The sequence below is a fragment of the Moraxella sp. CTOTU48268 genome, from assembly GCF_032069585.1.
Classification (GTDB): Bacteria; Pseudomonadota; Gammaproteobacteria; order Pseudomonadales; family Moraxellaceae; genus Faucicola; species Faucicola cinerea.
In genome coordinates, this window is sequence record NZ_DAMALV010000012.1 from 1 (window position 1) to 57,671 (window position 57,671).

At 44.9% G+C, this 57,671-nt stretch carries 51 protein-coding genes (1 of these 51 running past the window's edge); 21 read left to right on the plus strand and 30 right to left on the minus strand.

Annotated elements, in window-relative coordinates; translation table 11 throughout:
- The 6 genes from uppS to hrpA form a co-directional block, all read right to left on the minus strand.
- Nucleotides 1-557, minus strand: a 557-nt coding sequence (uppS, locus tag RT143_RS05925) for a polyprenyl diphosphate synthase (RefSeq protein WP_313091812.1), incomplete at its 3' end; no start/stop codon positions are given.
- 44 nt (nucleotides 558-601) lie between these two features.
- Entirely contained in the window at nucleotides 602-1,156 is a 555-nt protein-coding gene (gene frr, locus RT143_RS05930; RefSeq protein ID WP_007116803.1) for a ribosome recycling factor, read from the minus strand.
- A 39-nt stretch (nucleotides 1,157-1,195) separates the two neighbouring features.
- The gene (gene pyrH, locus RT143_RS05935) at nucleotides 1,196-1,924 is read right to left on the minus strand and encodes a UMP kinase (protein ID WP_313091814.1); all 729 of its coding nucleotides are present in this window, start codon (nucleotides 1,922-1,924) and stop codon (nucleotides 1,196-1,198) included.
- A gap of 213 nt (nucleotides 1,925-2,137) precedes the next feature.
- The gene (locus tag RT143_RS05940; RefSeq protein ID WP_313091816.1) at nucleotides 2,138-2,482 is read right to left on the minus strand and encodes an SMR family transporter; all 345 of its coding nucleotides are present in this window, start codon (nucleotides 2,480-2,482) and stop codon (nucleotides 2,138-2,140) included.
- Between the two features lie 14 nt (nucleotides 2,483-2,496).
- Complete coding sequence (gene rimO / locus RT143_RS05945; protein ID WP_313091818.1) at nucleotides 2,497-3,984, minus strand: 30S ribosomal protein S12 methylthiotransferase RimO; 1,488 nt, start codon at nucleotides 3,982-3,984, stop codon at nucleotides 2,497-2,499.
- A 320-nt stretch (nucleotides 3,985-4,304) separates the two neighbouring features.
- On the minus strand, nucleotides 4,305-8,507 hold the full coding sequence (gene hrpA / locus RT143_RS05950) for an ATP-dependent RNA helicase HrpA (RefSeq protein ID WP_313091876.1): 4,203 nt from the start codon (nucleotides 8,505-8,507) through the stop codon (nucleotides 4,305-4,307).
- Between the two features lie 247 nt (nucleotides 8,508-8,754).
- Here hrpA and RT143_RS05955 point away from each other — a divergent pair, with 247 nt between their 5' ends.
- The gene (locus RT143_RS05955; protein WP_313091819.1) at nucleotides 8,755-9,423 is read left to right on the plus strand and encodes an alpha/beta hydrolase; all 669 of its coding nucleotides are present in this window, start codon (nucleotides 8,755-8,757) and stop codon (nucleotides 9,421-9,423) included.
- Nucleotides 9,424-9,488: 65 nt separating this feature from the next.
- Here RT143_RS05955 and RT143_RS05960 read toward each other — a convergent pair whose 3' ends face one another.
- Together RT143_RS05960 and wrbA are read right to left on the minus strand one after the other, a co-directional pair.
- The gene (locus RT143_RS05960) at nucleotides 9,489-9,911 is read right to left on the minus strand and encodes a hypothetical protein (protein WP_313091820.1); all 423 of its coding nucleotides are present in this window, start codon (nucleotides 9,909-9,911) and stop codon (nucleotides 9,489-9,491) included.
- Between the two features lie 13 nt (nucleotides 9,912-9,924).
- A complete protein-coding gene (gene wrbA / locus RT143_RS05965) occupies nucleotides 9,925-10,530 on the minus strand; it encodes an NAD(P)H:quinone oxidoreductase (RefSeq protein ID WP_096488807.1) in 606 nt (201 codons plus the stop codon).
- A gap of 251 nt (nucleotides 10,531-10,781) precedes the next feature.
- On the opposite strand from wrbA, the gene RT143_RS05970 reads away from it, so the two are divergent.
- The gene (locus RT143_RS05970) at nucleotides 10,782-12,800 is read left to right on the plus strand and encodes a YihY/virulence factor BrkB family protein (protein WP_313091821.1); all 2,019 of its coding nucleotides are present in this window, start codon (nucleotides 10,782-10,784) and stop codon (nucleotides 12,798-12,800) included.
- A 72-nt stretch (nucleotides 12,801-12,872) separates the two neighbouring features.
- Here RT143_RS05970 and RT143_RS05975 read toward each other — a convergent pair whose 3' ends face one another.
- The 3 genes from RT143_RS05975 to RT143_RS05985 are packed head-to-tail and all read right to left on the minus strand — an operon-like array spanning nucleotide 12,873 to nucleotide 15,651.
- Nucleotides 12,873-13,397: a DUF2127 domain-containing protein gene (locus RT143_RS05975; protein ID WP_313091822.1), complete on the minus strand. Its 525-nt coding sequence runs from the start codon at nucleotides 13,395-13,397 to the stop codon at nucleotides 12,873-12,875.
- 54 nt (nucleotides 13,398-13,451) lie between these two features.
- Nucleotides 13,452-14,618, minus strand: coding sequence for a dihydroorotase (locus RT143_RS05980; protein WP_313091823.1), 1,167 nt, complete (start codon nucleotides 14,616-14,618; stop codon nucleotides 13,452-13,454).
- Nucleotides 14,619-14,667: 49 nt separating this feature from the next.
- Nucleotides 14,668-15,651 carry an aspartate carbamoyltransferase catalytic subunit gene (locus tag RT143_RS05985; protein WP_409519694.1) on the minus strand — a complete coding sequence of 328 codons (984 nt, stop codon included), beginning with the start codon at nucleotides 15,649-15,651 and terminating at the stop codon, nucleotides 14,668-14,670.
- A gap of 310 nt (nucleotides 15,652-15,961) precedes the next feature.
- On the opposite strand from RT143_RS05985, the gene RT143_RS05990 reads away from it, so the two are divergent.
- Nucleotides 15,962-16,939, plus strand: a complete 978-nt coding sequence (locus RT143_RS05990) for a class 1 fructose-bisphosphatase (protein WP_313091826.1) — start codon at nucleotides 15,962-15,964, stop codon at nucleotides 16,937-16,939.
- A complete protein-coding gene (locus tag RT143_RS05995; RefSeq protein ID WP_313091827.1) occupies nucleotides 16,939-17,715 on the plus strand; it encodes a TrmH family RNA methyltransferase in 777 nt (258 codons plus the stop codon). Before RT143_RS05990 ends, RT143_RS05995 begins: the two co-directional genes overlap by 1 nt.
- A gap of 69 nt (nucleotides 17,716-17,784) precedes the next feature.
- Here RT143_RS05995 and RT143_RS06000 read toward each other — a convergent pair whose 3' ends face one another.
- The 3 genes from RT143_RS06000 to xthA are packed head-to-tail and all read right to left on the minus strand — an operon-like array spanning nucleotide 17,785 to nucleotide 20,055.
- Nucleotides 17,785-17,967, minus strand: a complete 183-nt coding sequence (locus RT143_RS06000; RefSeq protein WP_135888080.1) for an NF038104 family lipoprotein — start codon at nucleotides 17,965-17,967, stop codon at nucleotides 17,785-17,787.
- 31 nt (nucleotides 17,968-17,998) lie between these two features.
- Nucleotides 17,999-19,213 (minus strand): bifunctional glutamate N-acetyltransferase/amino-acid acetyltransferase ArgJ, encoded by a 1,215-nt coding sequence (gene argJ / locus RT143_RS06005; RefSeq protein ID WP_313091828.1) that lies wholly within the window; start codon nucleotides 19,211-19,213, stop codon nucleotides 17,999-18,001.
- A 29-nt stretch (nucleotides 19,214-19,242) separates the two neighbouring features.
- Nucleotides 19,243-20,055 (minus strand): exodeoxyribonuclease III, encoded by an 813-nt coding sequence (gene xthA, locus RT143_RS06010; RefSeq protein ID WP_313091829.1) that lies wholly within the window; start codon nucleotides 20,053-20,055, stop codon nucleotides 19,243-19,245.
- Between the two features lie 286 nt (nucleotides 20,056-20,341).
- On the opposite strand from xthA, the gene RT143_RS06015 reads away from it, so the two are divergent.
- Complete coding sequence (locus tag RT143_RS06015) at nucleotides 20,342-21,097, plus strand: IclR family transcriptional regulator (RefSeq protein ID WP_050324324.1); 756 nt, start codon at nucleotides 20,342-20,344, stop codon at nucleotides 21,095-21,097.
- Nucleotides 21,098-21,200: 103 nt separating this feature from the next.
- Here the strand turns inward: RT143_RS06015 and RT143_RS06020 are convergent, their stop codons facing one another.
- The 9 genes from RT143_RS06020 to RT143_RS06060 all read right to left on the minus strand — a co-directional run bounded on the left by RT143_RS06020 (nucleotide 21,201) and on the right by RT143_RS06060 (nucleotide 31,153).
- Nucleotides 21,201-22,016, minus strand: a complete 816-nt coding sequence (locus RT143_RS06020) for a Cof-type HAD-IIB family hydrolase (RefSeq protein ID WP_313091830.1) — start codon at nucleotides 22,014-22,016, stop codon at nucleotides 21,201-21,203.
- A 123-nt stretch (nucleotides 22,017-22,139) separates the two neighbouring features.
- On the minus strand, nucleotides 22,140-23,066 hold the full coding sequence (gene mmsB / locus RT143_RS06025) for a 3-hydroxyisobutyrate dehydrogenase (RefSeq protein ID WP_313091831.1): 927 nt from the start codon (nucleotides 23,064-23,066) through the stop codon (nucleotides 22,140-22,142).
- A gap of 34 nt (nucleotides 23,067-23,100) precedes the next feature.
- Entirely contained in the window at nucleotides 23,101-24,297 is a 1,197-nt protein-coding gene (locus RT143_RS06030; RefSeq protein ID WP_313091832.1) for an enoyl-CoA hydratase/isomerase family protein, read from the minus strand.
- Nucleotides 24,298-24,310: 13 nt separating this feature from the next.
- A complete protein-coding gene (locus tag RT143_RS06035) occupies nucleotides 24,311-24,751 on the minus strand; it encodes a hypothetical protein (RefSeq protein ID WP_313091833.1) in 441 nt (146 codons plus the stop codon).
- Between the two features lie 13 nt (nucleotides 24,752-24,764).
- Nucleotides 24,765-25,541, minus strand: coding sequence for an enoyl-CoA hydratase (locus tag RT143_RS06040; protein ID WP_313091834.1), 777 nt, complete (start codon nucleotides 25,539-25,541; stop codon nucleotides 24,765-24,767).
- A gap of 29 nt (nucleotides 25,542-25,570) precedes the next feature.
- The gene (locus RT143_RS06045; RefSeq protein WP_312275765.1) at nucleotides 25,571-26,731 is read right to left on the minus strand and encodes an acyl-CoA dehydrogenase family protein; all 1,161 of its coding nucleotides are present in this window, start codon (nucleotides 26,729-26,731) and stop codon (nucleotides 25,571-25,573) included.
- A 169-nt stretch (nucleotides 26,732-26,900) separates the two neighbouring features.
- The gene (locus tag RT143_RS06050; protein ID WP_060995125.1) at nucleotides 26,901-28,394 is read right to left on the minus strand and encodes a CoA-acylating methylmalonate-semialdehyde dehydrogenase; all 1,494 of its coding nucleotides are present in this window, start codon (nucleotides 28,392-28,394) and stop codon (nucleotides 26,901-26,903) included.
- A gap of 106 nt (nucleotides 28,395-28,500) precedes the next feature.
- Nucleotides 28,501-29,109, minus strand: coding sequence for a PAS domain-containing protein (locus tag RT143_RS06055; protein WP_313091835.1), 609 nt, complete (start codon nucleotides 29,107-29,109; stop codon nucleotides 28,501-28,503).
- A gap of 61 nt (nucleotides 29,110-29,170) precedes the next feature.
- Entirely contained in the window at nucleotides 29,171-31,153 is a 1,983-nt protein-coding gene (locus RT143_RS06060; protein ID WP_313091836.1) for a propionate--CoA ligase, read from the minus strand.
- 335 nt (nucleotides 31,154-31,488) lie between these two features.
- On the opposite strand from RT143_RS06060, the gene ppc reads away from it, so the two are divergent.
- On the plus strand, nucleotides 31,489-34,377 hold the full coding sequence (gene ppc / locus RT143_RS06065) for a phosphoenolpyruvate carboxylase (RefSeq protein ID WP_313091837.1): 2,889 nt from the start codon (nucleotides 31,489-31,491) through the stop codon (nucleotides 34,375-34,377).
- Nucleotides 34,378-34,484: 107 nt separating this feature from the next.
- Here ppc and RT143_RS06070 read toward each other — a convergent pair whose 3' ends face one another.
- Nucleotides 34,485-34,910, minus strand: coding sequence for a hypothetical protein (locus RT143_RS06070; protein WP_313091838.1), 426 nt, complete (start codon nucleotides 34,908-34,910; stop codon nucleotides 34,485-34,487).
- A gap of 145 nt (nucleotides 34,911-35,055) precedes the next feature.
- Here RT143_RS06070 and RT143_RS06075 point away from each other — a divergent pair, with 145 nt between their 5' ends.
- On the plus strand, nucleotides 35,056-35,547 hold the full coding sequence (locus tag RT143_RS06075) for a hypothetical protein (RefSeq protein WP_050324312.1): 492 nt from the start codon (nucleotides 35,056-35,058) through the stop codon (nucleotides 35,545-35,547).
- A gap of 68 nt (nucleotides 35,548-35,615) precedes the next feature.
- Here RT143_RS06075 and RT143_RS06080 read toward each other — a convergent pair whose 3' ends face one another.
- Nucleotides 35,616-36,008, minus strand: coding sequence for a hypothetical protein (locus tag RT143_RS06080; protein ID WP_313091839.1), 393 nt, complete (start codon nucleotides 36,006-36,008; stop codon nucleotides 35,616-35,618).
- A 269-nt stretch (nucleotides 36,009-36,277) separates the two neighbouring features.
- Here RT143_RS06080 and RT143_RS06085 point away from each other — a divergent pair, with 269 nt between their 5' ends.
- The 8 genes from RT143_RS06085 to gspM all read left to right on the plus strand — a co-directional run bounded on the left by RT143_RS06085 (nucleotide 36,278) and on the right by gspM (nucleotide 42,885).
- The gene (locus RT143_RS06085) at nucleotides 36,278-36,976 is read left to right on the plus strand and encodes an alpha/beta hydrolase (protein WP_313091840.1); all 699 of its coding nucleotides are present in this window, start codon (nucleotides 36,278-36,280) and stop codon (nucleotides 36,974-36,976) included.
- A gap of 200 nt (nucleotides 36,977-37,176) precedes the next feature.
- Nucleotides 37,177-38,301: a cell division protein ZapE gene (gene zapE, locus RT143_RS06090; RefSeq protein ID WP_313091842.1), complete on the plus strand. Its 1,125-nt coding sequence runs from the start codon at nucleotides 37,177-37,179 to the stop codon at nucleotides 38,299-38,301.
- A 44-nt stretch (nucleotides 38,302-38,345) separates the two neighbouring features.
- Complete coding sequence (locus RT143_RS06095; protein ID WP_313091843.1) at nucleotides 38,346-38,711, plus strand: FMN-binding negative transcriptional regulator; 366 nt, start codon at nucleotides 38,346-38,348, stop codon at nucleotides 38,709-38,711.
- Between the two features lie 9 nt (nucleotides 38,712-38,720).
- Nucleotides 38,721-39,293, plus strand: coding sequence for a nitroreductase family protein (locus RT143_RS06100; RefSeq protein ID WP_313091845.1), 573 nt, complete (start codon nucleotides 38,721-38,723; stop codon nucleotides 39,291-39,293).
- A gap of 88 nt (nucleotides 39,294-39,381) precedes the next feature.
- Nucleotides 39,382-40,590 (plus strand): NAD(P)H-dependent glycerol-3-phosphate dehydrogenase, encoded by a 1,209-nt coding sequence (locus RT143_RS06105; RefSeq protein WP_313091846.1) that lies wholly within the window; start codon nucleotides 39,382-39,384, stop codon nucleotides 40,588-40,590.
- 33 nt (nucleotides 40,591-40,623) lie between these two features.
- Entirely contained in the window at nucleotides 40,624-41,076 is a 453-nt protein-coding gene (sixA, locus tag RT143_RS06110) for a phosphohistidine phosphatase SixA (RefSeq protein ID WP_313091847.1), read from the plus strand.
- Between the two features lie 36 nt (nucleotides 41,077-41,112).
- Entirely contained in the window at nucleotides 41,113-42,372 is a 1,260-nt protein-coding gene (gene gspL / locus RT143_RS06115) for a type II secretion system protein GspL (RefSeq protein ID WP_313091849.1), read from the plus strand.
- Between the two features lie 21 nt (nucleotides 42,373-42,393).
- Nucleotides 42,394-42,885: a type II secretion system protein GspM gene (gspM, locus tag RT143_RS06120; protein WP_313091851.1), complete on the plus strand. Its 492-nt coding sequence runs from the start codon at nucleotides 42,394-42,396 to the stop codon at nucleotides 42,883-42,885.
- A gap of 68 nt (nucleotides 42,886-42,953) precedes the next feature.
- On the opposite strand, the gene RT143_RS06125 is transcribed toward gspM, so the two are convergent.
- Nucleotides 42,954-43,646, minus strand: a complete 693-nt coding sequence (locus RT143_RS06125; RefSeq protein WP_313091853.1) for a DUF2057 family protein — start codon at nucleotides 43,644-43,646, stop codon at nucleotides 42,954-42,956.
- A gap of 77 nt (nucleotides 43,647-43,723) precedes the next feature.
- Nucleotides 43,724-44,509: a DnaA ATPase domain-containing protein gene (locus tag RT143_RS06130; RefSeq protein WP_313091854.1), complete on the minus strand. Its 786-nt coding sequence runs from the start codon at nucleotides 44,507-44,509 to the stop codon at nucleotides 43,724-43,726.
- A 371-nt stretch (nucleotides 44,510-44,880) separates the two neighbouring features.
- On the opposite strand from RT143_RS06130, the gene RT143_RS06135 reads away from it, so the two are divergent.
- A complete protein-coding gene (locus tag RT143_RS06135; RefSeq protein ID WP_313091855.1) occupies nucleotides 44,881-45,807 on the plus strand; it encodes a hypothetical protein in 927 nt (308 codons plus the stop codon).
- 20 nt (nucleotides 45,808-45,827) lie between these two features.
- On the opposite strand, the gene RT143_RS06140 is transcribed toward RT143_RS06135, so the two are convergent.
- A complete protein-coding gene (locus RT143_RS06140) occupies nucleotides 45,828-48,566 on the minus strand; it encodes a heavy metal translocating P-type ATPase (RefSeq protein WP_313091857.1) in 2,739 nt (912 codons plus the stop codon).
- Between the two features lie 187 nt (nucleotides 48,567-48,753).
- Here RT143_RS06140 and mrcB point away from each other — a divergent pair, with 187 nt between their 5' ends.
- The 5 genes from mrcB (at nucleotide 48,754) to purH (ending at nucleotide 56,191) form a co-directional block, all read left to right on the plus strand.
- The gene (mrcB, locus tag RT143_RS06145; protein ID WP_313091859.1) at nucleotides 48,754-51,351 is read left to right on the plus strand and encodes a penicillin-binding protein 1B; all 2,598 of its coding nucleotides are present in this window, start codon (nucleotides 48,754-48,756) and stop codon (nucleotides 51,349-51,351) included.
- A gap of 202 nt (nucleotides 51,352-51,553) precedes the next feature.
- Complete coding sequence (prmA, locus tag RT143_RS06150) at nucleotides 51,554-52,462, plus strand: 50S ribosomal protein L11 methyltransferase (RefSeq protein ID WP_313091861.1); 909 nt, start codon at nucleotides 51,554-51,556, stop codon at nucleotides 52,460-52,462.
- A 234-nt stretch (nucleotides 52,463-52,696) separates the two neighbouring features.
- Nucleotides 52,697-53,875 (plus strand): DUF3426 domain-containing protein, encoded by a 1,179-nt coding sequence (locus RT143_RS06155; RefSeq protein WP_313091862.1) that lies wholly within the window; start codon nucleotides 52,697-52,699, stop codon nucleotides 53,873-53,875.
- 253 nt (nucleotides 53,876-54,128) lie between these two features.
- A complete protein-coding gene (locus tag RT143_RS06160) occupies nucleotides 54,129-54,458 on the plus strand; it encodes a helix-turn-helix domain-containing protein (RefSeq protein ID WP_409034774.1) in 330 nt (109 codons plus the stop codon).
- A 152-nt stretch (nucleotides 54,459-54,610) separates the two neighbouring features.
- Nucleotides 54,611-56,191, plus strand: a complete 1,581-nt coding sequence (gene purH, locus RT143_RS06165; RefSeq protein WP_313091864.1) for a bifunctional phosphoribosylaminoimidazolecarboxamide formyltransferase/IMP cyclohydrolase — start codon at nucleotides 54,611-54,613, stop codon at nucleotides 56,189-56,191.
- Nucleotides 56,192-56,278: 87 nt separating this feature from the next.
- On the opposite strand, the gene RT143_RS06170 is transcribed toward purH, so the two are convergent.
- Nucleotides 56,279-57,367, minus strand: coding sequence for a type I glyceraldehyde-3-phosphate dehydrogenase (locus RT143_RS06170; protein WP_313091866.1), 1,089 nt, complete (start codon nucleotides 57,365-57,367; stop codon nucleotides 56,279-56,281).
- A gap of 28 nt (nucleotides 57,368-57,395) precedes the next feature.
- Nucleotides 57,396-57,671 carry the 3' end of an AAA family ATPase gene (locus RT143_RS06175; RefSeq protein WP_313091868.1) on the minus strand. It continues 1,809 nt past the right edge of the window, so the window shows 276 of its 2,085 coding nt (coding positions 1,810-2,085); its start codon lies off the right edge, out of view; the stop codon is at nucleotides 57,396-57,398.

Sequence of the window (57,671 nt, forward strand, 5' to 3'; positions counted from 1 at the left end):
GTACGAATTAACATATCAACCGCTGGTAAATCCGATAGCGACAGGTGCCGTGCAAAATCGTCTTGGGTAATGGCATCAGCAGTAAGCGCGCCTTGTGCCACTTGTTTGGCGACTTGGCGGCAGGCATTGACGATGTCCCACTGACCGCCGTAGCTGATAGCAATCACCAAACTCATTTTAGTAAAATGGGCAGTTTGCTCTTCTGCATCTTGCATAATCGCGCGTAAATGCGGCGTCAAGGCATCCCTATCGCCGATAAAGCGCAAAGAAATTTGATGACGCAGCATCCGCGGTAATTGGTCATGGACGGTTTGCTCAAGCAGCTTCATCAATAGCGCCACTTCATTGGCTGGGCGCTGCCAATTTTCGCTAGAAAAAGCAAACACCGTCAATGCACGTATACCAATATCCATACAATGCTCAACCAAAGGGTCTAAATTATCTTTGCCGGCAATATGCCCGCCACCGGTTGGTAGCCCATGTGCTTTGGCATAGCGGTTATTGCCATCCATAATGATGGCAATATGTTGTGGCATTGCTGCCTTTGACTCAACCATGACCTACTTCTTATTAATTGATTCTTTTATTAGATAAATAACGATTAAACGGCCATTAACTCTGCTTCTTTGCTAGAGAGCATTTTATCAATGCTATCAATGTATTTATCGGTCATTTTTTGGATGTCGTCATTGGCGCGGCGTTCATCGTCTTCTGAGATTTGCTTGTCTTTTACCAAAGCTTTTAAGGCATTGTTGGCATCACGGCGCGCATTACGCACAGATACACGGCGCTCTTCGGCTTCATGACGTGCCAATTTTTGCATATCTTTACGGGTTTCTTCTGTCAATGCGGGTAATGGTACCCGAATCACTTCTGCGCTCATTGGGTTAAGACCCAAATCTGATTCACGAATTGCTTTGTCGACTGCCTGCACCATGCTACGATCAAAAGGCTGCACTAACAGGGTACGCGAGTCTTCAACGTTGATGCTCGCCACTTGATTAAGTGGCATCTCAGAGCCATAGTAAGACACCATCACACCCTGCAAAATACCAGGATGGGCACGGCCTGTACGTAATTTGCTAAAGGCATTTTCTAAGGCTTCAATCGCCTTTTTCATTTTATCTTCGCCTTGTTTTTTAATATCGTTAATCATGTTGTATCCTTTTAAAACTCTGTATTTCAAATTTAGAAATTAGTGATTGATAACTTTGGTGCCTTCTGACTCGCCCATCACCACATGAAGCAGCGAGTTGGGTTTTGCCATATCAAATACTTGCAGCGGTACGTTATGCTCACGCAGTAAAGCAATTGCAGTCAAATCCATCACCCCCAACTTTTGATCCAGCACTTGGTCAAAGGTGAGTTCGTCGTATTTGACGGCATCGTCATGGGTATTTGGGTCTTTGTTATACACGCCATCGACTTTGGTGGCTTTTAGGATTAAATTGGCTTCAATCTCGATGCCACGTAAACAGGCTGCGGTATCCGTGGTAAAAAATGGATTGCCGGTACCTGCGACAAACACGCACACTTCGTTATTTTTTAAATAGCGAATAGCGTTGCGGCTGCTGTAGTTTTCAGTCACTTCACCAATTGGCAAGGCTGACATCAAACGGCATTTGATATTACGGCGCTCTAGGGCGTCACGCATCGCCAAGCCATTCATTACGGTTGCAAGCATACCCATTTGGTCGCCTGTGACACGGCCCACCAAGCCTTGTTTTTGTAGCGCAGCGCCACGATACAAGTTGCCACCACCGACCACGATACCCACTTGCACACCCAATCCTACCAAGTGCGCAATCGCAAGACTCATGTTGTCTAATACGCCTGAATCAATCCCCATATCATTTTTGCCTGCTAGGGCCTCGCCAGAGAGTTTGAGCAAAATACGTTGGTAACGGGGAGCTTTATCAGACATGGTTGACCTCTTGTTGGCTGTTGGATAGCAAATAATGCAAATGGCGAAATTTTAACAAAATTAACGGTTTTTAGATAGTGTAAAGATAATTTCAACAGTCATTTTAATTTTTACCTTGTTCTCACCTTAAAAATTCAGTCGGCTTTAGCCATCAAACTATCAAGTCGCTATACTCAAGGCACCATATTAATGCGTGGATTATTAATGCCTGGATTAATGCGTGGCTGAATGAGAAAACAGATTAATCACAATCACACCCAGTACAATTAGACTCATACCCGCGATGGCGGGTAAATCCAGTTTGTTACCCAAAATAAAGTACCCAATAATAGCGGTCAACACAATACCTACCCCTGACCATATGGCATAAGCAATCCCCAGTGGTATGATTTTTATGACTTGTGACAGAAGATAAAAAGCAATGCCAAAACAAATCATGGTAATGATAGTGGGCAAAGGTTTGCTAAACCCCTCTGATTTTGCCAAAAAAGTTGAACCAGTAACCTCACTGACAATCGCAATCCCTAAAAGACCATACGCTAACATTGATTGAGACATGACAATCCTTATCCTTATAACAGTTCACCGGTAAAACTGGCAAAAAGGTCATACTCATTGGCTTCATCAATGGTGACGGTCAAAAATTCACCGACTTTAACCGATGCATCAATATTATCTACATACACGTGACCGTCAATTTCTGGCGCATCGGCATAGCTACGGCAAATGGCGATATTTTCTTCTTCATCAATCTCATCCACCAGCACTTTTAAGGTTTTACCGACTTTCTCAGCCAGTTTTTCGGCACTGATTTGTTGCTGTAGCGCCATCAGTCTTTCATAGCGTTGTTGTTTGATAGCTTCTGGCACAGGGTTCGGTAAATCGTTTGCCGCCGCGCCTTCTATTTCTGAATAGGTAAACGCCCCTACTCTGTCTAATCGCGCCTCTTTGAGCCAGTCAAGCAAATATTCAAAATCTTCTTCTGTCTCCCCAGGGAAACCCACCACAAAGGTGGAACGAATGACAATATCGGGGCAAATCGAGCGCCAAGTTTTGATGCGCTCCAGTACGTTTTCGCTATGCGCGGGGCGCTTCATAGCTTTGAGCACATTGGGGCTGGCATGTTGGAATGGGATATCAAGATATGGCAGTAGCTTGTCCTCACTCATCAGTTTGACCACAGCATCGACATGCGGGTAAGGATAGATGTAATGCAAACGCACCCAAATGCCCAGACGATTGAGTGCCTCGCACATATCGTAAAATTTGGATTTGATGGGCATGCCATTCCAAAAACTGGTTTTATATTTAAGATCTACGCCATAGGCTGAGGTATCTTGCGAGATGATTAATAGCTCTTTGACGCCTGCGTTTTTGAGCGCAGCCGCTTCAGTCATGATACTGTCAATCGGGCGACTAACGAGGTCACCACGAAAGCTTGGGATAATACAAAATGTGCAACGGTGGTTACAGCCTTCGGATATTTTGACATAAGCATAATGTTTTGGCGTAAGCTTAATACCTGCATCATTGATTAGGTCGATTTTTGGGTCGTACGTTTTTGATGGCGCAGGTTTTGGCACATAATGCGACACGGCATTGACGACTTCTTCATAGGCATGTGCGCCAGTAACCGCAAGCACGGCTGGGTGCATGGTTTTGATTTTTTCGGCATCTTTGCCAAGGCAACCGGTGACAATCACCTTGCCGTTTTTGGTAATCGCCTCACCAATGGCGTCAAGCGATTCTTGCACCGCAGATTCGATAAAGCCGCAAGTATTGACCACCACCAAGTCTGCGCCATCATAGTCACTGGCGACTTGGTAGCCATCACGGCTAAGCTCGGTGATAATGCGCTCGCTATCCACCAAGGCTTTGGGGCAGCCAAGCGACACAAAACCAATCTTAGGCGCTTTTGTCGTTGCTATATCTTGAGTCAGTTGGTGCACCGTTTGGCTAGCGCTTTGACCTAAAGTACGGTTTTCATTATGATTGGCTTGGTGGTGGGTGGCAGGTTTAGTGGTAGACTGGGGATTAAAAACTTGCGGTTGGCTTGGCATGACTTTCACTTTTAAAAAATTTAATCTGACTATTTTACTAAGTTTTGCTGTTTTTACCAAATCAACTTTTTAATTTTTCATCGAATCAAATTAACTGTATAGGTAAAAATTTCAAATGCTAAAAAAATCAATCTATTGTTCATAACCCATTGTTCGTAAAATCCCTATCAACTGTAGCATTCCCCATCATGACTACTCAATATGAACCATACCCTGCAAAAACACTATTGATCATGATTTTAGTTCAATCAGACTTTATAAAAAATTATTTTAAATCAATATTTTATAAAAAATCCGCCAAAGTTTGACGGATTTTTTTGTTAAATATTCAACTCATCCCACAATTTTTCTAGGCGTTTATCTGATACAGGTACGCGGGTTTTCATCGGCTGGGCAAACAGCTGAATCCGAAACTCCTCAACCAACCAACGATACGGCATAATTGTCTCATCATTACCCTTAACAGATAGCCTCTCCATGTGTTTATCAAGCTGATACACGGCATCAAGATCGGCATCCAAATTGTGCTCAAGCCTATCAAGTCGCACCAACAACGCCTGCAAATAACGCGGATATTGCTGCCAATCTTGATAACTCATGCGATACACAAAGTCCGACAAACTCAAATCATCGAGCTGGTCTTCGATATCTTCAATACTTTCTTCAAAAATATCACGGTCAAGTAACAGCAGTTTTTGGCGAACTTGCTGCCACTGCTCATACACTGATTTTAGCTGAACTAATACACTTTGCCCAACGCTCAAGAAATTGGCAAGCACCACGGCTTTGGCTTGGTTAAATTCATCCAAGGTCAAAGGCAACTGATTGATGGCAATCACCAACTCTTTATCATGAATCCCTGCCGTGAATTTTTCATGGTTAAACTCTGCAACAAATTTTTCAAAAGTGGCATCAAGCGTGGCATGAATCAGCAAATCTTTGAGTCTATCAAGCTCACCAAGCGGCGCAAAGGCAAGTTTAAAGTTTTTATCAATTTGGCTGGTAAGCTGTCTGGCTTTTGCGCCTAATTCATTGCCGATTAAAGCAAGTAAGCCTTGACGGTGTTTGTTGAGTGCCACACTGACATCGGTAAATTGCTGAATAGACACAGCCTTTTTATCGCTATAGCTTGGCTGTCCATCAGCAACCAATGCCGAAAACTGCTTGATCATCACGCCTGCACTGTGGCGGTTTTGCATAAAGTTAAAATGCTCTGGAAACTCGCTATGTACGCCTTTACCACTGGCAACGGCTTGACTTGTGGTGACTTGATGACGCAGTTTTAATGCGTCAATATCTCGCCCTTTTTCAATCAGGCGGTTTTTGTCATCGACCAGCGCAATTTGTGGCTGCAAATAGGTTTCAACCTCGCTTGGGTTAAAGTCTTTTGGCTCGACAAATTGATTGTTTGCGCCACGCACGCCGCGCTGGTTCAAGGCTTGGCACAGTTGCTTTAGCAGTCCACCATGGTGGTTTTTTTCAAGCGTGTCAAAAATTTGTTTGGCGGTATCGGGCACGGGCACAATTTGACGGCGAATATCTTTTGGCAACGTCTTTAATAGCTGCAAAACCAGCTCATAGCGCCACCCTGCAATACCCCATAATAATTCAACCGCATCAACCTGTGGTAAGGCAACAAGCGGGACTTTAATGGTCACGCCATCATCGTCGCTGGTCGGGTCAAAAATATACGACAGGGGTAGTTTCAGATTACCCAGTTGCCACGTTTCTGGGAAAGCTTGGGTAGCGGGTGCTTGTTCGTTGAGTACATCTTTATCACTAAAAAATAAAAACTGTGGCTCCGTTTTTTCTACCTCTTTTCGCCAATCTTCAAATACTTTACGGCTAGCGATATGCTCAGGCACTCGCTTGGCATAAAAGTCGTATAATTGCTCTTCATCAACCAGCAAGTCTCGACGTCGCAGCTTATCTTCAATCAAGGAAACATCAGCGACTTTATCTATATTATGCTGCAAAAATGGCGGCAATTTGCCCTTTTTACCATCGCCTGTGGACGGGGCATTTAGATTGCCCAACACCAAGGCATCTCGCAAAAAGATTTCTCGAGACTCGCTAAGGTTGACCCGCTCATAATTCATCAATTGTTTGTGTACCACAATCAGACCAAACAAGCTGATTTGGGCGTATGCCTTGACATGCCCCGTTTTGGCTGACCAATGCGGCTCAAAATAATGGTATTTGAGCAAATCCCCGGCCATCGCCAAGATCCACTCTGGCTCGATTTTGGCAGCAGTACGCATAAACACCTGCGAGGTCTCAACCACCTCAAACGCCATCACCCATAGCGGATTTTGTTTGAACAAAGTACTGGCAGGAAAAATCTTGGCTTTGTGCTGACGCGCGGTGACATACTCGCCGCGTTTGGCTTTGATTAGCTTGCCGCTTTTGTCGACGTCATTGACTTTTTGGGCAATAAACGACAGCAGACCTGTGAGCAACGCTCGGTGAATAGGCACATAACTGGCTGGCTCTTGGTTGATTGTTAATTTTAAACCATCCACCATTTGCAGCAACTGGCTATGGGTTTGTTGCCATTCACGTAAACGCGGCGAGCTTAAAAAATGTTTTTTGGCAAAGCTTTTACGTTGGCTGTTGGTTAATTTGTCGTTTTCATACGGGCTTTGCGCGATTGGCGTGGCTTCATCGTCTAGTATTTCATTTTTTTGACGGTCAAGATCACTGTTTTTAAATTCACTACTTTTAAATCCACTGCTTTTAAATAAAGCCCCATGAATTGCCTGCCAAAGACTGAGATAAAATAAAAAATCGCTGTCGGCTTGGCGAAATAATGCGTGTTTTTGGTCGGCTTGGGTTTGCTTATCGCTCGGGCGTTCTCGAGGGTCTTGAACTGACAAGCCCGATACAATCACCAATAGCTCTTTGAGACAACCATATTGTTCACCTGCAATCAGCATACGTGCCAAACGAGGGTCTATAGGCATTTTTGCCATCATTTGACCGACTTTGGTGAGTTGATTGGGATGGCGTTTGGATTGACCTTTGCTATTGTTATTATATGTGCTTAGGCTATTTTCAGGCATTTTAGTGGCAATCGCACCCAATTCTTCTAATAGTTTACGCCCATCATTGACCAGTCGATTGTCAGGGGGCTGGATAAAGTCAAAGTTTTCTACGTCGCCCAGACCCAAGTTTGCCATTTGCAAAATCACCGACGCCAAGTTGGTACGCAGAATTTCAGGCTCGGTAAATTCCGGACGGCTGGTAAAGTCTTCCTCTGAATATAAACGGATACACACGCCTGCCGCGATACGTCCACAGCGACCTTTTCGTTGATTGGCGGCAGCTTGGCTAATCGCTTCAATCGGCAGTCTTTGTACCCGCGAGCGATAGTCATAGCGTGACATCCGAGCAAATCCCAAATCAATGACGTAGCGGATATTGGGCACAGTCAAGGCGGTTTCGGCAACGTTGGTGGCGATGATAATGCGACGTCCGCCTGTCGGGTGAAAAATCTGCTGTTGCTCGGCAAAACTTTGACGGGCAAATAACGGCAAAATCTGGGTATGACGGGGCGCATATTGGTTTAAAATATCTGCCAAATCATGAATTTGTGCTTCTGTCGCCGCAAAAATCAAAATATCCGCTTGGTCAGCATGCCCTTTGCTGGCAGCGTCTTGGTAGCACTCTTCCACCGCTGCGGTAATCGCTCGCGGCAAATTTTCTTCGACATCGTCAAAGCTGTCATCATCCGAACCTGTGACAATCTCCTCCGTCAACGGACGGTAGCGCACTTCCACGGGATAACTACGACCTTCAACCACAAACACAGGCGCGGGCATCGCTTGTTTGGTTTTACCATCAATGCTAGAAAAATATTGGCTAAACCTTGCTGTGTCGAGCGTTGCCGATGTGATAATCACCTTTAAATCGGGACGTTTTGGCAATAGACGCTTGAGATAACCCATGATAAAGTCAATGTTAAGACTGCGCTCGTGGGCTTCATCAATGATAATGGTATCATAGCGGCTCAAAAACTTGTCATGCGCCATTTCGGCAAGCAAAATACCGTCGGTCATCAGTTTGACAATAGAATCCGATGAGCCTTGCTCAGTAAAACGCACTTTGAAGCTGACTGTCTGTCCGAGCGTTTCCCCTAGTTCTTCAGCAATGCGATTTGCCACACTACGCGCCGCTAATCGTCTTGGTTGGGTATGTCCGATTTGCCCTGTTACCCCTCGCCCTGCGAGCATGGCAATCTTAGGTAATTGGGTGGTTTTGCCTGAGCCTGTCTCCCCTGCCACGATGATGACTTGGTGGTCTTGGATGGCTTTGATGAGTCTATCGGCTTGTTGGCTGACAGGCAAGTCTTCGTTTAGATGTATGGTTGGTATACTGGCGATACGGCTTTGCACCCTGTCTTGCGAGTGTTTGAGTTGTTTTTGGTAGCGGTCAAATCTTGACGTATAGTCTTCGCTTTCTTTGTCTTTGATTTGTTTTAACTGTTGGGCAAGGCGTGACAGATAATAGCTGTCTTTTGCCATGACCGGTAATTTTACACCATGGGGCTTGTCTGTTTGGGGCTTGTCTAGTTGAGGGTCATTTAATGGTACAGCAGTCGATATAAGTTCTTTCATTCACTTAGGCTATTCTTATGGTAAACATTGCCTAGATAATGTGGTATGAATAAGCTAAAATCAAGCGTTATCCCTATTTTTAAGCTATCGGTTAATTATTTTTATGACAATTAATTTTTATGATATTTGCTAGTTTCATATCAAAGGAGAATTTATGAGTTTATTAAAAACCGTTGAAGTCATTCACAATCCCAACAATCTGCCGGTTGATAGAGCGGTGATTTGGCTACATGGACTGGGCGCAAATGGTCATGACTTTGAGCCGGTCGTCCCTGACTTGGGACTCGATGGCAACCATGGCATACGGTTTGTATTTCCCCATGCCCCCGCCATTCCTGTAACCATTAACCAAGGTTATGTGATGCCAGCGTGGTACGATATTTTAGAAATGTCGCTTGAGCGCAAAATCGACACGGCACAGATTGAACAATCCGCTCGCTCGATTGGAGAATTAATCAAGCGTGAAGCCGAGCGCGGTGTATCGCCTGAGCGTATAGTGATTGCAGGATTTTCACAAGGTGGTGCGGTGGCGTATCAGACGGCACTCACCTATGACAAACCATTAGCCGGACTGTTAACCCTATCGACTTATTTAGCAACCAAAGACAGCCTAGTTTTAAGTGATGCCAATAAAAATCTAAACATTGCCATTCATCATGGAACACACGACCCTGTCGTCCCAGTACAGCTTGGGCAAGAAGCCAAAGCATGGCTTGAGTCAAAAGGTTATCAGCCGCAGTTTTACAGCTATCCGATGGCGCACCAAGTATGTATGCCGCAACTCAAAATTATCGGTAAATGGCTAAATGATGTGTTGGCCTAACGATGTTTTAGCATAATTTTTTAGCATAAAAAAAGCGTACCTGGCTGGGTACGCTCTTTTGGCAATTAGCCATTCATCTTTGGCAGTCGTTTTAACAAAATAAATAGCCAGTAATTGACCCATCCTAGCAAAACAAAATCCACCAACCACACAGTCATCAACCCCCAATGCGTTTGATAGCCGTATTTTAGTGCAACCATACCACTGCCGCCCAAATATACAAAAGTGAGCATACTTAGCAGCAATAGCGCGTATGGGCTTTTGCCTTTCACGATATAAGGCGTTGATAATAGCGCGGGTATCAACCACAGAGCTTGCCAAGCAATTCCGCCGACTATAGCAGGCTTTGCACTTGCCAACCAATGCGTCAATAACGGTACTGCCAGCAATCGAAACCCCAGCCAAACCCACCATACTATGGTTAAGCGTCGGTGGATGGGATATACGGGTTTGGGCGCAGATAGTGAGTGCGGGTCTTTTTTTCTCATAACGCTTGTTTTCTCATAATGCTTGTAATGCCTTGGCAATTTTGGCTAGACGTTTGCCCTGCGCGATGGCTAACGTTTTTTCGTCTGCGCTCATGATGTGGTCATGCTTTGCGCCACTGACATGGCTTGCACCATACGGGCTTCCACCTTGGCTCGTGGTATTGAGCGCAGGCTCACTGTACGAAATTCCCACAATCACCATACCATGATGCAGTAGCGGCGTCATCATGCTAGTCAAAGTCGTCTCCTGCCCACCGTGCATGGTGCCCGTACTGGTAAATACAGATGCCGGTTTGTTTTGCAAATCCCCCGCGAGCCAAATTGTGACGCTATTATCCCAAAAATACTTCATCGATGCTGCCATATTGCCAAAATGGGTGGGGCTGCCGAGTGCCAGTCCCACACAGTTTTTTAAGTCATCCATGGTGGCGTACAGGTCACCTTCATCAGGAATACTTGGCGCAACTTTTTCAGTCTCGCTACTGACCTTGGGTACCGTGCGAATCCGAGCGGCTATGCCTGTGCCACTATCTTCAATGCCTTGTGCGACCAGATATGCCAAATCTTTGGTAGAGCCATTTTGGCTGTAGTACAAGACTAAAATATAAGGTTGACTCATGGTTTTTTCTCACATCAATTTTGATAATTGTTACGTCAAGCTAGTTTGGGTGAATAAATTTTGATGGATGAATTTTGATGGCAGGGACAAGGCAATCTACTAGCCAGATTGCCAATTGCAAAACACCAAAACTGTTCACAGTAATTCAATAAACAATTTTTTTGAATATGATACCATACTGCCATACAATCACTGCCTTTTTCGCCAATTTGATGGTCAAACTTTGAAATTTTTTATCAATAAGAACTATTATGAATGAACTCATTGCCAAACTAAAAAAATTATCCATTTTTAAACATAAATGGGTGCAGTTTTTGATGTACCTTATCAAAAATTTTATCGATGATAATTGTAGCCAAAAAGCTGCGTTATTGACTTATACCACGCTGCTGTCTATTGTGCCAATTTTAACCTTGTTGGTGGTGATTCTCTCCACCATCCCGCAGTTGGCAGAAGCGCGTGAGCAGCTTCAAAACTTGATATTTAGCAATATTTTGCCCAGTACGGGATTACAGGTCACCAAGTATCTTAACCAATTTACCAGTAATTCCTCCAATTTAACCATCATCGGTGTGGGTATCTTATTTTTTACCACCATTTCCACTTTAATGACGATTGAAACCGCGTTTAACCAAATTTGGCGCGTTGAAAAAAAAGAGACCAGCTGGCTCAATCTTGTGCGTTATTGGGTGATTATTACCCTGTTGCCTATTGTGCTTGCCATCGTCATGATCATTTCAAGTACCGTTCAAAGTCTAAGTTTTTTAAATCAAAAAATTGGTGGTTATGGGATTGACTGGGCGATTTGGGTACAAATCGGCTCCATTGCAATTATGCTGATGGGTCTGGTGGCCATGTATTGGTTTGTACCACGCTGCCAAGTACGTTTTAAACATGCGTTGGTTGCAGGTGTCGTGGTTGGGATTATCTTTGAAATCTTAAAACTCACCTTTGGCGCAATTGTCGACAACTTTACCAGTTATAAAGCGGTGTATGGGGCGTTTGCGATTTTGCCGTTGTTCTTACTTTGGATTTATATTTCTTGGAATATTATTCTGCTTGGCGTGCAAATCAGCTACTGTTTGACCATTTTTGAGACCAAAGAAATCTTCCCCCGTCACGCCTTGTTTAGCTTGATGGATATGCTAAATGTGTTATACCGTGAGCATAAAAAAGGCAATGTCGTCACCGAAGCCGGTCTGCGTGATGTGCTAGGTCGCCAAGAGATGCCAAATTGGTACACTTATATTAGCTTTTTACAAGATAACAATCTCATCACCACCAGTGACAAAGATGAATATGTCCTTAAACGCTCGCTCGATGATTATAGTTTTTGGGATTTTTATCAAAATATGCCCTATCCTTTACCGCATGAAAAGGATTTGCGAAAACTTAAAAATAACGCGCCTTGGACTGTGCAATGGATTAATACCTTAGCCCGTGGTGAAGCCATGCTCAAATATAATTTTGATGTGTCGATGGCAAGTATTTTTGACAGTATTGCACCGCGTCAGACCCCAAATGCCGAAGACATCGAGCCAGATACAGGAAAAAAAGATAAAGGTAAAGGCAACAAACTAGCGGGTCAACGTGAAGGCTCAGGGCTATCAGGCGGTCAAGTCAGTGACGTGGTCAATGAAGATAAACGCATCAAAGAAACTGACGCCGAGCAAGCGACTGGCTTTGATGGTACGCTTGATTTTAAAGGTCAAGGTAGCTTATCGAGTCAACCGCGTGATTTTAATGCCCTAAATAACGATGAGTTATCGGATGAATTATCACATGAATCATCAGTTGCTAAGCGAGCTCATGATAATCAGACACGCTTGTCAAATGATGAGAGAGATGATAAACGTCCACTAAAAACGCTTGAAGAAAGTAACAGTGAATACGACCGTCATGGCGAAAATAAAGCGACGCCCTCATCCACACAAAGTGGCAATGCGACAGATGAGCATAAATTTGCGATTGATAATTATTTAAATGCCAATAATTTTGACAATATGCATTGGGACATCAGTAACCTAGACGACACGAGTTTTAGCAATGAAATTACCACCACCCAAACAGTCGAGTCAAAAATCCTAGCGGATGAGGACAAAGCGAAAGGTGATAATACAGCGGTAATGGCTAAAATTCGTCAGATTGTACCGGCTAGCGTACTCGATAGCCCGTACAATCCTTTTAATTTTATCAAATCAAAAATTGCAGCCAATGCGAGCAAAAAATCCCCGCGTATCATTACCGAAAAAGATAAACCAGATAGCTAGACCAGACAGCTAGTTTGGCGAGTAAAAAAGGGCAGAGTCTGCCCTTTTTTTATCCCTTTTTTTATCAATAGCTTAAGCCTGTGTCATCTTTTTACCCAATAACCCTTTGGCGTGCATATTGCGATAGACCACCACCACAATGACGACATTCACTAGTAGTATCAAAAAGTTAAGCCAATTAAACCGATGGCTAAACAGCTCATAAACCTCAATCGGCAAAAACACACCATAGCCTAAAACACTATACCAATACGCCCATATCTTATCTCGATAAAGGCCGTAGGTTTCCACAAAACGCAGCAGCGCATAGCCCACGACTATCCAAAAGGCTTTTTGCCAATTTTGGTTGGCGACCCAAGCATAGTGATTCAGCGCTTCTATTTGGTGGTGCAGTGCCATACCCATGATACGATGCAGCGCCTGTGAAACCACCCGCGCAATCCATTGCAATTTATCATGCCCTACAAAAATAATAGCCGCCACCCCTAGCGCTACCAATCCTTTTACTAGCTCATAGATAGAGACCATGATGATGGCGTTCTTGGGGTGATGCCTATTAGGGACTGGCGGGGCTATCTGCTTAAACGCCTTTGGCATGATTCATTACCGTATCCAATCTTGAAACAAACTTAAAACAAGCTTCAAACAAGCCTAAAAATAGACTTGCTCGACTTTCCCTGTCAGTTCGCTATTGATAAATGGCGTATTTTTGCCTTGCGATATCATCGATTCTTTAGTTACCGTCCAAGTCAGGCTAGGGTCAACCAGCACCGCCCCGCCCGTTTGGTGATAGCTAGCTTCAATTCCAGCAATTTTTGCAGGATTGAGTGCGATTTTTTCTACTAGCTGCTCTGGGGTTAAAATACCTTCTTTGACCAATTGACAGGCTAGCCCCATAAAAGTATCAAAATTGCTAATACCGGGTTTACACTCCGCAAATGGCGCTTGTTTAGCGGTTTTTGCCAATGGCTCATGGTGGCTACAAATTGCATCGATAGTGCCATCTTGCAAGCCCTCTTGCAGCGCTTTTTTGTCTGTATTGGAACGCAGGGGCGGCAACACATACGCCAAAGCATTAAAACCAATCAAGGCATCATCGGTTAAATGTAATTGGTGCATTGCCACATCACAGGTCACCGGCAAGCCCCTTTGTTTCGCCCAGCGAATCAAATCAATCGATGATTTGGTGGTCAGCTGACCAAAATGTGCCGATACGCCTGTTTCTTCAACAATCAACAGCTGCTTGGATAACGCCACCGTTTCAGCAATCCAAGGAATCCCTGCCAAGCCGTGATAAGATGCAATATAGCCATCATGGGCGACGCCGTTTTTGGATAAACTGGGTTCATCAGGGTAAAAAAATACTTTGATGTCATAAGTCGCTGCATAATCAAGGGCTTGCAGTAGTACGTCATCATTGGCGAATTTGCGACGAGCATTGCTGACCCCGATGATGCCACCTTGCTTTAGCCCAAGCATATTGGCGGGTTTTTCACCTTCAAGACCTGCGGTCATCGCCCCTAACACATGCAGATGAATACCACCATCTTGATAAGCCCGCTCTCGCAAGCCTGCCAGTAATGAGCCGTTCTCAAGCACGGGATTGGTATCAGGTGGTATAACGACATGCAAAAAACCGTTTTTTCGAGCCGCGGCGCCTTCTGATTTTAATGTGCCATGCGACTGGTGCCCAGGTTCACGCAGGCGCGCACATAAATCCACCAGCGGCGGTAATAGCCATTTGCCATCGCTGTCGATAGGGTTAAGCTGCGTGGTATCAAATTGCCAGTTGGCAGGTAAAAGATTTTGAAGCGTCATGGTTTTGCCTACTTTGGTTTTGCCTACTTTGTCATTTTTTTCGCTAAATTTAAGATGCGCTGCGTGCGGCACGTTGCCCTTGCATAGCCAGTGCCAACACCGCCATACGTACCGCAATGCCGTTATTGACTTGTTTTAAAATCACCGATTGCTCGCCATCGGCAACACTTGATGAGATTTCAACGCCGCGATTCATCGGTCCTGGGTGCATGACAAGCGCGTCAGGTTTGGCAAGGGCAAGGCGTTCGGTGGTAATGCCATAGGCTTTAAAATACTCGGATGTCGATGGCAATAAAGGTGAGCCAATACGCTCATTTTGAATACGTAGACCAATGATGACATCACAGTCAACCACCGCCGCGTCCAAATCGTTATAGACACTGACACCATAACGCTCAATGCCTTTTGGTAATAATGTCTTGGGCGCCACGACGCGAATTTCTTTAACTCCCAAGGTTTTGAGCGCCGCAATGTCCGAACGGGCAACGCGGCTATGCTTGATATCGCCGATAATCGCTACCGTTAATTCCTCAAACGGTCTTGGCGCTTCACGATAAATCGTGAGCATATCGAGCATGGCTTGGGTCGGATGCGCGTGCCAGCCGTCACCACCGTTGATAATGGCAATATTTGGGGTGACTTCGGTTGCCATAAAGTGCGCGGCGCCACTCGATGAATGACGCACCACAAAGATATCCGCTGTCATGGCTTCAAGATTCCACAGCGTATCCCGTAAACTTTCGCCTTTTTGGGTGCTAGATTTGGCAATATCGATACTGATGACACTGGCGCCAAGGCGTTTGGCAGCCACATCAAAGGTGGTGCGGGTACGGGTAGAGTTTTCAAAGAACAAATTCATCACCGTACAGCCTTCAAGCTCACCACTATTGCGAATGCTGTTGGGGCGACCGGCATTGTCAGTTAAGTAACCATTGGCTTTTTCGATGATGGCCATCAGCTGGGCTTTGGATAATCCTTCTACGCCGATAAAATGCCGCAAATCACCTGTTTCGGTCAGTTCTGGCTTTGCCATCGCCTGATCAAGCTTGCTCTGTAGCGCTTCGTTGGATAAGGTTTGGGTGTTTAAAATATTCATCAGCCACCTAGATTTGTTGTTATTTGTATAAATTTTGCCTATTTTACCGTAAATCGGCTGGAATAAATACGCCAATATTTTGCGATTATCGCTGATAAGACGGGTCAAAAAGTGCTACAATTTGCGGCAAATTGTCTATATTTTTTTTAATTCATGAGGTCTAAATTCACCCTGCCTAATCGTATCTTGTCTCATCGTACGTAATTGGCTTAGGTTGTTAATTTATAATTTTATAATAAGGTCTACTATGTCAAATCTTGAAACTTATCTTGCCGCGCAAAACGCCCAACCTGCCGTTGCCGACATCATTACCACCATTACCAAAGTCGGCATTCAAATCAGCGACTTGCTCAAACGCGGCGCGCTCGCAGATATTTTGGGCGAAGCGGGTAACCAAAACGTGCAGGGCGAAGAGCAAAAAAAACTCGATGTCATTGCCAATGATTTGTTGCTAGACGCTTTGAGCAGCAATCCGCATTGCGCGGGTGTGGCCTCGGAAGAATTAGATAACGCCACCCCTGCCAATCAAGATGGCGAACTGTTGGTACTCTTTGACCCGCTTGATGGCTCATCTAATATCGATATTAATATGGCAGTCGGTACAATTTTCTCGATTTTACCTTACAACAACCAAGGTCACCCTGCGACGGATGAGGACTTTTTGCAAAAAGGGACGGCGCAGTTGGCATCGGGTTATATTTTGTATGGCACCTCAACTGTGATGTCAATCACGCTTGGCAAGGGTGTGGCCATGTTTAGTCTTGACCCAGATACCAAAGCGTTTGTGCAAATCAAAGACCAAGTGCAAATTAGCCCAGATACCAATGAGTATGCGATTAACGCCTCCAACTATCGCTATTGGTTGCCACCAATGCAGCGTTATATTGACGAGTTTACGGCGGGTAAAACTGGCGTGCGTGGTAAAGACTTTAATATGCGCTGGGTGGCGGCGATGGTGGGCGATATTCACCGTATTTTGTGCCGTGGGGGAATTTTTAGCTATCCATTTGACACCAAACACCCTGATAAACCGGGTAAACTGCGTCTGATGTATGAAGCCAATCCGATGAGCTTACTCATTGAACAAGCAGGGGGTTTGAGTACCGATGCCACTAACCGTATTTTGGATATCGAGCCGACCAGTATCCACCAACGCGTGCCTGTGGTACTGGGGGCAAAAAACGAAGTTGAGTATGTCAAAAAGCTGCATGAAGAAGTCAAATAATGCTTATCACTTCAAAAGACAACCCAACTATTAAAACTGTCCATGCCCTACTCACAGGGTCTCGCCAGCGTAAAAAACTGGGCAAAACCGTGATTGAAGGCACGCATTTGCTTGAAGCGTACCTAAACGCCAATCTCACGCCCGAGACCGTGATTGTCAGTGAAAGTGGTTTGCACAATGACGAAATCAACGCCCTGCTCGGTCGGCTTAACCAGGTAAAAACGTTAACGGTTAGCGATAATCTGTATAAAGAGATTCGCACGCTGGGCGAGAGCCTGCCCATCATGGCGATGATTGACATGCCGCATTTAGACTTTAATCAGCCCATCACCAGCGACTGCTTAATTATCAATGGCGTGCAGGATAATGGCAATTTGGGTACACTATTTCGCACCGCTTCAGCGGTGGGAATTAAAACCATTGTCTGTACGATGGGCACAGCATCGGCGTGGTCGCCCAAAACCTTGCGAGCGGGTATGGGGGCAAATTTTAGTTTAACGATTTTTGAAGGCATCAGCGTAGATGAGATTTTGATGAAGGTCAAAGTGCCGATGTTTGCCACGAGCTCACATACCGATCATATTATTTATCAGACCGATTTGAGACAACCGTTAGCCTTGATTATGGGGCATGAAGGACAAGGCGTCGATGAAAGGTTACTTAGTCAATCTGCCCCGATTGCCCTACCCCAGCCCAATGGTCAAGAAAGCCTAAACGTGGCGATAGCAGGGTCACTGTGTCTGTATGAAATGTTACGGCAAAGACGCTACGCATGATTGCCATAAATAATTGCCATAAATGCCATCAATGAATGAGTGTGACATAAATGACTAGGCAGCCTGTGTTTAGTCTTTTTTGTCGTCACTATCGCCTGGTATCACCGCTTTAGCGACGGCTACCGTGCCTTTGACCACCCCTTTGGTGGTCTTATAGGCAACTTTGACAGGGACAGTGACAATTTTATGCACACACCCTTGTAAGATAACAGCGGTGGTCAGCACAAAAAGCAGGGTGGTTAGTTTTTTCATTCGTTACCTTTAATTGACTTTAAGATTGACTTTAAGAACGATAATCAGCATTGATTTTGACATACTCGTATGATAAATCACAGGTATAGACGGTATCACTCGCCTGTCCGCGACCCAATTCAATGTGAATGGTAATTTCAGGACGCTTCATCACCTCGCTACCACGCGCCTCGGTATAGTCTTGTGCCAAGCCGCCGCGCTCGCAGATACGCACCTCATCGAGTGATACCGCCACTTTTGACTGGTCGAGCATCACGCCCGCTTTGCCTACCGCTGCCAAAATACGCCCCCAATTTGGGTCACTGGCAAAAAATGCGGTTTTTACCAGCGGTGAATGCGCGACTTCATACGCGATTTTGGCACATTCTTCAGCGGTTTCACCGCCTGTCACTTTGACCGTGATAAATTTGGTTGCCCCTTCACCATCGCGTACAATCAATTGAGCGATTCGAATCATCACATTTTTAATTGCCTCATAAATCGCTTGATAATGGGGGTGATTTTCGCTGTCAATCACATCCCCAACTTGTCCTGTGGCAATCAACGTACAGCAGTCATTGGTCGAGGTATCGCCATCCACCGTGATGCGGTTAAATGACTGATTCACCGTGTCGGTCAAGATATTTTGTAGCAACGTTTTCTCAATGTTGGCATCGGTTGCCACAAAGCCAAGCATGGTCGCCATATTGGGACGAATCATACCCGCCCCTTTTGAGATACCTGTCACCGTGTAAGTTGTACCATCAATTTTCACGATTTCGCTGTGCCCTTTTGGGGTGGTATCGGTGGTCATGATACTGTGGGCGGCGCCAAGCCAATTATCTTCGGTTAAATTGGCTAAGGCGCTGTCTAACCCCGCGATGATTTTATCCGCCGGCAAGGTTTCCCCAATCACCCCGGTGGAGTAAGGCAATACTTGCTCGGCTTCGACAGCGGTTTTTTCTGCCAGTGCCATACACGTTGTTTTGGCACGCTGTTTACCGTCTTCACCTGTGGCAGCGTTGGCGTTGCCTGTGTTGACAATCAAATAACGGGGACTGTCTTTGCCGATAAATTCTCGCAGCAACTGCACAGGCGCGGCACAAAATTGGTTTTGCGTGGTGACAACCGCGGTATTTGCGCCCGCTATGATGTCAAAAACCGTTAAGTCTTTGCGCCCTGCATAGCGCACGTGGGCTTCGGTGATGCCAATTTTTATCCCTTTCACTGGGTTTAATTTTACAAGTTCGACATTGCCAACTGGCATGAGAGCGCTCCTTACTGTTGTTTAATTGATTAATCCAAAAAATCTGCCCAAATCGGGGCATGGTCGCTGGGTTTTTCCATGGCACGCAAATCATAGCTGACGCCTGCACCGTTGAGCTTATCCGCCAAATCAGGCGTCATCAAAATATGGTCAATCCGCAGTCCCCGCTTTGGCTCATCGTCAAATCCCTTGCTGCGATAATCAAACCAGCTCAGCGCTTGACCGTCGGTATATAACGCCCGATAAGTATCATGCAAATCTGTCGCTAGCAGGGCTTGGTACCACTCTCGCTCCTCTGGCAAAAACGAGCACGTGCCATTTTTTAGCCAACGTTTGACACTATCCTCGCTAATGCCAATATCAAAATCAAGCGGCGCAATATTCATATCCCCCATCAAAATCATACTGCGATTTTCTGCTTTAAGCTGCAAGATATAGTCGGTTAAATCGGCATAGAATTTGCGCTTCATCGGAAACTTGGTTTCATGCTTGCGATTTTCACCTTGCGGGAAATAGCCATTGAGCACATCAATATATTTGCCATTAAAATCATAGCGCGCATGGATAAATCGTCGCTGCGCATCGTCGCTATCAGTTGGAAAGCCTTTTTGTACAAAAATAGGTTTTTGTCGTGATAATAACGCCACGCCATAATGAGATTTTTGCCCAAAAAATTCGACATGATAGCCCAATTGCTGCACGCTCTGTAGCGGAAATGCATCATCATGTACTTTGGTTTCTTGTAGCCCAATGACATCGGGTGCGATGATATCGCGAATGGCTTCAAGCTGGTGTGGGCGCGCCCGCAATCCATTGATATTAAAACTGACAAAACGCGGCATGTGTTTTCCCCAAATTGATAAATATGTCTTGGTATTGATAAATGTGGCTTGGTTAAGCGTTAAATGCCGACTATATTAGCGGATATTGCCCGCAAGCTCAATTTGAAAGCAAATTGGCTCTGCAACACTGAGGTTATGCATGATGAACCCGCAAATAGCAGGTGAAGTTTAAAAAAATTTTGGTATAATCAAAAAACCTTGCACTTTAATCACTGCCAACTTTGCAAAATATTTTTTTCAATTTTTTCTGGCGACGTGCTGACCCTAGACTTAAAAAGACAATATAATGGCTCGAGTTTCTTCTATTACCCGTGTTTTAAAAATCATCGAAGCCGTGTCTGCGGCACAGCGTCCTTTATCCCCGCTGGATTTGTCTGAGATTTTGGATATTCCAAAACCGACCATGCACCGGCTAATACAGCAGCTGCAAGAGGAAGGCTTTGTGCGGGTCGATATCAATGGTACGATTGTGCCTGCGTCGCGTACGCGGCATATGGCGATTCATCTGTGGCAAAGCCAGCAAGTGGCGATTCAGCGGTTTGCGATTTTGCAAAGACTGGTGGATAAAATCGGTGAAACCTGTGGCATGGCGGTACCTTATTACGTCAACATGGTATATACCGACCGCGTCCCTTGTCCTTCTGCCTTACAGGTGTATATGCCAACTGATTCGCAAGCACCCATTTGGTGTACGGCGGCTGGTAAAATCTACCTCAGTACGCTCACAAAAGATGATAGAGTGACGCTACTAAAAAATTTATCGTTAACCGCTATCACCCCTGCCACGATTACCGATAGGGATGCGCTCAATCAAAGTCTTGAACAGGTAGCCAAGCAGCGCTATGCAATTTCTGATGAAGAATATATCGCCCAAGCGGTTTCAATTGCTGTGGCAATCAATGACACCCAAGGTCGTTACATCGGCTCACTGTACACAACCGCACCCAAAACGCGCAAATCCCTTGAGGACTTGATTGGGTTTGTACCTGATATGCAAAAAGCTGCCGATGATATTCGTGATGCGTTTTTTGGGGAAATTTAAAGGTTATCCTTGACACTTTTGACAAGGTAAAGTTAAAACGCTTAAAGCGATTTTATTGATAGATTTTATATAACATGGCGGGGCTTAATCATTTGCTGGCTCATCAATGTGACAACAAACCCAAATGCTGTAAGCCTTGATAGATGCCATCTTCCCACGCAGCTGGACATACATAGTCAGCCGCCGCTTTCACATCGGGATGGGCATTCCCCATCGCCACGCCAAAGCCGACTGTCTGTAACATTTCGATATCATTCACCCCATCGCCGAATGCCATCGCATCTTCAAAATCCAGCCCCAGTTTATTGAGCGCCTGCGCAATGCCGCGTGCTTTCGAGCCTGTCGCATCTAGAATATCGATGCCGTTTTTATGCCAGCGCATGATTTTTAAAGTCGAGGGAAATTCAAAATTTACCTGCGTGTTGTCAGGATGAAATGCCACAACTTGATAAATAGGTATCGACAAATCAATGTCATCATGACGGGCAGTACGGTAAGCTATTTTAAGCGAATTCAAAGCGTCTGCCAGCGCATCATCTTCTGCTAACGCAATGATTTCAGTATCTGTCATGTAGGCATAGGATAAATTGTTTGATTCAACATAATCGGTAATGAGTTTAATTTGCGCAGGCGTCATCGGATAATGCGCTAACAATTCACCTTGGTGGTGACTGCATTGACCATTGATGGTGACAAGCACATCGATACCTACGGTTTCAATGAGCTCATACACAGCTTTGGGAAAAACAGCACGACCCCGACCCGTGGCGATAGCGACCATAATGCCTTGCTGCTTTAATTGTTTGAGCGCCTCAATCGCGGATTGCGGTACCCTTTCTTGCTGCTTAATGTACAACGTGTCATCAATATCAAAAAAGACAATTTTTGGTTTTTTGGGGCGTGCTGTTGGCTTAGACATAATAAAACTAATGCGATAAATTAGGATTGACGCTAATTCTACCCTATTTTTGGGTTAACTTTTGAATTAACGACTAGAAAAAAGCTAGAAAAAAATCCTAGCTTTTTTGCTAAACGCCAAAACTTATTGCAGAACGTTCGCATCATAATGCGCCATAATGCTTGAGAAATCTTTATCCCCATGCTGCTCACTATGTTTGCTATAAAGTGCCGTCGCTTGGTCTGCCATTGGTGTCACCACCTTGGTATCGTTGGCCGTTTGTTTGGCAAGGTTCATGTCTTTGAGCATGAGTTTACTCATAAATCCACCGGTATAACCACGGCTTGATGGCATAGCATCGCCTACATCGGGATGCGGATTACACACTTCTAGCGCCCAGTTACGACCGGTGCTCGCTGACAAAATACTGGCTAAGACTTTTGGGTCTAATCCATTTTTGGCGCCCAGATTCATCGCTTCGGCTGTCCCTGTCATAATCACGCCAAGCAGCATGTTATTACAGATTTTGGCGACTTGACCTGCACCGACCTCGCCCGCGTGAAAGATATTTTTTCCCATCGCCTCTAAAACGGGTTTGACCTGTTCAAATTGCTCAGCTTGCCCGCCCACGATAAAGCTAAGTGTCCCTGCTGCTGCCCCTGCCGTACCGCCTGATACGGGCGCATCCATAAACTGAATGCCTTTATCTGCCGCAGCTTCGGCAACTTCACGCGCATCACTCGCTGCGATGGTACTACTATCGACCAGCAAGGTATTTTTACCCACCACATCGAGCAAGCCTAGATTACCGTCTTTACCCAGATACACCTCTTTGACATGTTGACCTGCAGGTAACATGGTAATGACCATATCCACCTCTTTGCTTGCGTCCACAGGTGAAGTCGCCACGTTTGCCCCTTGTTTGGCAAGGTCGTCTAGCACGGCGGTGTTTAGGTCAAATACGTTGAGGGCAAAGCCATTTTTGATAAGATTTTCTGCCATCGGTTTGCCCATGTTACCAAGCCCGATAAAGGCAATTTTTTTAATGGTTGTTTGTTGATTATTTGGCATATACATTCCTTGTATGTTGTGGTGTTTGTAAACTTTATACAGCAAGTTTGGCTAATTTTGCTGAGAGTGAATCGCTACCCAACCAAGCCTCAAAGGGATGTTCGCTATTGGGGAAAGCTGACGCAAGATGTGACTGGATATAGCTGGCATCGCATTCATCAAGGGTTTTACGCCATTTTGGCGATTTGTCTTTATCAATCAGTAAGGCACGCACACCCTCACGAAAATCGGGGTAATTGACACAATGTAGCGACGCATTCATCTCCATGTATAGCACTTGCTCAAGTGATAATTTGCTGGCATGTTTAAACATCTCAACCGTTAATGCTGCGCTGACAGGGCAACCGTGCTGATAAGTCTCGACCGCTTTGGTGAGCCATTTATCCGCTTCACCGTTGACTTTGGTAAAGTTGTCATCGCGCAAGGCTGCATCTATATCATGCACGGAGCCTTTGTTTACTAGCGCTTGGATGGTATTAAAATGCTTCATCAAATGACTGGCTGCCAAATGCTCGGTATGATGAATTTTGGCTAAGGCTTGGCTTGCGATATCATGTAAATTGCTGTCAGCTTGCCAATTGGCTTGTTTTAGCGCGTCAAGCACTTTGTGGTATTCGCTACTTGCCACCGCATATTCGGCAAGGCTAGAGAAAATCGCATCGTTGGCGTTACAGTTCGCCCCTGTCAAGCCCAAAAACAGCCCAATTTTGGCAGGCATACGCGCCAAAAACCATGAACCTGTGGCATCAGGGTATAAGCCGATAGTAATCTCTGGCATGGCAAAACGGGTGGTTTCGGTGACGATACGATGGCTACACATCGCCATCAAGCCCATACCACCGCCCATGACGATACCGTTACCCCACAAGACAATCGGTTTTGGGTAGAAGTGCATTTGGCGGTATAGGCTGTATTCGTTTTCGAAGAATTCAACCCCATACGGATTGGGCTGCTGCATAGGCACTTGTGGCGGGGTGTCAATCATGCTGTCATACAGTTTGCGGATATTACCCCCTGCACAGAACGCCTTGTCGCCACTTCCCTTTAGCAAAATGGCGACTATGCTGTCATCAGTTGCCCACTTGGCGAGCTGATTTGCCATCAGTTTGCACATATCGACACTTAGGGCGTTTAGGGCTTTCGGGTCGTTCAATGTCATCGTGCCGATGTGGTGACCACAGTGGGTGGCTATCGTTTCAAATATTACAGGTTGTTGGTTTTCCTCGCTCATTTTTATTTTCCTATTATAGTCCGATATGTACTAAGCATTTATTTGGGTTATTTTCAACAATTTGACAAAACTCAACTAATTGATAAAGTTGCTTTAAAACAGTGGATTTATCAAAAGTTTGAGTTTGGTTAAAACGGTTTAACTCAAATGTTTGGTTTGCATTTTCAAAAAGTACAATCCAAGCCAAAATTAACTTTTTAAAACTAGTGATTTGATTTGGATAAAGCGTATTCACACCTTCAAAATCTAATCCTTGATAAACTACGTCTTTCTCATCAACACTAAAATTAACCCATTCTAAACTATCGGCTAAATATCTAAGTAATTTATCATCAATATAAGTATAATGATTTTTTATTAGTAGTTTATTTTCCCATTCTTCATTTAATGGGTGCTCATATGCAAAAACTAAATTGGTAATATCGGTTATGAAGAATAGTTGAATTTCACTCATAAATAGTTTTTGTTTATTTCCACTCTGGCGAGCGTTTTTCTAAGAACGCATTGACGCCTTCTTGTTGGTTATCGCCATCAAAAAGCTTAATAAATAACTCACGTTCCTTTATCCAGTTAAAATTTGGTGGCTGATAACGTGCCGACATAATCAAGGTTTTACTCGACGCAATCGCATCGGGGGATTGCTTTGCCACTTTTTGAGCCAATTCTAAAGCCGTTTCTAACCCTTTGCCACTTTCCACGACTTCTTCCACCAAACCAATTTGCAGCGCCTTATCCGCCTTGATACGCTCACCGCATAAAATCATGCGTTTTGCCCAGCCTTCACCCACCAGCCACGGCAAGTTTTGCGTACCGCCTGCACACGGCAATAACCCAACAGATAACTCAGGGAGTGCCATTTGGGCATGGCTCTCAGCAATGCGGATATCACACGCCAATGCACACTCAAGCCCACCACCCATCGCATAGCCGTTGATACAGGCAATCGACACGCCACGAAAGTTGGATAACGCCTCAAATGCTTCACCAAACGCAATTGCCATCTCTGCTGCTTGACCTTTGTCACCACTGGCAAAGCTGTTCAAGTCCGCCCCTGCGGAAAAAAACTTTTCGCCATCGCCATGCACCACCAAAGCGGTAACTTGTTTGTTGGCGTTTAAGTCGCTAATGAGCTGCTTTAAACTGGCTAAGCTGTCCTTTGTCCATGTGTGGGCAGGCGGATTATTGAGCGTCAAAACCGCAACGTGATTGTCGATTGTTAATTTTAAATTGGTGTAATTTGACATGGTAAATTCCTTTTAAAATGTCTTTAAATTCATTGCAATCTTGCTAACGTCCCATCTTCCATCATTTTGCGAGACACAATCATCCGCATCACCTCATTGGTGCCTTCTAGGATTTGATGCACGCGCAAATCGCGTACATGACGCTCTAGCGGATATTCTTGTAGATAGCCATAGCCCCCGTGTAGCTGTAGCGCTTGGTTAGCGATATCAAAACTCAAATCCGTGGCAAGGCGTTTTGCCATCGCACAATACGCCGTGGCATCGGGCGATTTGCTATCCAAATGATACGCCGCCAATCGCACCATCTGCCGAGCCGACACCAAATGGGTGAGCATATCGGCAAGTTTAAACTGCACATTTTGGAATTGGTCAAGGGTTTTGCCAAACTGGCTACGCTCCTGTACATACTGCACCGCACGGTCAAGGGCAGCTTGAGCCGTACCCACCGCACACGTGGCGATATTGATACGCCCACCATCCAAGCCTTTCATGGCAAAGGTAAAGCCCTGTCCTTCTTCCCCCAGTAGATTTTCAGCAGGGACTTTAACATCGGTAAAATGCACCGCGGCGGTCGGTTGGTTTTTCCAGCCCATTTTATGTTCATTTTTGCCGTAGCTGATGCCATCGCTATTGGCATCAACGATAAAGGCAGACACGCCTTTTGCCCCATTGTCCGAGGTGCGCGCCATCACCACAAGCACATCGGTCGCCCCTGCCCCAGAGATAAACATTTTTTGCCCAGTAATGTGGTAATAGTCGCCTTGTTTGACCGCTTTGGTTTTTAATGAACCGGCATCTGATCCTGCATTGGGCTCTGTCAAACAGTAGCTACCCAATTTTTCGCCCGCTAATAATTGAGGCAAGTATTTTTCGGCAACCTCGGGTTTGGCAAACTCGCCAATCATCCAAGCGACCATGTTGTGAATGGTCATGAATGCGGCAGTTGAGGTATCGCCATATGCCAGTTTTTCAAAGATAATTGCCGCATCAAGGCGCGGCAAGCCCAGTCCGCCAAAATCAGGGTTGGTGTAAAGCCCCATAAAGCCCAGTTCACCTGCGGCTTTGAACACCTCTTTGGGAAAATAGCCTGTGGCATCCCATTCGGCAGCGTTGGGTGCAAGCGATTTGGCGGCAAATTGGGCAGCCAAATCGGCAAAGGCTTGTTGGTCTTCAGTAAGAGAAAAATTCATGGTAAATTCCTTTTTATGGCTAAATTACATCCATGCCATCAGTCGTTGCCAAGCGTCGCTTTAACTTAATGCAAAATCGCGACGCTTGGCTATATTAGCTATAACGTTTTTGACCTGATAGCTCAATTCAATCAGTCTTAATCACGAGATATTAATTGTTAAGGTCTATTTATTTTAATGAAATCGTGGTATTAACGCCTTTACTGGCTTCATCATCAAACCAACGGGCGGTGACGGTTTTGGTTTGGGTATAAAACTGTACCGCTTGCTTACCATAAGGACCTAAGTCACCCAACTTACTGGCGCGAGAACCGGTGAATGAGAACATCGGTAGTGGCACAGGAATGGGTAAATTAATACCGACTTGACCCACATCAATATCTTGTTGGAATTTATGCGCTGCCGCACCTGATTGGGTAAAGATAGCCGTGCCATTACCGTTTGGATTGGCATTGATGATGGCAATCGCTTCATCTAGGCTATCGGCGTACATGATATCAAGCACAGGTCCAAAGATTTCTTCCTTATAGCACGTCATATCGGTAGTGACGTTATCTAAAATAGTCGGTCCGACAAAATTACCGTTTTCAAAGCCTTCGACCTTGATACCACGACCATCGAGCAGGACTTGTGCGCCTTCATCCGCGCCCGCTTGGATTAGACGTTCAACACGCGCTTTGGCCGCTTTTGAAATCACAGGTCCTAAGTCTTTGTCATCTTTACCGGCTGCCACCACCAATTTTTTGGCACGTTCCACGATGTCACCCACCCAGTTTTTGGCTTCCCCAACTAGAATCACCACGGATAACGCCATACAGCGCTGACCTGCGGCACCAAATGCGGCACCGGCTAGTTGGTTTAGACATTGCTCTTTATTGGCATCTGGTAGGATGACTGCGTGGTTTTTAGCCCCCATCATACATTGGACACGCTTCCCTGCTTGACTTGCACGGTTATAGACGTGTGTACCAACTGCGGTTGAGCCGACAAATGAGATGGCTTTGATATCTGGGTGGTCACAAATGGCATCAACGGTGTCTTTGCCGCCATGCACCACGTTTAATACGCCTTTTGGGATTCCCGCTTCTAGTGCCAATTCTACCAAGCGCATAGTGACCATCGGGTTTTGTTCTGATGGTTTTAATACGAACGTGTTACCGGTGGCAATCGCCATTGGGAACATCCAAAGTGGAATCATGGCGGGGAAGTTAAATGGGGTGATACCCGCACACACGCCGAGTGGTTGCTGGATATTATACATATCCACGCCAGTCGCTACGTTCTCGATAAATGCGCCTTGTTGCAGGTTGCCAATGCCTGAGGCATGTTCGACGACTTCAAGACCACGGAACACATCTCCTTTAGCATCGGCTAGGGTTTTGCCCTGTTCTTCGGTGAGCATGGCGGCAAGCTCATCCATGTTGTCACGAATGAGTTGTTGGTATTTTAAGAAAATGCGCGAGCGGGTGTTAATCGGGGTTTTGCGCCAGGTTTTGAACGCTTCTGCAGCCGCCGCGACGGCTTGGTTGATTTCATCGGGGGTCGTTTGGGGTACTTTGGCAATCACTTGTTGGGTGGCTGGGTTGGTCAGGTCAATCCACTCACTAGTGGTTGATTCGACAAATTCGCCGTTGATGAGTTGTTTTACAGTTTGGGTAGTCATCGTAACAATCCTTGTTTTTACCGTGTTGGGTGTATAGCGTTTGATAGCGTTAAACGCGTTGCAAAACAGTGTGAATGAGTTGCGGGGTACTGTCAATCATACTTAATTACTTAAGTATTTTTTCTGGAGTAGTTCTGCTGGAGTAGTTTTGCTGGGCGGCTGCCATAGGGTTAATGACAATAATCTTTGAGGCTAGCTCACCTTTGCTGCGAGCGCCCAGTTTTTTCATTAAGTTGGCTTTATGCACTTCAATGGTTCTCGGGGATAAACCAAGTGACTTACCAATCTCTTTACAGGTATAGCCATTGACCACATACTGCGCAATTTGGGCTTCACGTGCGGTGAGCTGCGATTCGGACGATACTTGCGGTTTTTTTTCAAAATGCCAAATTGCCAGTTTGAATGGGTCATCTGGGGTTAAGGTGCGTCCGTGGGTGGTTGCCCAAAATATCTCCCCTGTTTTGTGACGCATGAAGCGCTCATCGCAGTAATACATATTGGTCTGTAATCCCAAACCTGTTAATGCTTCTTTGCCAATTTTTTCAAAATCTTCGACACTGGGAAACAATTTTTGCATCGATTGATTGAGTAGCTCATCGTGCGCATAACCGAACAAATTGGCAAAGGCATCGTTGAGCGCTTTGATACGCCGATAGCTTAATACCACTATCGGCGTGGGCGCGTGCCTAAAAGCCAGTAAGGCATAATTTTCCATGACCATCACCCCTGATTTTTAAGTCCTGAAAACTTATTGGTGGGCAACTTATCGATTGCCATTAATAATCCGCCATCGCTTGTCTGACCGCCTCAATCGCAGTTGGGTCATCCAGCGTACTCATGTCGCCTGTTTCTTTGCCTTCCGCCAGCGCCTTGATAGAGCGGCGTAAGATTTTGCCTGAGCGGGTTTTGGGTAAAGCTTTGGGAAAATAAATAGCCGCAGGTTTAGCCAGGGCGCCCAACTGTCTTGCGACCTCGCCCACGATTTGCTGCTCAATGCGGAAACGGTTTTCGGTTTCTGCTACTAAGTCATGATTTTTTAGGATACAAAAGGCAATGGGTAGCTCTCCTTTAAGCTCGTCATGGATGCCAACAACCGCTGATTCGGCGACTTCGGGGTGATGACCGATAGCCTCCTCGATTTCCTTGGTACCCAAACGGTGACCTGCCACATTGATGACATCATCGGTTCGCCCTAAAATATAGTAGTAGCCGTATTCATCCATTACCGCATAGTCTGATGTTGCGTATTGTTTGCCATCAAGTAGTGAAAAATAGCCATTGATAAAACGCTCGTCATTTCGCCAAACGGTGGCCAAACAACCGGGTGGTAAAGGTGCGGTTAACACCAGCATGCCTTTTTCATTGGCTTGGCAGGGTTCGCCTGTGGTTTCATTGATGACTTTGGCGTCAAACCCAAACATCGGATAGCCGGGTGTGCCTTGTTTGTGTGGCTTGTGGTCGGGATTGTCTGCAAATTTTGGGGCATGGCTTAGGATAGGCCAGCCCGACTCAGTTTGCCAATAGTGGTCAATGATTGGCACGCCCATGTGACCTGTTAGCCACTCGGCCGTTGGCTCATCGAGTGGCTCACCTGCCAAGAAGAATGATTTTAGGCTTGAGATATCGTGACGGCTCATCCACATTTCGTCTTGTTTACGTAGCATCCGCACGCCTGTCGGTGCAGTTAACAAAATATTGACTTTATTGGCTTCAACAATTCGCCACCAAATCCCCGGGTTTGGCGTGGTTGGCAAGCCTTCATATATGATACTGGTCATGCCTGTCAGTAAAGGGGCATAGATACTAAACGAGTGCCCCACTGCCCAACCGATATCCGAAATCGCCCAAAACGTCTCGCCAGCCTTACCGTTATAGACAAAATCCATCGCGGTGGCAAGGGCTACTGCATGACCGCCTGTATCGCGTTGTACGCCTTTGGGTGTGCCTGTCGTGCCCGAGGTATATAATAGATACGATGGCGCATTGGACTCTAGCCAAACACAATCGACTTTGGCATTGTTATCGGCACTTATCGCCCGCTCAGTAGCATAGTCGATGTCCTGCGGCTCTGCTGTATATGGCATAATGCCACGGTCAATCACCAGCACATTGGTTTTGACTTTGGCTTCTTCGACTGCTTTATTGACCAAGTTTTTATAATTAATGAGCTTGCCACCGCGCAGCCCTGCATCGACCGTAATCACCATTTTGGCTTCGGCATCATCCATCCGCACGGCAAGGTTATGCGAGGCAAATCCGCCAAATACCACTGAATGAATCGCCCCGATACGCACACAAGCGAGCATGGCATATGCTGCTTCCAAAATCATCGGCATATAGATGACAACACGGTCGCCTTTGTCGATGCCATGACGTTTTAGCACATCGGCAAAATAGTTTACTTCTTTGTATAGATCGTTGTAAGTTAAACGGCGTTTGGCATAGTCAGTATACAGTTCAACAGGGTTGCCCAGTGCCTGAAAAGCTTTCTGAATATTGGGGTAATTATCAATCATTTCAGCATTGATTTCGGTAGAGACCCACACAAAGGCATCTTGCTCTGCCCGGTTTTCAAGGTGGCGATCGACCATGTTATAACACAAATTGGTTTCCCCACCGACAAACCATTTGGCAAAGGGCAGCTTACTATCATCTAAAATTTGGGTAGGTTGTTGATGCCAATAGATTCGCTTGGCTTGCTCGCCCCAGAAGGCTTGTTTGTCGTTGATGGATTGATTGTATAAGTCAGAGAAACTCATTGGCTGTCCTTAGCTAGAATCTTAACGGATGGTGAAAGTCGCTTGCAGGTTTGGTTTTCAGAGGTTGGTAAAACATCTCATTGCTTAGCAAAGCCTATCATTGTAATCATTGCTTGAATTCACTCCTTGAATTCATTTTATAAACTCAAATGATACGTTTTGTATCGTTTTGAATATAGCAAATAGACTTGCTAACGTCAAGCCTCGCCAAAATAATTTTAATGCTGTTTACATTTCGGATTTTTAACGATTAGTATTTCTTATAGTGATAATAGTTTGTGCTAACATAATTGTCCTGTTACACTTTTTAGACTAAAGCAAATAAGGGAAAAGTTATGAGCCAGACCAACGCCAACCCAGCTGAAAATGAAAAAAGCCTTGCACCGCCTCACGTTTTAAGCTTAACCCCTTTAAACTCGCATCCGTCAAATACGGCACTTGTTGAGCTTATCGACAATGATAAAGACTCTCCTTTGCTAGCGGACACCCAGTTACTTAGCCGCGTGCTGATAACGGTCGTTGAGCATCAAACCTCAGAACCGGTCAAACAAACCATTAATAAACTGTTAAATGGCGAAGACCCCCAGCAGACTATTCAAGCCATTTTACCAACACTCAACCATCAACAGCGCAAGAATCTCATTCGGGCTTGTGGCTTATTTGCGCAAGTGTTTAACATAGCCGAAGACATGCACCATGAGCGCCGCCGCCTTGCCCACGAACAAGACGAATCTGCCTCAAAAAGTAGTTTTGCCCATGTGATTGATGAATTAAAAGCCCAAGGGATTGACAGCGATGAGTTGCAAGCACAGCTTGATGATACCTTTATCAGTGCGGTATTGACCGCGCATCCGACTGAAGTGCAGCGTCAAACGATTTTATCACTGCGCCGTCAAATCCGTGCCTTACTTGAGCAATACCATACTGCGATTGGCTATCAACGTCATCGTATCGAGCAACAACTAGAAGCCACATTATTGTCGCAGTGGCAAACCAATGAAACCCGCCATTTCAAAATTACTGTCAAAGATGAAATCGACAATGGCATTGCCTATTTTGATTTAAGTTTTTTTGAAGCCCTGCCAAGTTTGTATCGCAAATTAGATTATCAGTTAAAAGAGCGTTTCCCCGACACTGACATGCCAAACTTACTTAATATCGGTGGTTGGATTGGTGGCGACCGTGACGGCAATCCGTTTGTGTCATCTGATACCCTTCGCTATGCCTTCAAACGCCAAGCGGCGACGGTGTTTTACTTTTATCGTGACCAACTGGGCAAGCTATACCAAGAATTACCGCTATCTATCCGCCATGTCAAAGTGAGTGATGGCGTACTGGCACTCTCCGAGCAATCCAAAGAAGATAATATCTCTAGAGAAGAAGAGCCTTATCGCCGCGCCATCGGGTTTATCTCGTCACGTTTAGTCGCTACCTCGCATACGTTTGATTTGTCTTACGGTTGTCGCTTTGGACTTAGTGAACCCTATGCTGATTGTGACGAGTTTCTAGATGATTTGTACGTCGTTTATCAGTCATTGGTGGACAATGGCAGTGAGTTACTGGCTAACGAACGACTCACCGATATCATCCGCGCCGTGGAAGTATTTGGGTTTTATCTGATGCCATTGGACTTGCGCCAATTCTCAGGGATTCATGCCGAAACGGTCCATGATTTGTTCAAACATGCCGATTTAGAAGACTATCTTTCTTTGTCTGAGTCCGCACGTCAACGTGTGCTGCTGCGTGAATTGGCAACTGCGCGTCCTTTATATAACCCCTATATCACTTATGAGCCACAAACCCAGCGCGAGCTAGAGATTTTTCAAGCCGCAGCCGATATCAAAAATCGCTTTGGTGACAAAGCGATTACCCAAAGCATTATCTCTAATGCAGAACAAGTAAGTGATTTGTTGGCACTGGCGTTGTTATTGAAAGAATCAGGGCTATTATTGGTCAAAGATGGCGTACCCGTGAGCCGTATCAACATCGTACCTTTGTTTGAAACCATTGAGGCGCTGCAAAACAGTACCCGCATCATGAGTGAATTGCTGGATAAACCTTGGTACAAATCGGTGCTAGCCAGTCGTGACAATCTGCAAGAGATTATGCTCGGTTATTCAGACAGTAACAAAGATGGTGGTTATGTCACCAGTCAATGGTCGCTATACCAAGCTGAAATTCAGCTGGTCGAAATGGCAGAAAAATATGGCATTCAACTGCGTTTATTCCATGGTCGTGGCGGTAGCGTGGGTCGTGGTGGTGGTCCGTCATTTGAAGCGATTTTGGCACAACCAGAAGGCTCAGTGGATGGTCAAATCCGCATTACCGAGCAGGGGGAAGTTATTACCGCAAAATATGCCGATGCGGGCAACGCGGAACGCAACCTTGAGACGCTGATTGCTGCAACGCTAAAAGCGAGCCTATTGCCAAGTCATAGCGAAAGCCCTGATAGCGACCTAATGAATCAATTATCGCATGAAGCCTTTAATTGCTATCGCGCGCTTATCACTCAGCCGTATTTTATTGACTATTTCTTGCAGACAAGTTTGGTCAAAGAAATTGCCAGTTTAAATATTGGCTCACGTCCGGCTAGCCGCAAGTCTTTGGCGCGTATTCAAGATTTGCGCGCGATTCCTTGGGTATTTTCTTGGATGCAAAATCGCTTGATGCTACCAGCGTGGTATGGCTTTGGCACCGCAGTCGAAAAACTGATTGCAGATAACCCAGAAAACTTAGCAAAACTGCAACACAACGCCCAACATAGCGCCTTTATGCAAGCCATGTTATCAAATATGGCACAGGTGATGGCAAAAACCGATATCGAAATCGCCCAAGCCTATGTTGAGCTTGCCAACGATGCCACTGAAGCCAATGCTATTTTTGCACTTATTACTGCAGAATATCACCGCAGCCTTAAAGCCTTGCTGACACTGACCAATAAAGAAACACTACTGGATGACAACCGTACATTGGCACGCTCACTTGCGCTACGCCTGCCGTATTTGAATGCCCTGAACTGGTTGCAAGTCGCCTTACTAAAACAACTTCGCGAAGCGACTACTGATGAAGCGACTACTGATGAAGCGACTACTGATGAAAGGTCTACCACTGAAACCTCTACCAATGAAGCGACGAGCGATAATGAAGCGTCTTATACCGCAGCGCTTAACTTGGTGCATTTAACTATCAATGGTATTGCCCAAGGCTTAAGAAATACCGGTTAGTAAGTATTCAAAACAGTCTTAACTTACCTTTTTAAAAAATCGCTGGTTGTGTACTGGCGATTTTTTTTATTGACGTTTTTTATTGGCGATTGTTTTATTGATGACAATTAACCCAAATAAACTTTATCAAAATCCAAATGGTGTACCCATTCTCGTAATAGCAATACCTTTGCATAAAACGCTAGGTCATTGGGCATAGCAGGCAAATCTTGCAGCGAGCGATAGCCCGCCAGCACTGCAAAAGCTTTTTCTAGTATCTCAGCGCGAATATAGCCGCCATTATCATCTTGCTCAAACGCTAGCAAGCGTAAATCCTCTGCCCCTATCACCTTTAATAATTCATCTTTGGGCAAGCTAGGTTTTAGCGGTGAAATAGCATCTTCTATGCGCATAATTGCCATTTCCCAAGCCAATTCAGTGGCTGGCAATGCGTACAATGTCTCTGCAATTACTTTTAGCGTAAGCCCAATGTCCCATAGGTTATCTTGCAACGTTACACTGATATGGTCAGCATTTATTGTTAACACTAACATAGCACGCCCTTTTGTCATTTTTATTCATTATAACTGGATTGTGATTAAATAACTTGATTGTCACTAAAATGCGCTCGTTTAACCGGTGGATTTGATTTTATAAAAAAAACCCTTATCTAATAATCATATAAATAAGGGGATAGCCATGTCAGAAATTCAATTTAATGCCAACTTAAAAAAAGCCGAAAACGCTGAGCCACTGACTGAGCAGCAATTAGAGGCACTGGCACAAAAACGCGCCTATTTGCAAGAGCAGGCTGAAGACATCATTGCTATTGCACAATTACAAGATAATTCTGCGCTTAACTGTTTACACAAAATCAATGTCTTAGGCGGTACCTCAGAAAAAGCTTATAGAGCGGTAAATACCCGTATCATAACCGACCAAGACCCCCATGGGGCTTATCATGCGGTGGCAATGGCACAGTCAACCTCGGATTTGCCCTTTGACGTGCCTACCCTCGTAGATATTGTCATTGAGCAAGGTGAGCCAGCATTACAACTGCGGTTGTTAAAGCTATTTGATAGTCAGCCGATTGCTGCCGAGCCGATTCCAAAAATTCGTGACAGTATCAATCAGTTAGGCGATAAAGCGGTGATTGCACAGCTCAATCAGCATTTGTTAAATCGTCAGTGATACCAAAACAATAAAGGTTAGGAGCTCTCCTAACCTTTTTTTATTGATAGATGATTTGACTTTGACAATTAGGGGCATTTAAAGGTGATGGTATATTCGTAATCATCATCGCGGGCAAGGGTTTTTTTGCTACCAAACACACTGCCAATCATGCCTATGGCTTGGTCAGCCGCGCGTCCCATGCTTTCATCCAGCACGCCATTATACTGGTAGCTATCGGTCAACACGATGGGCGATTTTCCGCGGCACTGCTCGGTTGCGATATGTAACGCATTTAATTTGGCGATATTTTTGCTTTTGCCTAACCCAGTGGTTTCAAGCGTGTTGTTCGCGCGCTGTAGCACGGGTAAATTAGTGGGTGTGCTTTGACAAGCAGATAAGCTCATTGCTGCTAATAGCGCGATAGTAGTGATTTTTAATGGGGTGATGTTTAATAAAGACGGTTTGAGAGATGATTTCATGATCTGCAGGCTGTCCCTTTTCAATAGCGGTGTTAAAGTTCTCATGAATTGTCAACAATACAGGCAAACTCACCATTTTAACAATAGAATTTGGTTGATGGCTTGTATTAGTGTGTGGTAAAAAGTGAGCCGCCGCAAGTGGTCTTACAAATCATAAAATCCGCGCAACAATTGGCTGGTTTGTTGATTTTCAACCTAGCTATTTTGGGTGAAATTGGTTAGCATGATGGGTGGTTTTTTTAAAGTTTTTTGCTTAGATTAGGACGATTATGCTCTCACCTGCCCACTCACAATCAACCCATTCGCAATTAATAGATGCCCCTTGCGGCAAGCTTGAAGTTGACGCGCTTTGGCAAGCTGACTCAACAGGCGTTGCCAACCCAAACGCCGCATCGGTTGAGCGTGTTGCCATTCTTTGTCACCCAAACCCATTGCAAGAAGGCACGATGATGAATAAAGTGGTGACCACCATGTATCGTTTTGCCCGCGACCAAAACATGCATGTGGTACGCTTTAATTTTCGCGGTGTGGGTCAGTCAACGGGCGAGTACGGCAATGTGACAGGTGAAATCGAAGACGCGTTAACCGTGCTCCAATGGATCCATAGCCAAACCGAAGCGCGCAAGCTATGGATTGGCGGATTTTCGTTTGGCGGATTTGTCGCCGCCAAACTTGCTCAGCTTGTCAATGAACAAGGCGCATTTTTGGGAGTCGATGATTTTGACATCACGGATTTGGCATTGATTGCCCCTTCTATTGAAAAAAACGACACCTCAGATTTGCTACTGCCCACCGCGCAAACCTTTATGATTTATGGCGCGAATGATGAAGTGATTGCGCCAAGCTCGCTACAACAATTTAGGGAAAACTTTGGTATTCAAACGCACATCATTGACGATACAGGGCACTTTTTTCATGGTAAATTAGGGGAATTAAAACAGCTGCTTGAAGCATTAAGTAGCAAATAACGCAGTTTTTATTTTATCCTAGTTTCTGATTTGTGTTTTTGATGGGTGTTTTTGATTCGGGTTTTTGGTGTATTTGACATTGTGAGCTATTTAGCACCTTAATGCCGTCTATTTAATCGCATCTATTTATTGAATACCCCTACGTCAAAGCACGTTGAAATGGAATTTTGACAACTTTTTAATTTACGCTGAGAGACAACATGCCCAACTCAAATTTACGACCCTTACAACGCTATGAGCTTGCGCTAAAATCTGGTGAGTTTAGCGAAGATGCACAGCAGCGGGCTGCGATGACTTATTTGGATAATGTCTATGAACAAATCATGGACAACCGCGCCAAACAACGTGGGCTGTTTAGCTTTTTAAGACGTACTGAGCCGCCCAAAGGGCTATATATGTGGGGCGGTGTGGGTCGCGGTAAGACTTGGATGATGGATATGTTTTTTGAGTCGGTGCCTGCCGACAACAAAATGCGCCAACACTTTCATCACTTTATGAAGCGGGTGCACGCCGAGCTTAATAAGCTACAAGGTCAACAAGACCCACTACAAAAAGTCGCCGATATCATCCATAATGAAGCGGATGTGATTTGTTTTGATGAATTTTTTGTCTCCAATGTCTCCGATGCGATGATTTTGGGTGATTTGTTTACCATGCTATTTAAAAAAGGCATCACCCTGGTTGCCACATCAAACATCGCACCAAATGGCTTGTATAAAAATGGTATTCACCGTGACCGTTTTTTACCTGCCATTGCCGAAGTTGAAAAAAACTGTACGGTCATGAACATTGACAGTGGTATCGACTACCGTCTGCGCGTATTGCAGCAAGCCGAACTTTACGTGTCTCCGTTGACCAAAGAAAACATCCACTGGCTTGCCAACCGCTTTACCGCGCTAAGCAACAACCAACACATTATCCAAGACCCCATTCATATCAATGGTCGTGATATCGCCATCAAAGGTCGCACCGAAAACACCTTGTACATTGATTTTCGGGCGTTGTGTATGCAGCCGCGCTCGGCAAGCGACTTTATTGAAATAGCCAACGAGTTTAGCACGGTGCTAGTCGATGACGTGCCTGCGCTCAATGATGTGATTGCCGACCCTACACGCCGTTTTATTTACCTCGTCGATGAGTTTTATGATCGCCGCGTCAAGCTTTTGGTACGTGCAGAACAGCCGATTTTACAACTGTATGATGGGCAAAAATTGGCGTTTGAGATTGAGCGTACGCGCTCACGGCTGTTAGAGATGCAATCAGAAGAATATCTCAAAGCAGAACATCGTTTGGATGAGATAAAAAAAGAAGATATGACCATTTAAATAATCCAAAGCCTTAATTGTTATGTAGGTGAGTGGCTTTAACGATGTATATTCCCAAATATTTTTCCCAAACCGATTTTGAAGCCGTTAAAGATTTTATTGCTGGGTCGCCATTAGCAAATATAATGGCATCAAACGGCGATTCGGTTGAAATGTGCCCTGTTCCGCTACTTTGGCAAGTAGATGAACAAAATCCGCTTGGCTATTTGATGGGTCATGTGGCAAAAGTAAATCCGATTGTAAAGACTGACGCTAAAAACTGGAAAGTTGTTTTCACCAGCCAAGGTCATTATATCAGCCCAAATTGGTATGCTACCAAGGCGATTACCCATAAAGAAGTGCCGACGTGGAATTATCAATCGGTGATTTTTTCGGTGACACCGCAGCTAATTAATCAACAACCTCTTTAAGGAATAAAAATGACAAATTCAGAAATTTTAGACTTTATCAAATCACGCCGTTCAATCGGCAATCTTGTCGCCCCTGCCCCCAACCGCGAGCAAGTCGAACAAGCGATTGAAGTGGCGCTATCCGCTCCCGATCACAAGGATTTAAACCCGTACCGTTTTATCGTACTTGAAAACCAAGCGCTCAACACCTTAGGCACGGCGTTAAAAAATGCCGCGATAGCACAAGGTGAAACCGACGAGAAAACCCTCACCAAAGCCGAAAATATGCCGCTGCGTGCGCCGATGATTATCGCGTGTGTGACCGATTTTAAACCCCATGATAAAGTCCCCCATTGGGAACAAATAGCGGCAAGTAGTTGTGCGGTGCAAAATCTACTGCTTGCCTTGTCGGCACAAGGGTTTGCCACCGTATGGCGCACCGGTCCACTTGCCAATGCGCCTGAGGTCAAACGGTACTTTAATGTAACCGCTGATAACCAAGTCATTGCTTTTGTCTATGTTGGCACAGCGGTGTCGACAATCCCGCCGCGTTCTAAGATAGACGTCACACCATTTATTGTTTATGATAATGGCACAAACTAACGGCTAAGCTAGCCGTTTTTATATTTTGCTCATGTAAAGGGTGCCCTGTTGTCAGTATTTGCAGGACAAGTGGATTCAAGGATTTTCAATGAAAAAACCCCAGTTAGCAACCAATCTAAGTGAAAATTTAGAAAAGCTGAATGTCAATCGTGAAAAAGCCAGCAAGCTGTTTGCCGACGTCATTGAAAAAGCGGTCAAAAAGTCTAAACCTGACACCACAGCGGTATTAGAAACAGACTTAGACAATCGGCTCACCAATCAACCCGCGCCCCTCAAAATTGCCGTGCTGGGCGGTGGTAGTTTTGGTACGGCAATGGCAAATTTATCGTCCAAAAATGGCTGCGAAGTCACGCTTTGGGTACGCGATAAGCGCAGCGTCAAATCGATGCAAAAAACCCATATCAACAAAAAATATTTGCCAGACCATAAGCTTGATGAGCGCCTGCAATTTACCCATGATTTGCAAGCAGCCGTCAAAGGCAAAGATTTGATTTTTGTGGCAGTGCCTAGCGCTGCTTTTCGCGAAACCTTACAAAAAATTGCGCCTTTTATCAGCGCTCAAGCCATCGTGTCTTTAACCAAAGGTATGGAAAAAGATACCTTTGCGCTAATGAGTGATGTGATCGCAGATGAATTGCCCAATGTGGCTTTTGGCGTGATGAGTGGTCCCAATCTCGCTAAAGAAATCATGAATAATATGCCGTCTGCCACCGTAATTGCTAGTCAATCTGCAGCGCTACGGCTTGCGGTACAAACAGCCCTGCACAGTGCGTTTTTTCGCGTGTTTGCCAGTGATGATTTAATTGGCGTGGAGCTTGGCGGTGCGCTCAAAAATATTTATGCCATTGCCATGGGCATGGCCGCTGCCTATGATATCGGGGAAAACACCAAAGCCATGATTTTAACCCGCGCATTGGCTGAGATGAGCCGATTTGGCGTCCAAGCGGGGGCTAATCCCTTGACCTTTTTGGGGTTATCGGGCGTGGGTGATTTGTATGCAACTTGCTCATCGACCTTAAGCCGTAACTACCAGATTGGTAATATGCTAGGGCGTGGCATGAGCCTTGACCAAGCCATCAAAAAACTCGGGCAAACCGCTGAAGGGATTAATACTATCCAGCAGGTGAATGAAAAATCCATGAAAGAGGGTATTTATATGCCAATTACCCATGCCTTGCACGATATTATCTATGAAGACAAAGCGCCGCTTGGGGTTGCGTTAAACTTAATGGAAGCAGGATTTAGAAGTGATGTGGAATTTGTCATGCCGCATCAAGTGCAGCCAAAGCATAACTGACAAACATAACTTTAAATATTTTTAGGTAAATACATGCAATTAATTTTAGTTCGTCATGGTGATGCAGGCGCTTATACCCTGCCAGACCATGAAAGAAATTTATCAGCACTGGGTCAAGCCCAAGCTTCACAGACCGCAGCGTGGCTTGCCGAAAACTTTGAGCCCGATCATTTTATCGTCAGTCCTTACAACCGCGCCCAGCAAACCCTTGCCCAAATCCAGCAATTTTTTCCCCATGTCCCTGTGACCACGTATGAGGGCATCACCCCTGATAACGATGCAGACATCGCCGTGGATGCGCTAGGCGAATTGGTTGGCGACTGCATGGTGGTGGTTTGTCATATGAATATCATTGCCAAAATCGCCAGTATCCTAACTGATGAGCCACTCGATGGTTTTGCGCTGGCTGAAGCGCGTGTATATGATATGGGTATATTGGCACCCAGTCTTGCCGCTGAGATTAAACGCTTTGTTCCCACCTGTTAGGTGATTTAATTTGTCAATTTTGTGTAGGACACTTCTGTGATTCATATTTGGTTGCCAACTCAGCATGCTGCCTTACGTTTATGGCAACAAACCACCCAGACTTGGCAAGCGGCTGACGATTGGCAAACGCTTGCCACCCTTGCCAATCTGCAAACCACGCAATCAGCCAAGCTACAAGCCTGTCTTTATTTTTCTAGTGTCAGTTTATTAACCATCCAACCTACGCTTACAGCAAGCCAGCTTAATGCGCTGGGCGATACCGGCAGGCGCTATTTATTTGAAGATATCAGCATTGGGTCGGTAGAAGATTTACAAGTCAAAATCCAGCCGGCGGTCAGCAATAGCGAGTTACCCGCGTTATTTGGGCTTCATGCTGCCGATATTCATTCATGGATCAATGCTGCCTCGTTGGCGGGTATTGAGATAGTCGCTTTATTGCCAGATTTTTTATTGCTGCCAACCATAGATACTAGTATAAATAATAGGGCTATATCTACTACAAGCGCGGTCTATTACCAAGATGCAGATACCCAGCTATTAAAACTCCATACTTATCACGGCATGGCGGTTAGTTTTTTACCGCTGGTACTCACCAAATTACCCATGCTAGAAACGCTATATTTAACGGGTTCTGACGATGAAACCGTTGCCCAGCAATTAGCTAGTATGCCTAATTTATCCATAGAATCATCTGAGTTGTTGCCTACCCCAATCAAAGACCCGGTCAGACATTTTTTTAACTTTGCGACAATCAAAGGTAAAACGACGCTTGCACCTTATGCCAAAGTCATCGCCCTAGTCACTGTTTGTGCGCTGCTGACAGCCTTTGTGGTCGATGCGCTTCGTTGGTATTATTATAACCAAGCGCAAAAACAAGCCGCAACTTTGCTGGCGCAGCAATACGCCCAGTGGTTCCCCAATGAGCCGCTTAGTAGCAAACTCACCCTACAACGACAGTTATCTGGCAAATTAACCACCCAGCAATCAGCCACGCCAAACCTACTTCAGACATTGTCGTCCATACAGCCGGTATTGCAGCAATACCAATTGACTGCCAAGCAGCTTAATTTTCAAAATAATCACTTACAACTGCAGCTTTTATCATCAAGCGCCGATTCATTGAACAAAGCCGTTAATGACATGGTAAACAAAGGGATAAAAGCCAAGCTAGGGTCTGTCGATGCCGCGATACCCGCTGCGATGTCTTCGAATACTGCCAGTGCGGTTTCCAGTGCAGTGGCGCCAACTTCTGCTGGCAGTGCCCTTGCCATGATAGATATTGAATTGGCAGACTAAACCTACGACTGAGATGAATTTATGAAACCGCACGCCTCACTGAGCCAATCCCTGCAAAAACTAACCACGCCTCTGGGTCACGCGTTTCAAAATTTATCACGTCGTGATCAGATTGCGCTGCTGATATTGGCAATGTTCTTGCTTTTTTTTGTGGTCGGTGTCGGTGGTTGGACGCTGCATAGCCAAGCCAACCAAGCACAAAAAAAATACGATGACACCATGGCAGATGTGTTTTGGCTACGCAGTCAAGCAGGCAACATCAATCCCAACCAAACCCAACAAGTCAATCAAGCCGATGCTATCAAACAAATACTTAGCCAATCAGGTATTGTCAATGCGCAAGTGGTCGAGAATGGCAATACTATCCAAGTTGCTTTTATTCACGCGCAGGCCAGCGTAATCACCAATATATTTAATCAGTTTGAACAACAAGGTATCCGCATCCAGCAACTACAAATCAACCAGCCAGCCCTCGATAAACTTGAAGTACAGTCTGTCTTATCTATTAACTAATGGTAAAAGACCATAAAAAACGATGCACTTGGCATCGTTATTTTGGCGCATGGGGGCGCATGGGGTGATTATTTTTGCACCCACTGGCGAATTTTATCACGCTCTGCTGGCGTTGCTCTCAACCATAACTGCATAAATTGATCGAGACTATCCGATGAACTGACCGTGGTCACAACAGCTTGATTGCCATATTGATTGCTAGGTTGATTGATAGCGGGAATCGCACCCCCTGATTGTCCTAAGGCATTGATGGTTTGTTGATTGGCTTCAACCGCTTTTGAGCTACCACCAAACACACCGCCTAACGCATTACCCAACCCGCTAAAAATGCTTGAACTACTGCTGGATGTGGCTTGCTGACTTGCAATGACTTGCTTGCCTTGTAGCACTGCTAGTGTGGGTTGTTTGACATATTCTTTGGCGGCATTATAGTCTTCTGGTTGACCCAGCATATCCAACACATACGTTTGATTGTCGGCAAGCTCTACCGGAACGCTAATATTGCTTGAACGTAACACATCGTGATTGTCACCGCGCAGCTCGTACAACCGATTGTACTTGGCAGTAATCACATGTTTGCCTGGCTCAAGTTTGTAGGTTTTTTGCGGCTTTGAAAGCAAGCCATTTTTGACTTCTTGACCATTAATAGCAGTCACGATGGTATTGTCAGCAACATTCAAGGTGACTTGGGCAAATGTTTGTGTGGTTGCTAACACGCTCGCAGTCAACGCGGCAGCCGTCCATAAGTACTGTTTATTCATAGGATATCCTGTTGTTTTACACCAAACTATTGATGGATTCTAACCCATTTATCACGCAATTCCTATGACAAACCCGGTCAAAAATCTAAAAAATTTTCATTTTCTGCAATTTCATCAAAGTCCGCCAATTCAAAATTGAGCGTTAAATTATCAATGATGTTCATCGCATCTTGAATTTTGGCTTTGCTCACTTTGTTTAATGGGGTGCGTTCCATATTAGAAAACAATGGCTGCAATTCGTTTAACACTGCCAACATCGCACCGATGCGGTGTGGACCTTCATTGAGCAAATAGTCAATGATACGGGGGTCAAAGTGCCAATGACGACGGCGTAATACCGATTCCAAAATTAGCTGTCTATCAAGCTTATCACTGCCCGTCGGCAACTGAAAAGTCGCGGCTCGAGCAAGCCTGGATAGCAAATCTCGCAGCTCAAAATTTAACGCTTTGACAGGCAAACGACTGGCAAAAATAATTTTATTGCCGTATTCTTGCGATAAATTAATCAGATGAAAAACCGCTTCTTGCCACTCAGGATGACCTTGAATTTCATCCATATCATCAAGCGCAATCACCTTGGTATTCTCTAGCGATGACAACACCATGGCATCCATATTGGCGTTTATCAGTTCACGCAGCGATAGATAAATAACAGATTGGTCGATATCACGGAAGGATTCGCAGATAGCGTTGAGTAGATGGGTTTTACCTGTATCGCGCTCGCCGTATAGATACAGCTGCGTCAATAGCCCTACATGCATTTGGCGCACCACATCGATGATTGATACCCAGCCTGGACCACTAAAGTCACTGATACTCGCGGACTGCTTGATATTTAAGTTTAGACTTAATTGTTCCGACATTCATGCACTCGCAATCGGTAAGATATCGCTTTTTGAAAATAAATCATAAACCACTATAAATATAGTAAATATAGGTCGGCAAACATAGTGCTGCCCAGTTAGCCGCCCTATGCTTAAAAGTTTAAAAGCAAAAAATAAAGCGTCTAACTAAATTTTCACTATTATAACCTAAATTTATGAAATAGCTACTCACGCGCCTTTTGCCCCGTGTCGGGTTATTTCAAATTTAGTTACCTTTCTTATTTACTTTTTAAAACACTCAAGACAAAAATAGTCAATGCCATTATAGCGCTGAATGCGATGATATAACCAAAGATTGTACATGTCTTAGTATTTTAGTAGTATATTTGATTATCTTTGTAATGGAGACCATGATGTTTATTGTTAAACAATTGCGTGATTCGACTATTTATAGACCATTACACATCAATATTAGCACCCTAAGTGCTATGGGGCTAAGTTTGGGACTTACCGCCTGCCAACCCACCCCTGAGACAAATAACCGAGCGAGCGACACTGCCCCTTCAACCGCTAATGTACCTGAAGTCATCATTGCCCAAACCCCAGCCACTATACCACCTGCCACAGTCGGGTTAAAACGCATGGATTTTCCGGTGTATTTGGCAGGTGTGCCCAATCTACTGCATCCGATTATTCCGTCAGTGCCCATCAATCGCAAATATGATAGCGATGGCAGTGATGCTAAAAAATCACCCATCAGCTACTTTCAAGAAGTTGCGCCCTATGATTTTCAAAGCAGTGTTTACAATATTGTGTTTGAAGGGCTAAAAACCGGGCAAGTACACCGGCTGTTTCCACAAGATAACTTTGTGATAAGAGCGGTGCACACGCCCTTGGTAGATTTAAACCAAGATGACAAAACAGCGCAGAAAAAAGCTGCCATCACGCAAACTCCAACCAACCAACCGCAATCCGCTAAAGAAGCAACCAACCCATTGGCAGTCAAAGTCGGCAATAGCTTACTGCTAGGCTATTTTATCTATGAAGTCAAAGAGATCGCTGATGATAATGACAATAAAACCAATCTCGATCAGCAGCTTACCTTGTATTTAAGTGATTTAAATGGCAAAAATTTATTGAAACTCACGCCCAATAATCAATATTTTAAACATTATAAATGGCTGCCTGAGAGCAAGCGTTTTTACTTCTCAACCCAAGCCGATACCAATGGCGATCGGGTGATTGATGAGAATGATAAATACTTCTATTATTTCATCGATTTTGCCAAAAACGCGCAAATAGTCACGGCGTATGATTTTAGTAAGCCAAAAGCATAAAGCTTTGTTAAATTGCGCCGTTAAGCACGTTTGAGACGTAACGCATTGAGCACCACGAACAGTGAGCTTAATGACATACCAATCGCAGCCAACCAAGGCGGCACATAACCTAACGCAGCGGGTATCAGTACGATAAAATTATATCCTAGCGCCCATTTGAAGTTTTGGGCAATAATGCGATCGGTCTTGAACGCCACCTCACGTGCTTTTGCCACAGCTTGGATTTGACCATTGAGCACCAAAGAGTCACTGGAGACTTGCGCCAAATCTGCCGCACCTGCCATAGCAGTTGAGATGTTGGCAGCGGCAAGTACCGGCGCATCATTTACCCCATCCCCGACCATTTGCACGATGTATCCTTGCTGCTGCAGCGCTTTTAAATGTTGTACCTTATCATTTGGGGTAAGACCTTTATAAACCGTGTCAATACCAAGCTCGCGCGCTACCTCAAGCGCCTGAGCACTAGGGTCACCCGTGAGCATTAGCACCTGCGCGCCTTGGTCTTTGAGATGTTTAATGGTAGCTAAGGCGCCTTCACGGACTTTATCATGAAAATAAAAATGCGCCAGTGGTTGCCATTTTTTGCTTAGGCTATCTTTTATTGATAAGGTCACACTGGTACTGGCTTGGTGCTTTGTCAGATTTGGCAGTAACCCATCGTCTAATCCTGATTGAACTGCAAAACCATGATGACCTAGACGGTAACTTAGCCCATCAATCGTAGCTTGCAGACCGCCCCCCGGAATGTGTACCAAATCGCTGGTAGCGGGCAAATGCATTTGCCGAGTCATTGTCAATAACGCATGAGCAATGGGGTGACGACTACCCACTTCAAGGCTCGCTGCAATACTTAAAAAATGGTTTTTTATCTCGTCTTCGTTTTTGGTGTCATCTTCAGTAAAATCCACTGAGGGATTTTGTTTAACACCATACGGCATATCCAGCGTTTCAATCGCCATCAAATTGGGTTGACCGTACGTCAATGTACCGGTTTTATCAAACGCCACATGGGTGACTTCAGCGAGTGTGGTAATGGTATGCCCCCGCGTCGCTAAAAACCCCAAGCTTGCTAGTCGATTGGTAGAAACGGTTAATGCGATGGGTGTGGCCAATGACAAGGCACAGGGACACGTAGCGACCAATACGGCAACCGTTGCCCAAATGGCATGACTGGGTTCAATAAAATACCATGCCAAAAACACCATACTGGCAATCACCAGTACCCGCGCAACAAACCAGCGTGCCAGTCTATCTGCTTTTAAGGCGATTTGCGGTTTTTCACTGAGCGAGCGATTCACTAGCCTATCAATCACGCCCATTTGGCTGTCATTGGGTAATGTGGTGATTTGCATCACAAACGGCTGACTGTCATTTTGGCTACCGCCCACAATGCTATCGCCCAAACGTTTGACGATTAAGTCACTCTCCCCGGTCAATAAACTTTCGGACACCGTGGCACTATCCGATAGCAAAATACCATCACTGATGATACTGCTACCGGCATCAATGCGGACAATATCACCAACTTTTAGCGACTGCGCCGAAACCATTTGCTCATTATCACCCCTATTGGCAGGGTCTACACTAAGTGACTGATAAAAAAGGTCTTTATATTGACTGGCATATAGCGCTACTTGTGAGGTATCCGTATTCTCTAGTGCTAACGGCGCTTCATGACCCAGCTTTGCGACCAACACAGGTTCGACGACCACCAAATCATTGGCTAAATTGGCAGCTTTTAGCCTGGCATTATGCTCGACAAATTTGCCCGCCAATAAGAAAAATATCAGCATACTAACCGAGTCATAATAAGTCTCGCCCGTGCTGGTCAATGTCGCATATAAACTTGCCAAAAAGGTAATGACAATAGCGATACTAATCGGCACATCCATATTGACTTGGCGGGCTTTAATCGCTGACCACGCCGATTGAAAAAATGGCAACCCTGCAATCAAAAACACAGGAATACTAACAAACAGCGATACCCAGCGTAAAAATTGCCGATCGTTGACGCCGATACCTGAATATTCCCCAAAATATAGCGCCACTGCAAACATCATCGCTTGCATGGCACCCAATGCCGCAATGCCCAATTGAAACAACATACGGCGATTATCTCGCTTGAGCATCGCTTCATGGGTATCTTGCCGATAGGGTTTGGCATCATACCCAATGGCTTGCACATTTGCCAAAATTTGGCTAATCGGCAGTTTTTTGTCATCCCATACCACGCGCATCCGTTGATTGGTGAGGTTGACTTGGCAAGTGTCCATGCCATCAAGGCGATACAACTGGGTTTCAATCAGCCAACTACAGGCAGCACAGCGCAAATTGCTGATTGACAGCTCAGCAACGCTGTGCCCTTGCTGATGGTAAATAAATTGCGATTTGATATCATCGTGGTCATACGCTTGCAGCTGATATAACGAATCAGGGAGACTTGCGGTACGATTGATTTCACTGCGGTCAAGATAGTATTGCTCAAGCCCCGCCTCGATGATACTTTGCGAAGCAAGCTGACAGCCCATACAGCACATCGCCCGATCTTCACCCAATACATGGGTAAAAAATGGCGGGCTTGGTAGCGGGTCGCCACAATGAAAACAATGCCCTTCATCTGGCAACACCAGCTCCACATCTTGATATGTGGTAGTAAATTTGCTATCTGCTTCAACAAGCGTACGGCTAGGCGCATCGGTCACAACCGACGGCTCAATATCCGATTGTTTTGCCCCAAATTGGCTATTGTTTGGCATCATCAAAACCCCTAGGGCAAAAACCCTAACTCACCCAAAAATGACTGTTATTGTACTCCAAAACGGTCTATTAAAGTTCAAAAATCCTGTATAAACGTGGCAAAATAGCACGATGTTAACATTGTATTTTGGCGTATTTTGGGTCATGATAAAGCACTTTTTTATACCCTTGATCGTGACGCATTTTTGTATGAATTCAACCGTTATCTCTGCCGCTAAAAATCGCCAAAACTCGCCTAAATTCCAGTATGACTCAAACCAACAAGGGATGTTTATCCTGAGCTTTATCTTTGTGGTGGCAGTATTGGGCGGCTTGGTCTTGCTCGGGTTATATTTGATGCGCCAAGATAATGTCATCACCCAAAAATTTGAGGGCAAACGCTGGAATATCCCTGCAAAAGTGTACTCTCAACCATTAACGTTGACGGTGGGTAATCCACTTCGCTCGGATGAATTGGAAAATTGGTTAAATTTACTCACCTATGCCCCTGACAAAAACTATGACAATGCCGGCACTTATACTAAAAAAAATGGCGAGTACTATATTCATACCCGCGAATTTAAATTTGCCGCCAACGATACTGAGCCATCGCAAATTATTAAGGTCACGCTCAAAGATAACCAAATTGAAAAATTACAAAGTACCCGTCCCAATCCATCGGGTGTGGCGCGGGTTGAGCCCATTTTTATTGGCGGTATCTATCCAGACAACAATGAAGATCGCATCGTTTTAACCATCAATGACTATCCACAGCCATTAATTGATGCGCTGGTGGCAACAGAAGACCGCAGTTTTTATCAGCATCACGGCGTGTCTATCCGCGGGATAGGACGTGCGATTTACAGCAATTTTATGGGCGGTTCACGCCAAGGCGGCTCCACCATCACCCAGCAACTGGTTAAAAATTTCTATCTCAACTCAGACCGCACTATCAAACGTAAAGCCAATGAAGCGGTGATGGCGATTTTGCTGGAAATGCATTACACCAAAAGTGAGATTTTGCAAGCCTATATGAATGAGATTAACTTAGGTCAAAATGGCAATCACTCCATTAACGGGTTTGGGCTTGCCTCGCAGTTTTACTTTAACCGCCCGCTAAAAGAGCTTCGACTTGACCAAATGGCGATGCTCGTAGGGCTTGCCAAAGGTCCTACTCAGTACAATCCGCTACGCTACCCCGATGCTGCCCTAAAACGCCGTAACGTGGTGCTGAGTAATATGCTGATAACCGGTAAAATCAGCCAACAGCAATATGATGAAGCGGTGCAGCAGCCACTGAGCATTTCTTACAATCCTGTGATTGGTAAAACGCGTTTCCCTGATTATCTAGACGTGGTCAAACGAGAACTTACCCGTACCTATGATGCCAACGATCTCAAAAACGAAGGCTTAAGAATATTTACCAGTTTTGACCCCAATGTTCAAAAAACCGCTACCAGTGCCGTCATTCAAAGCGTCAATCAGTTAAAAAAAAGTAATCCCAAACAGCTCACTAATTTGCAAGCCGCCCTAGTCAGCGCCAATCCCAACAACGGTGAACTGCTCGCTGTGGTGGGAAGTAGTCGTGATTTTACTGGGTTTAATCGCGCTATCGATGCCAAGCGCCAAGTTGGCTCTTTACTCAAACCGATTATTTACTTAACCGCATTTGAGCAGGGTCGTTACAATTTATCAAGTAGTGTCGATGACAGCCCGATTGTGCTAAAAATGACCGATGGTAAGACCTGGACACCCAGCAATTACGGTGGCGGCAGTCATGGTATTATCCCCCTCACCAGCGCTTTAGCCAATTCCTATAACCAAGCCGCGGTGCGTGTGGGTATGGAAGTCGGTATTCCCAATTTTTTAAATCAATTATACCGTATGGGTATCAGTAGCCCATTGCCCAATTATCCATCTACCTTGCTTGGTGCGGTGAATCTATCGCCCATGGATATGTTGGGAATTTATCAAGTGCTAGCAACAGGTGGCTTGCGTCATGAAATTCATACCATTCGCACGATTATTGATGACCAAGGACGAGTGGTTCAAGGCATGGAACAAAAAAATCAGCAAGTCATCAACCCCACGGCTGCCTATCTCACCAATTATGCAATGCAGCAGGTCATCAAGCAAGGTACCGCCAAAGCGGCGCTAGCGCTCGGTGACAATCTCAATCTTGCAGGTAAAACAGGGACTACCAATGATTATCGCGATGCGTGGTTTGCAGGCTATAGTGGCAATCTGGTCAGCGTTGTTTGGGTTGGTTTAGATGACAATAAACCCACAGGTCTAAGTGGCGGTAATGGCGCTTTGCCGATGTGGATGAATTTTATGAAGCAGCAAAAGCTTACCCCGGTTAATCTCATCGCGCCAGGCAATATCGAATGGCTATGGATGGAAAACGGCAAATCACAATTATCCCATGAAAAATGTCCAAATGCCATCTATGTACCTGTTGATACCGACAATCTACCGCAAGATAGTAGTGAATGCGCGGTACAACTATACCAAAGTGAGCAAGAAGCAAGATTTGCCGCACAGCAACAACAGGCAATGAGTGAGTTTGGACAAAGCCAACAACAGCGCTATGACAATATTGAGCGCAGACAGACCGAAACAGACACCATTGGCAATAACCCACCTGCAACCAATCCATATCAAAGTGAGGGTGGCTATACGGGGAATACGCAGACCGACCCTAATACCCCTAATAACGGCGGCGACCCGACCCATACCAACCAACCACTCAATGCGGCACCGCGCTCGCAGTCTTGGTTAGAAAAATCGGTCAAAGAAATGTTTTAGAGACAATAACAGGCAAACCTTCTTATTTGTCCTTGCCCTTACCGCTAGGTGTTTTGGCTTGGGTGTGCCAAGCAAGCAATAACATGGGCGTTTTCATTTTTGAGTCACATCGCATTTTTGGCTGAATGCGTTTATACTACCAAGCCAGCGCGCTCGCCTTTTATTGTTTCATTATTTTATTTGTTATTTTTAAGGACTGTTTATGCCTTGGCAGCAATTACATATTCAATGCGAAAAATCGCAAGCCGAACTGGCGGAAACCTTGATGCTAGAAGCCGATGCGCTCAGTATCAGTTTAGATGATGCGGGTGACCAACCGCTATTTGAACCTTTGCCAGGTGAATCGCCATTGTGGGATGATGTGATTGTGACTGGGCTATTTGATGGCGATTGTAATTTGGAAACTTTGAGTCAAGATATCGCCAATGATGTGGTGGCGACGCGCGTGTGGACCAGCCGAGTGGATGACAAAGATTGGGAACGTGAGTGGATGAAGAATTACCATCCCATTGAATGTGCCAATGGACTTTGGATTGTGCCCAAATGGATGTCACCCCCTAACCCCAATGCGATTAACATCATCATGGATCCAGGCTTGGCATTTGGCACAGGTTACCATGCAACCACCCGTCTTTGTATTGATTGGCTGACAGAACAGCCCCTGCAAGATAAAGTGGTGATTGACTATGGGTGCGGCTCAGGTATTTTGGGCATTGCGGCGCTTTTGCTAGGCGCAAAACAGGTGTACGCGGTCGATATTGACCCCCAAGCGGTATTAGCCACCCATCAAAATGCCGAGCGCAACAAGGTAGCCGATCAGCTTCAGGCATTTTTACCTGAGCAATTTAGTGACTATTGTAAAGAGCAGGCTATTTTGCCCGTGGACTTGATAACCGCAAATATTTTAGCCAAACCACTAATGAGCCTTGCCCCTTATTTTGCGACATTATTGAAATCTCAAGGTAGCATTGTGTTGGCCGGTCTGATTGAAAACCAAGTGGAAGATGTAAAAGCTGCCTATCAGCCTTATTTTGAGATGGAGGGCGAATTTACCTTTAGCGCGCAGGAAGATAAACATTGGCATCGCCTCTCGGGTTTTCGCCGCGTGTAGAACAAGTCGCAATTCGTATAAAAAGCCTTACAAGGCGGTAAGGTTTTCTTTTCCCCGTCAAAGCCTAGTAACAGCCTAACGACATAGCTAGTAACATAGCTAGCAACCTAGTGAACATAAACTCTAGGAAATTTGTTGACTTTATTTTTTATTCGTCATTAAATGATTTAACACACGACATTATTAACAATCAAAGACGCAAACTAAAAATGCTAAAAGGGAAGTGATGTTGCGATGAATTTGTACAATGCTAAATGCCCAAACTGCCAGCATGCATTTAAAATCAATGATGAACAGTTAGCCGTTAAAAATGGGTACGTTCGTTGTTCCCATTGCAAAACCATTTTCTCCGCCGCCGACCAGCTAGAACAACAAAAAATTACTAACAACAATCCGCTAGCAAGTCCAAGCAATCAGACGTCCTCGGCGCTCATTGACGATAAATCTGAGGAGATTTTATTTGACGATGAGTCAGGTATTGATGAAGCCGGCAATCTCATTGTCGATGAACCCGTTAAACCCATCTCACCCTATCCCTTGTCACAATCTCATACAAAATCAGCCTATGCTAAATCAAACAGCACCATAGATGACTTAGAGATTATAGACAATTTTGACCAACTGCCCATAGCCAAAAATAGCAATCCCAAGGTATTGATTGGCGATGAGGACGCCGTTGAAGCGATAGACCTCGCCCAAGATAACGAGACGTTAGGCGATGAGCAGGCTTGGCTGCTAAGCTTAATGGCACAAGCGGATGACAACGAAGCAGCAGACGACACAGCCGGCGCCAAGCGAGGCAAGGATGGGATGTTTAACACGGATATTTTTGACCAAATTCCGATTGATACTCGTAGTGAGCAACAAGCAGATTTGTTAGCCTATCAACAAAAGATCGATGAACGCTTGTCGCAACAAGTTTCCTCGCAACAATTGGCGAATGCAAAAATTTTTAATATGAGCATTATTTGGGGATTAGGTAGCTTACTATTAGTCTTTTTGTTAGCCGCGCAATATATTATTTTTAACATCGACACCCTAATCACTTCAAAAGCAAACGCGGCCGTGCTCTCAAATATTTGCCATAAAATCCCTGCCTGTCAATTGCCTATCGCTGATACGGGTCTTATTGATGTGCAGATGCTAGCGCTTGCCCATTCATCAAAACAAGCGGGGCAGACTGACTTGGTATTTACTCTGACCAATACCACGGATAATAATATTGTCTACCCAAGTGTTAAGGTTTCGCTGCGCAGTGGCAACACCATACTCGCGCAGACGCTACTTACCCCTACAGACTATCTAGAAGCGGGTAACAACTATTTGATGCCGCATCAAATAAAACCCGTCAAATTGCGTATTGACTTTCCAAAAACCAAAGTTCAAGCCGCTAATATTGAGCTGATTTATTAAATTTTTTTAGCTTCATTCAATTGAGCTTCTTTTTAGCTTCATTCCAACAGTGATAAAACAAGCCTCCAGTACCTAGTATTTATCGCAGAATTTTACATATTGTAAACAACTTAAGCTTGCTATCGCTTTCATAATTGTTTTAGTATAAGTACTAATAACTTTATTATTCGTCTTGATATTTAAGTTTTATTTAATCTATTAACTAACGAATTATTCAATAAATTTGTAATCAAATTTAGTTTGAGAATCTGTTATGCCCAATTCTGTTGCTTTACAAAATCGCGCCAAGTATTCCAATATGTCAGATAACCCATCTAACCCCTACACTACCCATACCCCATCGCAAACTTCTCCCAGCGCAAGCCTAGCTCATCACATTGAGCTTGTGGTACGAGAGTACTTCGATAACTTAAAAGAACAACAACCGACCCAGCTTTATGAGCTTATGTTGTCACAGTTTGAAAAACCGCTAATCAGTGTCGTCCTTGAACACACCCGTGGTAATCAAACCAAAACCGCAGAGATTTTGGGACTTAATCGCGGTACATTGCGTAAAAAACTTAAAACCCACCAATTATTATAATTGATAAAAATACCCGTTTTTTTATGATAAGATATCGCCATATTTTGGGATTTATAGAGTTGGGATATGAAAGCCAATCAGTCAGTTCGTCATAACTGACTTTTTTGTTTTTTCTGCCCCAAGGGTTTTTTTGTCAACGAGTCGAGTCAATTATGAATCAAGCTTATGCATTGCTCTCTGTTTCTGATAAATCGGGTATTGTGGATTTTGCCAAAGGTCTAATCACCCACGGTTTTCGTCTACTATCCACGGGCGGCACCTACAAACTACTCAAACAACATGACTTAGCAGTGACTGAAGTCGCAGAATACACAGGTTTTGCAGAGATGATGGATGGTCGGGTAAAAACCCTGCATCCAAAAATTCATGGCGGTATTTTAGGTCGCCGCGGCACGGATGATGCCATTATGCAAGAACATGGTATCGACCGCATTGACATGGTCGTTGTCAATTTATATCCATTTGCCCAAACCGTTGCCAACCCGAATGTCACCAAAGAAGACGCCATCGAAAACATTGATATTGGTGGACCTACCATGGTGCGTGCCGCGGCAAAAAATCATGACCATGTCAGCATTGTGACAAGCCCCAACGATTATGCAGCAATCTTGGACGAACTAACAGTAAACGGCCGTATCAGTGATACCACCCGATTTGATTTAGCGGTAAAAGCATTTGAGCATACAGCACATTATGACGGTATGATTGCCAACTTTTTAGGCAAACGCCTGCAAAGCTTTGAATCGGCTGACCAATTCCCGCGTACTTTTAACGTGCAAATGGACAAAGCGCAAGACTTACGCTATGGTGAAAACCCGCATCAACAAGCCGCTTTTTATGTCGAAAAAGCGCAGGTAAATGGTCAAAAAGAAGCCAGTATTGCCACCGCCAAACAATTACAAGGTAAAGAACTATCTTACAACAACATCGCAGATACCGATGCGGCGTTAGAATGCGTGAAATCGTTTGATATGCCTGCGTGTGTCATTGTTAAACACGCCAATCCTTGTGGTGTGGCCGTGGATGCCGATTTAACCCATGCTTATCAAAAAGCCTTTGCCACTGATCCAGAATCTGCGTTTGGCGGTATCATTGCCTTTAACCGTGAGCTGGATATCAAAACAGCAAAAGCGATTGTGGATCAGCAATTTGTTGAAGTTATCATCGCCCCAAGCGTTGCCGATGGTGTGCTCGATGTCACATCTGCCAAGAAAAATGTGCGCGTGTTAGTCTGCGGTGAATTACCAAACCCAAGTGAGCGCCAAGCCCAGTTTGACTTCAAACGCGTCACTGGGGGTTTATTGGTGCAAGCGCAAGATTTGGGCTTAATTACTTTAGATGATTTAACAGTGGTGACAAAAGTACAGCCGACTCAGCAACAATTCGATGATTTACTATTTACTTGGCAAGTCGCCAAATATGTGAAATCCAACGCGATTGTGTATGCCAAAGATGGGCGTACCATTGGGGTAGGCGCAGGTCAAATGAGCCGTGTCAACTCAGCACGTATTGCCGCGATTAAAGCTGAACATGCTGGTCTATCGCCTGTGGGTGCGGTAATGGCATCAGATGCCTTCTTCCCGTTCCGTGATGGTATTGATAATGCCGCAGCGGTGGGAATTAAGGCGATTATTCAGCCCGGTGGCTCCATGCGCGATGACGAAACCATCGCTGCAGCCGATGAACATGGCATTGCGATGGTGTTCACCGGTATGCGTCATTTTAGACATTAATTTTTGTTAGGCATAAAAAAGGCGAGACTGACTAGGTTTCGCCTTTTTTAATTGATAATTTTTTTCTTTTTATAGCTCAGCTTAGGTTTAGATTTTGGCCAAGGTTTGGCAAATATCAAGCATGCGATTGGCGTAACCCCATTCATTATCATACCAAGCAAACACTTTAAACTGCCGCCCCACACTCATCGTCTGTAAGCTATCAATCACCAATGAATGTGCATCATGGATAAAGTCACTGGAGACCAATGGCTCATCGCTGTAATCCATGATACCCAATAAATCTTGTTCACTGGCATGTTTTAACAGCTGATTGATAGCAGTAACATCCGTGGCTTTGTCAAAGGTAAATGTCACATCAATTGCCGCGACATCCATGGTCGGTACGCGGATTGAATACCCATTCACCTTGCCTGCCATATGCGGCATCACCCGATTGACCGCAGCGATACTACTTGATGTGGTTGGGATAATGTTATGCCCAGAAGCCCGTGCACGGCGCAAATCACGATGCACTTGGTCAAGCACGGTTTGGTCAGCGGTCACCGCATGGATTTCGGTCATCATCGCTGATTCGATGCCATAGGCACGGTGCAATACATACAGTAAAGGCACGAGCGCTTGGGTGGTACACGACACGCTGGATAAAATCTTTTTATCACGGCTAAGCTCATGGTCATTGACGCCCACTACGATACTGGCATCCACATGATCAAACGGGGCAGCCCCAATCATCACCTGTTTGGCGCCCGCGATAATATGCTGTGACGCCTGTTCATAGCTACGAAAATGACCTGTGCTTTCAAGCACCATGTCGATGCCCAGTTTTTCCCAAGGTAATTTGGTGGCAATGGGCTGCTGTATCAATGCAATTTTTTGCCGAAACTCCCCTTGGCTTAATAGCAAAAAATGCTGTTGTTTTTCACCCAAATCTACTGTTTTTAATTCAATATGGATATCACTGACCGCAGATAATCGACCATGGGTACTGTCATATTTGAGTAAATGTAACAGCGTTGCTGGCTCAGCAATATCATTGATAGCAACGATATTTAACGGCTGTAATTGTAAAGGATTTTGACAAAACCGTTCGATATAAGCACGTAGCACGTTGCGCCCAATACGACCAAAGCCATTAATAGCAATGTTAAAAGGTTTGATGGTAGAAGCATTCAATCAGGGATATTCCTTACTAGACAAGTGCTCAATTGCCATGCAGTTTTAAAAACAACAAGGCAAGTTTGACATCATTATAAGAATAGGCGTTTCTTAACTCTTCGACAATCGCGCGAATTTTGATTTTGCCATCGTTATCTTTATCGCGTTTGTCATCACGTTTGGCTATTTTTTGATACGCCTTATCAATCGGCTGTAGCCATTTGTCCTCAGGTCGTAGATGCGCTATGTTAGCGCGGGGAAAATGCTCAGCAATTTTCTCGATATGTCCCATCACGGTTGATTGGGCTAGATTACGGGCTTG

What these genes read in the sequence shown, in the direction of transcription:
- frr (WP_007116803.1), bottom strand. Translation starts at nt 1,156, where the DNA reads ATGATTAACGATATTAAAAAACAAGGCGAAGATAAAATGAAAAAGGCG.
- pyrH (WP_313091814.1), bottom strand. Translation starts at nt 1,924, where the DNA reads ATGTCTGATAAAGCTCCCCGTTACCAACGTATTTTGCTCAAACTCTCT.
- RT143_RS05940 (WP_313091816.1), bottom strand. Translation starts at nt 2,482, where the DNA reads ATGTCTCAATCAATGTTAGCGTATGGTCTTTTAGGGATTGCGATTGTC.
- rimO (WP_313091818.1), bottom strand. Translation starts at nt 3,984, where the DNA reads ATGCCAAGCCAACCGCAAGTTTTTAATCCCCAGTCTACCACTAAACCT.
- hrpA (WP_313091876.1), bottom strand. Translation starts at nt 8,507, where the DNA reads ATGGCAAAAGACAGCTATTATCTGTCACGCCTTGCCCAACAGTTAAAA.
- RT143_RS05955 (WP_313091819.1), top strand. Translation starts at nt 8,755, where the DNA reads ATGAGTTTATTAAAAACCGTTGAAGTCATTCACAATCCCAACAATCTG.
- RT143_RS05960 (WP_313091820.1), bottom strand. Translation starts at nt 9,911, where the DNA reads ATGAGAAAAAAAGACCCGCACTCACTATCTGCGCCCAAACCCGTATAT.
- wrbA (WP_096488807.1), bottom strand. Translation starts at nt 10,530, where the DNA reads ATGAGTCAACCTTATATTTTAGTCTTGTACTACAGCCAAAATGGCTCT.
- RT143_RS05970 (WP_313091821.1), top strand. Translation starts at nt 10,782, where the DNA reads ATGAATGAACTCATTGCCAAACTAAAAAAATTATCCATTTTTAAACAT.
- RT143_RS05975 (WP_313091822.1), bottom strand. Translation starts at nt 13,397, where the DNA reads ATGCCAAAGGCGTTTAAGCAGATAGCCCCGCCAGTCCCTAATAGGCAT.
- RT143_RS05980 (WP_313091823.1), bottom strand. Translation starts at nt 14,618, where the DNA reads ATGACGCTTCAAAATCTTTTACCTGCCAACTGGCAATTTGATACCACG.
- RT143_RS05985 (WP_409519694.1), bottom strand. Translation starts at nt 15,651, where the DNA reads ATGGCAAAGCCAGAACTGACCGAAACAGGTGATTTGCGGCATTTTATC.
- RT143_RS05990 (WP_313091826.1), top strand. Translation starts at nt 15,962, where the DNA reads ATGTCAAATCTTGAAACTTATCTTGCCGCGCAAAACGCCCAACCTGCC.
- RT143_RS05995 (WP_313091827.1), top strand. Translation starts at nt 16,939, where the DNA reads ATGCTTATCACTTCAAAAGACAACCCAACTATTAAAACTGTCCATGCC.
- RT143_RS06000 (WP_135888080.1), bottom strand. Translation starts at nt 17,967, where the DNA reads ATGAAAAAACTAACCACCCTGCTTTTTGTGCTGACCACCGCTGTTATC.
- argJ (WP_313091828.1), bottom strand. Translation starts at nt 19,213, where the DNA reads ATGCCAGTTGGCAATGTCGAACTTGTAAAATTAAACCCAGTGAAAGGG.
- xthA (WP_313091829.1), bottom strand. Translation starts at nt 20,055, where the DNA reads ATGCCGCGTTTTGTCAGTTTTAATATCAATGGATTGCGGGCGCGCCCA.
- RT143_RS06015 (WP_050324324.1), top strand. Translation starts at nt 20,342, where the DNA reads ATGGCTCGAGTTTCTTCTATTACCCGTGTTTTAAAAATCATCGAAGCC.
- RT143_RS06020 (WP_313091830.1), bottom strand. Translation starts at nt 22,016, where the DNA reads ATGTCTAAGCCAACAGCACGCCCCAAAAAACCAAAAATTGTCTTTTTT.
- mmsB (WP_313091831.1), bottom strand. Translation starts at nt 23,066, where the DNA reads ATGCCAAATAATCAACAAACAACCATTAAAAAAATTGCCTTTATCGGG.
- RT143_RS06030 (WP_313091832.1), bottom strand. Translation starts at nt 24,297, where the DNA reads ATGAGCGAGGAAAACCAACAACCTGTAATATTTGAAACGATAGCCACC.
- RT143_RS06035 (WP_313091833.1), bottom strand. Translation starts at nt 24,751, where the DNA reads ATGAGTGAAATTCAACTATTCTTCATAACCGATATTACCAATTTAGTT.
- RT143_RS06040 (WP_313091834.1), bottom strand. Translation starts at nt 25,541, where the DNA reads ATGTCAAATTACACCAATTTAAAATTAACAATCGACAATCACGTTGCG.
- RT143_RS06045 (WP_312275765.1), bottom strand. Translation starts at nt 26,731, where the DNA reads ATGAATTTTTCTCTTACTGAAGACCAACAAGCCTTTGCCGATTTGGCT.
- RT143_RS06050 (WP_060995125.1), bottom strand. Translation starts at nt 28,394, where the DNA reads ATGACTACCCAAACTGTAAAACAACTCATCAACGGCGAATTTGTCGAA.
- RT143_RS06055 (WP_313091835.1), bottom strand. Translation starts at nt 29,109, where the DNA reads ATGGAAAATTATGCCTTACTGGCTTTTAGGCACGCGCCCACGCCGATA.
- RT143_RS06060 (WP_313091836.1), bottom strand. Translation starts at nt 31,153, where the DNA reads ATGAGTTTCTCTGACTTATACAATCAATCCATCAACGACAAACAAGCC.
- ppc (WP_313091837.1), top strand. Translation starts at nt 31,489, where the DNA reads ATGAGCCAGACCAACGCCAACCCAGCTGAAAATGAAAAAAGCCTTGCA.
- RT143_RS06070 (WP_313091838.1), bottom strand. Translation starts at nt 34,910, where the DNA reads ATGTTAGTGTTAACAATAAATGCTGACCATATCAGTGTAACGTTGCAA.
- RT143_RS06075 (WP_050324312.1), top strand. Translation starts at nt 35,056, where the DNA reads ATGTCAGAAATTCAATTTAATGCCAACTTAAAAAAAGCCGAAAACGCT.
- RT143_RS06080 (WP_313091839.1), bottom strand. Translation starts at nt 36,008, where the DNA reads ATGAAATCATCTCTCAAACCGTCTTTATTAAACATCACCCCATTAAAA.
- RT143_RS06085 (WP_313091840.1), top strand. Translation starts at nt 36,278, where the DNA reads ATGCTCTCACCTGCCCACTCACAATCAACCCATTCGCAATTAATAGAT.
- zapE (WP_313091842.1), top strand. Translation starts at nt 37,177, where the DNA reads ATGCCCAACTCAAATTTACGACCCTTACAACGCTATGAGCTTGCGCTA.
- RT143_RS06095 (WP_313091843.1), top strand. Translation starts at nt 38,346, where the DNA reads ATGTATATTCCCAAATATTTTTCCCAAACCGATTTTGAAGCCGTTAAA.
- RT143_RS06100 (WP_313091845.1), top strand. Translation starts at nt 38,721, where the DNA reads ATGACAAATTCAGAAATTTTAGACTTTATCAAATCACGCCGTTCAATC.
- RT143_RS06105 (WP_313091846.1), top strand. Translation starts at nt 39,382, where the DNA reads ATGAAAAAACCCCAGTTAGCAACCAATCTAAGTGAAAATTTAGAAAAG.
- sixA (WP_313091847.1), top strand. Translation starts at nt 40,624, where the DNA reads ATGCAATTAATTTTAGTTCGTCATGGTGATGCAGGCGCTTATACCCTG.
- gspM (WP_313091851.1), top strand. Translation starts at nt 42,394, where the DNA reads ATGAAACCGCACGCCTCACTGAGCCAATCCCTGCAAAAACTAACCACG.
- RT143_RS06125 (WP_313091853.1), bottom strand. Translation starts at nt 43,646, where the DNA reads ATGAATAAACAGTACTTATGGACGGCTGCCGCGTTGACTGCGAGCGTG.
- RT143_RS06130 (WP_313091854.1), bottom strand. Translation starts at nt 44,509, where the DNA reads ATGTCGGAACAATTAAGTCTAAACTTAAATATCAAGCAGTCCGCGAGT.
- RT143_RS06135 (WP_313091855.1), top strand. Translation starts at nt 44,881, where the DNA reads ATGATGTTTATTGTTAAACAATTGCGTGATTCGACTATTTATAGACCA.
- RT143_RS06140 (WP_313091857.1), bottom strand. Translation starts at nt 48,566, where the DNA reads ATGATGCCAAACAATAGCCAATTTGGGGCAAAACAATCGGATATTGAG.
- mrcB (WP_313091859.1), top strand. Translation starts at nt 48,754, where the DNA reads ATGAATTCAACCGTTATCTCTGCCGCTAAAAATCGCCAAAACTCGCCT.
- prmA (WP_313091861.1), top strand. Translation starts at nt 51,554, where the DNA reads ATGCCTTGGCAGCAATTACATATTCAATGCGAAAAATCGCAAGCCGAA.
- RT143_RS06155 (WP_313091862.1), top strand. Translation starts at nt 52,697, where the DNA reads ATGAATTTGTACAATGCTAAATGCCCAAACTGCCAGCATGCATTTAAA.
- RT143_RS06160 (WP_409034774.1), top strand. Translation starts at nt 54,129, where the DNA reads ATGCCCAATTCTGTTGCTTTACAAAATCGCGCCAAGTATTCCAATATG.
- purH (WP_313091864.1), top strand. Translation starts at nt 54,611, where the DNA reads ATGAATCAAGCTTATGCATTGCTCTCTGTTTCTGATAAATCGGGTATT.